This window comes from Nocardioides daejeonensis (assembly GCF_003194585.1).
In the GTDB taxonomy this organism is placed as follows: Bacteria; Actinomycetota; Actinomycetes; order Propionibacteriales; family Nocardioidaceae; genus Nocardioides; species Nocardioides daejeonensis.
Genome location: NZ_QHKZ01000010.1, coordinates 54,840 through 109,766, shown reverse-complemented (window position 1 = coordinate 109,766; position 54,927 = coordinate 54,840). Strand labels below are relative to the sequence as shown.

Genomic DNA, 54,927 nt, shown 5'->3' with positions numbered 1-54,927 from the left:
TGCGACTGGAGGCCTACGCCACCTCGGACGAGGCGAACGCCTTCGTGGGCGTAGCACTGGCCACCGGCGAGCTCGACGCGGACGTCGTGAAGGTGCTCACCGTCGTCCAGAACGACCTCTTCGACGTCGGCGCCGACCTGTCGACGCCCGTGGTCGAGGACCCGCAGTACCCGCCGTTGCGCATCGAGCAGGAGTACATCGACCGGCTCGAGGCGTGGTGCGACCACTTCAACGAGGACCTGCCGAAGCTGCGCTCCTTCATCCTCAACGGCGGCACCCCCGCAGCTGCCCACCTGCACGTCGCCCGGACCGTCGTGCGCCGCGCCGAGCGGGCCGGGTGGGCGGCCTACGCCGAGCATGGCGAGACGATGAACGTGCTGGCCATCAAGTACCTGAACCGGCTCTCGGACCTGCTCTTCATCCTGGCCCGCTACGCGAACCGCGCCCAGGGCGACGTGCTGTGGGTACCTGGCGGAGAGCGGGCCTAGCGCGGCTGGCCGAGCTTGACCCCGAACTTGGCTGCCCAGGCCCGCGCCTCGTCAGAGAGGGTGCCGAGGCGCTCGCAGGCGCGCACGTAGGCGGTGGTGGCGGCCATGAACTCGAGCGGGTTGTAGACGTCCTCCTGCTCGCGCCAGAGCCCGTCGCCGGCGTACCGGAGGATGCTGATGTTGCCCTGGCCGTGCTGGGAGCCGTCTCCGGGGTCGCGCATGGGGTTGTCGATCTCAGTGATGACCCAGCCCTTCTCCTCGTCGATGACGACCCACTTCGGTGGGAACTCGACCATCTCGTTGCCGGGGAAGGCACCCATGGTCTTGGTGATCCAGTCACGGATCTCGTCCTTGCCGGTGAAGCTGCCGTACGAGTGCTCGATATAGGTCGCGTCGTCGACGAAGAGGTCGGCGAAGTGGCTCCAGTCGCCGGTGTCGACACACTTCTGCACGGTCGCGGTGTAGCCGGCGAAGGCCTCGTCGAGCTCGGTGCGGGTCCAGGTCGTCATGCAGCCAGCGTGGCAGCCGCGCGGGACGCTGACCATGCCCAGTCTCATCGAGTGGTCGATGAGACTGTGGAGCTGGCTGGCCCCACCGATCAGGCAGGAGCCGGATCGAGGCGGTAGCGCCGCTGGAAGAGCATCGCCACGAGCATCAGCACGGCCGGCACCACCGTGAAGCCGAGCAACAGGGCGGTCACAGCCGAGTCCGGCTGCGCCACCTCCTCCTCCGCGGTGCTCGACACGAATCCCCCGATCACCAGTGCTGCGGAGTAGAGGTAGGGCCCCACCGCCGTTCCCAGCGCTTCGGTCGCTGTCCAGACACCGGTGTAGCCACCGGCCTGCCCCTCGCCACCGGAGTCCGCAGCGGCGACCGCGTCCGGCACCATCGAGAAGGCGAACAGCTGCAGGCCGGCGAACGCGATCCCCATCGCCACCACGACGGCGACTGAGGCCGCGACCACGGTCTGCGAGGTCGCCAGCAGCGTCGCCGAACCCGCGACGAAGACACCTTGGGAGATGAGCAGCCCACGCTGCTTGCCGATCCGGCGCGAGACGACCATCCAGAGCGGCCCGGCAGCGACAGCGGGTGCAAGGAACGCTCCCATGAAGACTGCCGTGAGCTTCGCGTCGTCGTAGACATAACGGGTGAAGTACGGCAGCGCAGCCATGAACAGGTGCGTGGTGGTGCCGGTCAGCAGATAGGAGAGCACCAGCATCCGGAAGTCGCGGTCGGCCCAGGCGACCTTCACGTCGGCGACGACGGAGTGACCCGCCCTGCCCGCCGGCTCCCGGAAGCCGCAGGCGGCCGTGAGGGCGCGGACCCCGCGGATCGCGACGATCGCGGAGACGACCATCACCACGCAGAGCACCGCCGCCATGGTCGTGTAGGCCGACCGACGCTCGCTGGCCACCAGCGCCGGAGCCGCCACGCCTGCACCCAGCAGGCCGACGGTCAGGAAGAGCATCCGGAACATGAAGACCCGCGTGCGCTCGTGATAGCCGATCATCAGGTCGGACGGCGTCGCCAGATAGGGCACCTGGAACATCGCGAAGAGCAGGTTGCCGACGATGAACCAGCCACCCACCCAGAGCGCTGCCCGCGTCCCCTCGATTCCCCCGGGAACGCTGAACATGGCGACCATGGCCAGACCGAGCAGGATGCCGCCGAGCATCATCCGCCGCCGGTGTCCCCAGGCTCGCGCCTGCCGGTCCGAACGGGAGCCGATCAGCGGATGCACGACGACATCGACGACCTTCGGCACCAGCAGCGTGAGCCCCGCCAGCCCGGCTGCGACGCCGACGATGTCGGTCAGGAAGTAGAGAAGGAGCAGGCCCGGCACGGTCACCCAGACACCCATGCCGAGCGACCCGGTCGCGTAGGCAGCCAAGGGCGGGGCCGGGGCCCGACCCGCTGCCGCCCGGCCAGAGGTCGAGGCGGTCATCGCCGGCCCTTGTCGCCGTGGCGGCGGACGACGCCAGCGGCGAGCTCGGCATCATCGAACGCTCCGGAACGGGCCCGAGCGGCCAGGGTACGCAGCACGATCCGGTCGGTGAGGGCCGGCAGGTGCCGGGCCAGGAAGAACTCGAGCGCACCTCGACGCGTCGTGGTCAGGTCCCGGCGAGCCCGCGGGGCGAGCAGCGCAGACTCGATGGTGGCCACCACACCCTCCAGCGGCTCGTAGGTGCTCATCCCCTCCAACGAGAGGCCGGCCGCAGCCGTGGAGTCGTGGATCGGGCTGCGCACCGCCGAGGGGTAGACACAGGTGACACCGACGTGGGTGCCGAGCTCCAGGCGCAGTGCGTCCGCGTAGGCGACCAGGGCGCGCTTCGAGGCTCCGTACGCCGCCGCGAGCGGGAGCTGCATCACCGCCATCCGCGAGCTCACCATGACGACGCGCCCGCGTGAGGCGACCAGGGCCTCGACGCAGGCGGAGGTGACCCGCCAGCTGCCCAGCAGGTTGATCTCCAGCTGCCTGCGCACCTCGATGCCCGGCGCGAGCTCCGCCGGCGCGGGCCCACCGATCCCGGCGTTGTTGACGAGTGCGTCGAGCCCACCGAGCAGGTCGACCGCCCGCGCAACCCCCGCGGTCACGGAGTCGTCGTCGGTGAGGTCGCAGCCGATCACCTCGAACCCCTCGTCGCCGCGCGGCGCGACGTCGAGTCCGACCACCTGGGCACCCTGCGCCGTCAACCGCCGCCCCAACGCCAGTCCGATCGTGCCGGAGGCCCCGGTGACCAGCACCCGCATGCCGGTCGCGGACCGCCGCCTCATGCGCGCACCCCGTGCCCTGAGCGCGACCCGCCGCGTCGGCTGCGGGCCTCCCCGGCCGCGATCTCCCGGGGCAGCGCGGCGACGTAGGCATCGAAGTCGATGCGCATCATCGGCCGCTTGGCGCCCCACCGCGCTGTGGCTGCTGCCAGCGTGCGCGCCACCACCTGCTCCTGCTCGGCGCGCGTCGGCAGCGCGTAGCGGCCTCCGAGGTACGCGGCCACCAGCTTCGCCTGCGCCTCCACCACCGGCAGCGCGGCACCGGTGGACTGCATCAGGCCCACGAACGCGAGCGTGGGGTCGTCGAGATGGAACACCCGCTGGTAGAGCGGCATCGCCTCGGGGTCCGCTCCCGTCCACGCAGGATCGAGAAACGGCATGCTGACGCGGTAGCCCGTCGCCCAGACGATGGTGTCCACCTCGTCCGCGGTGCCGTCGACGAAGCGAACGGTCCGTCCGTCGAGGCGGGCGACCCCCGGCCGAGGCACGACCTCTCCATGGGTGATGCGGTGCAGGATCGTGTCACTGATCGTGGGGTGGTTCTGGAAGAGGCCACCCGCCGGGGCCGGCAGACCATAGGACTGCGGCGTGCCGACCGCGAGTCGCAGCATCGTCTCCGCGAGCCGCTGGCGGAGCCGCCATGGCAGCGCTGCGAGCAGCGCACCGGTCGCGTCGGCGGGGCGCCCGAAGAGGTACTTCGGCACGATGTGGACGCCATGGCGTCCCGACAGCAGCACCGGCGAAGAGGCGGTGAACGACGCGTCGACAGCGATATCCATCGCCGAGTTCCCCATGCCGACCACCAGCACCCGACGGCCGGCGTACTGCTCGGCGCTGCGGTGGTCGTGCGCATGCATCTGCGTGCCCGCGAACTCACCCGGGGGCGGCGGGTCGGGCCACCGCGGATCCCAGTTGTGCCCGTTGGCCACCACCACGGCGTCGACGAGCAGGGTCTGCGCCCCCGCCGCCTCGGCCAGCGTCACCTGCCAGCCGCCCTCGCCCCGCTCGACGCGGGTCACCTCCGCGCCGTACCGGATCACCTTGCTCACGCCGAACCGATCGGCGTAGTCCCGCAGGTAGCCCTCGATGGCACGGGCGCTGGGATAGTCGGGCCAGGCGTCCGGCATCGGAAGGTCCGCGAACTGGGTGCGGCCCTTGCTGGTGTTGAGGTGCAGGGAGTCGTACGCCGGCGACGACCCGCTCGCATTGCCACGGGCCCAGAGCCCGCCCGGGCGATCGCCCCGCTCCAGGACGACGACATCGATCCGCTCGTCGAGCAGCGCCTTGGCGGCAGCGAGTCCGGCAGCACCGGCGCCGATGACGGCAACAGACGGGGAGGAGGTCATAGCAGGCCCTTCCGATCGTGGCCGCCTCATTCAATCGACTGATGGAGAGATCGTCAAGGTATCTGACCTGGTGCTACTCCCCCATCGAGCGCTGGACACGGCGCAATCTGTGCACCGGCGCGCGGCCGCACGGCCTACTGTGGGCAGGTGCCGACGACGCCCGATGAGACGACCAGCAGCCGCGAGCGGATCATCGTGGCCGCCACCGACCTCTTCGCCCGCCGCGGCTACGAGGCGACCAGCACCCGGGCCATCGGAGACGCTGCCGAGCTCAACATCGCGACCGTCGCCTACCACGTGGGCAGCAAGGCGGAGCTCTACCGCGAGGTGATGCGGCGCGCCCACCGCGCCCAGGGCGACGCGGTCCTCGAAGCGCTGGCACGGCTGAGCGGCGTCGCCGCCACGCCGGAGGCCACGCGAGCCGCCCTGCACGGCTTCGTCGACGCCTACCTCGGCTTCTGCCTTGCGCACCCGGAGGTGCCCGCCTTGTGGATGCGGCGCTGGCTCGACGACGGCGAGGGCGGCGACACGATCGACCAGGAGTTCGCCGGCCCACTCGTCGCCCGGGTCGCTACCGGCGTCCGGGAGCTGCTGGACCGGGCCGGGATCGGCGACGAGACCGACGTGGAGATGCTGGTCTACTCCATCGTGTGGTCGACGCACTCGTTCAGCAAGGCGGGCTTCGTGGACGCCACCGGGACCCGCCGAGGCGCGTCCAGCCTGGCGATGATCGATCGGTTCCGTCGGCACCTGCATCGGCTGGTGGACGGCGCGCTGCAGGTCGTCGGCTGACCCGGAGGGCCGTCAGCGCTGGCGGTGCTTGTCCCAGTCCGTGCCGGGCGGCTTGGCCTCCAGCCAGGCCTGGAAGCCGAGCAGCGAGCGTGAGCTCATCGCGAGCTCGATGTCGCCCTGGGCGCTCTCCAGCGTGATGATCACGTGGTCGGTGTAGAGGGCGAGGTGCTCCGACCCCTCGGCCTCGCGACGGCCGTTGTAGTCCACCCGGTTGCGGTCCCAGACCCGCCGGGGACGCGGGGAGAGCGAGAAGATCCGGAACCACTCGAGGCGATCGCCGTCGTACCGACCGATTCCGAGAACCCAACCGCGCCCGGTCCTGTCGGACCGGGCGCGGTGGCTGAGTTCGAACGTGCCCCCGTTGCGAGCCAGCATGCGCCGGCGCAGAACCAGGGCGAGGCCGTAACAGAAGAGGAACACCAGCGCGAGCAGGACTCCGTCAAGAATCCATTGCCACAGTGGCATCCAGCCTCCCTGCCCCGAACGCCCCACTTCCAGGGGATGTGTGCGTCACTCTAGGGCATGGCCGATTCAGTTGTTCAAGAGGCCTTCTCCGCCGCGCGGATGCGAGCCTCCGCATGCCGTACGGCGGCCTCAGCGGCGTCGTCGTTCTCCCCTGCGGCACGCAGCCGCTCCAGGTCGTGGCGCGCCTTCTCGAGGTCGATCTCGTGCGACATCTCGGCGCGCTCCGACAGCACCGAGACGCGGTCGCCCGCGACCGAGATGAAGCCGGCATCGACAGCCGCGACCCACGTCTCCCCCTCCGTGGTGGTGACGTCGATGACGCCCTCCACCAGGAGCGAGAGCAGCGGGGCGTGCCCAGGCAGGATGCCGACGTCACCCTCGGTGGTGCGAGCGACGACCATGGTGGCCTCGCCCGACCACACCAGGCGATCGGCGGCGACGAGCTCGACCTGCAGGACAGCCATCAGAGGCTCTTCTGGATCTCGGCCCACTTCTGCTCGACGTCGTCCAGACCGCCGCACATGAAGAACGCCTGCTCGGCCACGTGGTCGTACTCACCGTCGGCGATCTTGTTGAACGCCTCGATGGTCTCCGACACCGGAACCGTCGAACCCTCGATGCCGGTGAACTGCTTGGCAACGTAGGTGTTCTGCGACAGGAACCGCTGGATCCGGCGGGCCCGCGACACGATGATCTTGTCCTCTTCGGAGAGCTCGTCGACACCCAGGATCGCGATGATGTCCTGCAGCTCCTTGTTGCGCTGCAGGATCTGCTTGATCCGGATCGCACACCGGTAGTGGTCCTCACCGATGTACTGCGGGTCGAGGATCCGCGAGGTCGAGGTCAGCGGGTCCACGGCCGGGTAGATACCCAGCGACGCGATCTCGCGGGAGAGCTCGGTCGTGGCGTCCAGGTGGGCGAAGGTGGTCGCCGGAGCCGGGTCGGTGTAGTCGTCGGCCGGCACGTAGATCGCCTGCATCGAGGTGATCGAGTGACCACGGGTCGAGGTGATGCGCTCCTGGAGCACACCCATCTCGTCAGCCAGGTTCGGCTGGTAGCCCACCGCGGACGGCATCCGGCCCAGCAGGGTGGAGACCTCGGAACCGGCCTGGGTGAACCGGAAGATGTTGTCGATGAAGAGGAGCACGTCCTGCTTCTGCACGTCGCGGAAGTACTCCGCCATCGTCAGAGCCGAGAGGGCGACCCGCAGGCGGGTGCCCGGCGGCTCGTCCATCTGGCCGAAGACCAGGGCGACCTTGTCGAAGACGCCGGCCTCCTGCATCTCCACGATCAGGTCGTTGCCCTCACGGGTGCGCTCGCCGACACCGGCGAACACCGACACGCCGTCGTGGTTCTTGGCCACACGGGCGATCATCTCCTGGATCAGCACGGTCTTGCCGACACCGGCACCACCGAACAGACCGATCTTCCCGCCCGTGACGTACGGCGTCAGCAGGTCGATGACCTTGATGCCGGTCTCGAACATCTGGGTCTTCGCCTCGAGCTGGTCGAAGGCCGGAGCCTTGCGGTGGATGCCCCACCGCTCGTTGACCTCCAGCTGCTCACCCGGCTCGAGGTTCAGGCACTCGCCGGTGGTGTTGAACACCCGGCCGAGCGTGGCGTCGCCCACCGGCACCGTGATCGGGCTGCCGGTGTCGCGCACCTGGGCACCCCGGACCAGGCCGTCGGTCGGGCGCATCGAGATGGCACGAACCATGCCGTCACCGATGTGCTGGGCAACCTCGAGCGTGATGGTGTTGGTCTCGTCGCCCAGCTCGATGTCGACGTGGAGGGCGTTGTAGATCGCGGGCATCTCGTCCGAGGAGAACTCGATGTCGACGACCGGCCCGATGACTCGGGCAATCCGGCCGACGCCGCCAGCAGCACCGCCAGCGGCATTCGTCTCTTCAACAGTGGCAGTCATTTGTCTCACTCACTCCCAGCAGTCGCGTCGGCCAGTGCGTTGACACCGCCGACGATCTCGCTGATTTCCTGTGTAATGCCGGCCTGGCGGGCCTGGTTGGCGATACGGGTGAACTTCTTGATCAACTCTTCGGCGTTGTCCGTCGCGGACTTCATCGCCTTCTGACGGGAGGCCAGCTCGGAGGCGGCCGCCTGCAGGAGGGCGAAGAAGATCCGGCTCTGGACGTAGCGCGGGAGCAGGGAGTCGAGGACGTCGGCGGGCGACGGCTCGAACTCGTAGAGCGGAAGCAGCTCGTCGACGCTCGGCGCCTCCGTGCCTTCCACCACCTCCAGCGGGAGCAGGCGGATCGCGGTCGGCTCCTGGCTCAGCATCGAGCGGAACCGGGTGTAGACCACGTGCACCTCGTCGACACCTTGCGGCGCGTCCGGCCCGGCAGCTGCCTCGTCGTCACCCGTGAAGGCGGCGATCAGGGTGGCCCCGATGTCCGCAGCGACGTCGTAGGTGGGCTGGTCGGAGAAGCCGGTCCACGACTGCGCCACCGCACGCTGACGGAAGCGGTAGTACGCCTCCCCCTTGCGTCCGGTGAGGTAGAGGTCGACCTGCTTGCCCTCGCCCTTCAGCTTCTCGACGAGGCGCTCGGCCTCCTTGAGCACGCTGGAGGCGTAGGCCCCCGCCAGGCCGCGGTCGCTGGTGACGACCAGGATCGCGGCCCGCTTCGGGGACTCCGGCTCGGTGGTCAGCGGGTGGTCGACGTTCGAGAACGTCGCCACCGCGGACACCGCACGGGTCAGCTCGCGGGCGTACGGCGCTGCCGCACGAGCCCGCTGCTGCGCCTTGATGACGCGGGACGCAGCAATGAGCTCCATGGCACGCGTGATCTTCTTCGTCGACTCGGTCGACTGGATCCGCGCGCGGTACTCACGCAGCGAAACTGCCATGGGTCAGCCCCGCTTCTGCTTGACGATCTGCTCCTGCTCGACGTCCTCGTCCTCCAGAGCGACGTGCTCTTCGCGACCGGCCTTGACCGACTGGCCGTCCGAGGTCTGGAACTGGTCCAGGAAGGAGTCGTAGGCAGCGGTGAGCTCGGCCTCGGCCGCGTCGTCGAACTTCAGCGTCTCGCGGATGCCGGCGAGGATGCCGGCGTGCGAGCGACGCAGGAAGTCGAGGAACTCGTGCTCGAAGCGCAGCACGTCGTCGGTCGGGACACGGTCGAGGCGGCCGGTGGTACCGGTCCACAGCGACACCGTCATCTCCTCGACCGGGTACGGCGAGTACTGCGGCTGCTTGAGCAGGGCCATCAGGCGCTGGCCGCGGTCGAGCTGCTGACGCGAGGCGGCGTCGAGGTCCGAGGCGAACATGGCGAACGCCTCCATCGCGCGGAACTGCGCGAGGTCGACCTTGAGCGAGCCGGTGACGGCCTTGAGCGCCTTGGTCATCGCCGAGCCACCCACGCGGGAGACCGACACACCGACGTCGATCGCGGGCCGCTGGTTGGCCGCGAACAGGTCGGACTGCAGGAAGATCTGACCGTCGGTGATGGAGATGACGTTGGTCGGGATGAACGCCGAGACGTCGTTGGCCTTGGTCTCGATGATCGGCAGGCCCGTCATCGAGCCCGCGCCCATGTCGTCCGACAGCTTCGCGCAACGCTCGAGGAGCCGGCTGTGCAGGTAGAAGACGTCACCCGGGTAGGCCTCACGACCCGGCGGGCGACGCAGCAGCAGCGACACGGCGCGGTAGGCCTCGGCCTGCTTGGTCAGGTCGTCGAAGACGATCAGGACGTGCTTGCCGTCGTACATCCAGTGCTGGCCGATGGCCGACCCGGTGTAGGGGGCGAGGTACTTGAAGCCCGCGCTGTCGGAGGCCGGGGACGCCACGATCGTGGTGTACTCCAGCGCGCCGGCCTCTTCGAGGGCGCCACGCACGGAGGCGATGGTCGAGCCCTTCTGGCCGATGGCGACGTAGATGCAGCGGACCTGCTTGTTCGGGTCGCCCGACTCCCAGTTCTGCTTCTGGTTGATGATCGTGTCGATCGCGATGGTCGTCTTGCCCGTCGCGCGGTCGCCGATGATCAGCTGACGCTGACCACGGCCGACCGGCGTCATCGCGTCGATCGCCTTGATGCCGGTGGCGAGCGGCTCGTGGACCGACTTCCGCTGCATCACGGTCGGGGCCTGGAGCTCGAGCGCGCGGCGACCGCTCGTCTCGATCTCGCCGAGGCCGTCGATCGGGTTGCCGAGCGGGTCGACGACGCGGCCGAGGTAGCCCTCACCCACCGGGACGGAGAGGATCTCGCCGGTGCGGCGCACGGTCTGACCCTCTTCGATCTTGTCGAAGTCACCCAGGATGACGACACCGATCTCGCGGGTGTCGAGGTTCAGGGCGATGCCCAGCGTGCCGTCCTCGAACTCGAGCAGCTCGTTGGCCATGACCGATGGAAGACCGGCTACCCGGGCGATGCCGTCGGCGGCCTCGGAGACGGTGCCGACCTCTTCACGGGTGGCGGACTCGGGCTTGTAGTCGGACACGAAGCGCTGGAGCGCGTCCCGGATCTCGTCCGGACGGATGGAAAGCTCCGTCATCACTCTTCTCTCATTCTCAGTTGCTCGAAGTTCTCGGTGGGTGGGGCGCCGGTCAGACGGCCAACGCGCGGCGGGCGGAGTCCAGGCGGCTGGAGACCGTGCCATCGATGACGTCGTCACCGATCTCGACGCGGATTCCACCGATCACCTCGGCGTCCACCACGACATTGACGTGCACCTGTCGACCGTACTGACGGCTCAACACGTCGCCCAGGCGCTGGCGATCGGCGTCCGAGAGCGGCTTGGCCACTCGGACCTCGGCGACAGACTGGTTGTGTGCGGCCGCGGCCACCTGCTGGAAGGCGTGCAGTGCCACGCCCACCGTCCGGTAGCTGCCGGTCAGTGCCTGCTCGGCCAGCGTCACCGTGGCCGGCAGGGCCTTGCCCGCCAGGATCCCGCGGACCAGCGCCTGCTTGTCCGCCGTGCTCCGGGCCGGGTCGGAGAGCGCGTCGCGCAGCTCCGGGTTGTCGGCGACCAGCTGCCCGACCTCGAAGAGCTCGTCAGCCAAGCGGTCGGCCGAGTCGTCGGCCGATCGCACGGTCGCCAGCACACCCAGGTGCTCCAGGGCGTCGGCCAGGTCACGCGAGGCGGTCCAGCGCAGCGAGACGGCTCGACCGGCCAGGTCGACGACCACGTCGCCGACCTTGCCGACCAGAAGCTCGCGGAGCAGGCCCTGCTTGGCCTCGGCCGCCACGGACTGGTCCGTGGCGACGCGGCGCAGTGCCGGCTCGCCACGCAGCAGCGCGGCGACCCGGAACAGGTCCTGTCCGACGACCGCGCGGTCACCGGTGACCTGGTCCAGCGCCGAGGTGAGCGTGTGCAACGCCTCGGCCGAGGCGCCTCGGAAGGTGCCGCTGGCGGTCATCAGTTGACCCCGCTCCCGGACTCGAGCTCGGCGAGGAAGCGCTCCACGACGCGGCTCTGGCGAGCCTCGTCGTCCAGGCTCTCCCCGACGATCCGGCCGGCGAGGCCGGTGGCCAGGTTGCCGACCTCAGCCCGGAGCGAGGTGACCGCCTGCTGGCGCTCGGCCTCGATCTGCGCCTTGCCGTGGGCGACGATCCGGTCGGACTCGGCTTGTCCCTGCGCACGCAGTTCCGCGATGATCGCGGCGCCCTGCTCGCGTGCTTCCTCGCGGATGCGCGCGGCCTCGTGCCGGGCCTCGGACAACTGCTGCTCGAGCTCGGCAAGCTTGGCATCCGCCTCGGCCTGCTTGGTCTCGGCAGCGGCAAGACCGCCCTCGATCGCCGAAGTGCGCTCGGCGAACGTCGCCTCGAAGTTCGGGACGACGAACTTCTTCACCGCGAAGAAAAGAATCGCGAAGACGACGAGTGAGAGAACGATCTCGATCGGGTGCGGGATGAGCGGGTTGAGCTCACCTTCCGACGCCCTGATGATCAGAGTCTGCATGGGCAGGTCCTTCTTCCGGGTCCTACGTCAGGCTGGGTCAGAGAACGAACGCGAGGGCGATACCGATGATCGCGAGCGCCTCGGCGAGCGCGAAGCCCAGAATGGCGATGGTCTGCAGGCGGCCCTGGGCCTCCGGCTGACGGGCAACACCGTTGATGTAGGCGGCGAAGATCAGGCCGATACCGACACCGGGGCCGATCGCGGCAAGGCCGTAGCCGATCATGTTGGCGGAGCCTTCGATAGCCATAGCAAGCACGGCTGTTTCCTTTCGGTTATTTCCTGGTTGGAAAACTGTGGGTGGGAGTTGGGTCGATCAGTTGCTCAGGGCGATCCGGAGCTCAGTGCTCGTCGGCGAGCGAACCCTGGATGTACATCGCGTTGAGCAGGACGAAGACGTAGGCCTGCAGGAACTGGATCAGGATCTCCAGGAACGAGATCACGATGAACAGCAGCCAGGCGAGGATGCCGACCGGGGCGTACGCCGCCGACATCTCGACGATCAGGTACTCACCACCGAGGGCGAAGAGGATGAGCAGCATGTGACCCGCGAACATGTTGCAGAAGAGACGCAGGGCGAGCGTGACCGGGCGGACCAGGATGTTGGACATGAACTCCAACGGGATCAGCAGCGGGTACATCGCCGGGCTGACGCCCTGCGGTACGCAGGTGTGCTTGAGGAAGCCCACCACGCCGTGCTTCTTCATGCCCGCGCCGAGGTACACCAGCCAGCTGATCGCAGCCAGCGTGTAGACCAGCCCGGCACGGGAGAAGGTCGGGAACTGGAAGAACGGGATGCTGGCGAGCAGGTTGTTGATCAGGATGAAGAAGAAGAGCGCGAAGAGGTAGGGCACGTACGGCAGGAAGTCCTTGCTGCCGATGATGTCGCGGCCCATGGAGTTGCGCACGAAGCCGTAGCCCTGCTCACCGATGTACTGCAGGCGCCCCGGGACCATCGCCCGCTTGCGGGCGGCGGCCCAGAAGAAGACGAAGACCAGGACACCGACGAGCACCATCTGGATCATCGGCTTGGTGACGCCCAGGTACATCGTCTGCCCGAGGAACTCGAACGTCTTGTCCGGCCCGATCGGCGGCAGGTCGAAGTCCCCCGGACCGGGCGCTGTGAAGCCCTCGGCACGGGTGATGGACATCGCGATAGAACTCACCGTGTCTCCTGTGTCTGCTGCGCTGCTACGAGTCTTGGTCTGCGGATGGCTGGCCCGGGTCCGCCGCCCGGTTGAATCGGGCGAAGGTCATGTAGAGGCCGAATCCCGCGCCGAGCAGGATCCCGACCGCCACCAGGAACGAGGTCCCAAGCCAGCGGTCCAGCCCCCAGCCGATCAACCCGTAGACGAACACACCGGAGACGATGTATCCGAATGCATGCCAAGGGTCTCCCGCTGGCTCGCTCGGGGATTTCGACTGAGTCATCGCGCACCGGAGAATAGCAGTCGCGTCGGGTCATCGCGCACCCGCCTCATCCACTGCGAAGACGGGGATCCGGGCGCGGGTGGCCAGGGTCACCTGACAGGCGAGCCAGGCGAAGGTGCCCACGATCACCGCGCCGCCCAACCAGGCACGGTCGAGCGTGTCGTCGAGGGCGCCGCTACGGGTGAGCACCAGGAACACCAGCCCCATCAGCACCACCTGGAGCGTGTAGGTCAGCAGGGCGATCAGCAGCGAGGCGGTCGGCAGGACGCCGGCGACGAGGTCGACCATGAGCGCCCCTCCCCCGAAGACGAGCAGGACCAGCACGACGCCGACCGCCGCACCAGCGGCGGCATCTCGGCCGCCCACGAGAGCGGCGACGAGGATCGCAACCACGCCCACGGCCAGACTCGCCGCGCCGGCCCGCATCAGGAGACGCGAACCCGCGAAGCCTGCCGGCGAGGGTGCGGGTGCGGTCGTCATCAGGGCGGCCGATCTTCTCGGGTGCAAGGGCCGGAATGAGGGGATCCGGCGCTTGTGAAAAATAGCACAAGCGCCGGATCGGAGCCTATTCGGGGTCGATCCCGCTGAGCTTCGGCACGACGAAGGTGAGCCCGACGGTGACCAGGAACCACACGCCGAGGGCGGTCCAGGTGATCGGGCCGGCGTACAGGGAGACCAGGACGGTGCCGAAGCCGATCAGCCCCGCCCAGAGCCAGATGATCAGGACCGCGCGACGGTGGCTGTGGCCGATCTCGAGCATCCGGTGGTGCAGGTGCTGCTTGTCGGGCTGATAGAACATCTGGCCGCGCCGGGTGCGGCGCACGACCGCCATCATCAGGTCCGCGAACGGCACGATGAGGATCGACAGCGGCACGATGATCGGCAGCAGCGTGGGCAGCAGGCTGGCCGCCTGCCCCGACCCGCCGCGGCTCACCTCGGTCGGCGCGAACTGGCCGCTCAGGGTCAGCGCCGAGGCCGAGAGGAAGAGGCCCAGAAGCATCGACCCGGAGTCGCCCATGAAGAGCCGGGCCGGATAGAAGTTGTGGGGCAGGAAACCGATGCAGGCTCCGGCCAGCGCGGCACAGAGCAGGGCTCCGGTGACCGCCAGGGTCCGGTCGTTGAGGTTGGCGATCTGGTAGCAGAAGAGGAAGAACGCGAGCGCCCCCACGCCGACCACCCCCGCAGCCAGGCCGTCGAGCCCGTCGACGAAGTTGACCGCGTTGATCGTCAGGACCACCGTGAAGACGGTCAGCAGCGCCGCCTGCGTCTGGTCCGGGGTGAACTGGCCGCCGTCTGGCAGCGGGAAGTAGCGGTACTGGATGCCGAAGAGCACCAGGACGCCGGCGGCCAGCACCTGGCCCCCCAGCTTGGTGAGCGCGTCGAGCTCGAAGAGGTCGTCGAGCACCCCCACCGCACAGATGAGCACTCCGGCCAGCAGGACCGCACCAGCGTCGCGGAAGAGCGTCGGCTGACTCGACTGGCTCAGCGCCAGGAAGGGGAGCTGGCGCGCCACGACGTACGCCGCCACCAGGCCGCCCAGCAGTGCCACTCCCCCGAAGTAGGGAATGGGCACCACATGCACGTCACGGTCGCGCACCTGGGCGACCGCGTTGGTGCGCAGCGCGATCTCGCGCGCGATCACCGTCAGCAGGTAGGTGACCGAGGCGGCCACCAGGAAGACGACGAGGTATTCGCGCATCAGTCCGTCTCGTCCGGGACCACGACGGCCCGGCCGCTCGGGGCCAACACCTCGTCGATCCGCTCCAGGGAGAGCGCGCCCAGGCGCAGCAGCCGGGGCTGCTCCCCGGTGACGTCGAGGATGGTGGACGCCTCGCTCCCCGGAGTGGGGCCGGCATCGACGTAGGCCGTCACCCGCTCACCGAGCATCGTCTCTGCGGCGTCCACATCGGTGGCCGCAGGGAGCCCGCTGGTGTTGGCGGAGCTGACCGCCATCGGCCCGGTGCGCTCCAGGACCGCAAGCGCTACGGGATGGTCCGGCATCCGCACCGCCACCGTGCCCCGGGTCTCCCCCAGGTCCCACTGCAGCGACGGCTGCTGGCGACAGACGATCGTCAACGGGCCCGGCCAGAAGGCGTCGACCAGCACCGTGACCCACTCGCGCACGTCGACGGCGAGAGCCTGCAGCGTCGGCTTGGTGGCGACCAGGACCGGCGGCGGCATCTCCCGGCCGCGGCCCTTGGCAGCCAGCAGACGGCGTACGGCGGCGGGGTCGAACGCATCGGCGCCGATCCCGTAGACGGTGTCGGTCGGGAGGACCACCAGGTCCCCCTGCCGGACCGCGCGAGTGGCCGCCTCGACCGCCGCCTCGACCTCGTCGGCATCGTTGGTCGTGAATCTCACCAGGCCATCATCCCAGCCGCGCCGTCAGAAACCGCGCACGCCCGGTCAGATCGGGATGGTCGCGCACCGCCAGCCAGCGTCCGGCGCTCCGGAAGACCTCCGGTGCGGCCTCGTGCTGCACCTCGGCGTGCTCCGCGCCGACCACACCACCGCGGCGCAACAGCCGGGCCGCCGTACGCTCCAGGACGCGCATGGCGTCGAGGCCGTCGTCGCCGGAGTAGAGAGCCAGGTCGGGATCGTGGTCGCGCGCCTCCAGGGCCACGCTCTCCCACGCCTCCCACGGGATGTAGGGCGGGTTGCACACCACCACGTCGACCTCGCCGGCAAGGTCGTCGGCAGCACTGGCCATGTCGCCCACACGGAGGTCGACGCCGGTGCCGGACAGGTTGCGAGTCGCCCACCCAGCGGCCTGCGGATCGAGCTCGACCGCCACGACGCGCGCCTCCGGCACTTCTGCCGCGACCGCCTTCGCGATGGCGCCCGAGCCGGTGCACAGGTCGACCACGACCGGCTGACGGTCCGTGACGAGCAGTGCCGCATCGACGGCCCAGCCCGCCAGCAGCTCGGTCTCGGGGCGCGGCACGAAGACCCCCGGCCCGACCGCCAGCTCCACCGTGCGGAAGTGAGCCAGACCAGTCAGGTGCTGCAGCGGCTCCCGAGCCGCGCGCCGGGCGACCAGCGCCGCATGACGGACCGCCTGCTCGGCCGCGACGTCGTCGATCAGCAGAAGCCTGGAGCGCGGCACCGCGAGCACATGGGCCAGCAGCAGCTCGGCGTCGACCCGCGGCGAGGCCACCCCGGCGGCCACCAACGTCTCGGTCGCGGCGCCGATCACCTGCCGCATCGGTACGGCGTCACTCACGCCAACGCCTCGAGCCGGGCTTCGAGATCCGCCGTCACCAGCGAGTCGATGACCGGCTGGAGCTCGCCGTCGAGCACCACGTCGAGGTTGTAGGCCTTGTAGCCGGTGCGGTGATCGGAGATCCGGTTCTCGGGGAAGTTGTAGGTGCGCACCCGCTCGGAGCGGTCGACGGTGCGCACCTGGGAGCGGCGCGCCTCGGTCGCCTCGGCGGCGGCCGCCTCCTCCGCGGCGGCAAGCAGCCGCGAACGCAGAATGCGAAGCGCCTGCTCCCGGTTCTGCAGCTGCGACTTCTCGTTCTGGCAGCTGACCACGATGCCGGTGGGGAGGTGGGTGATCCGCACGGCAGAGTCGGTGGTGTTGACGCTCTGGCCGCCCGGTCCGCTGGAGCGGAAGACGTCGATGCGCAGGTCGTTCTCGTCGATCTCGACGTCGACCTGCTCTGCCTCGGGCATCACCAGCACACCGGCAGCGGAGGTGTGCACACGGCCCTGCGACTCGGTGACCGGCACCCGTTGCACGCGGTGCACCCCACCCTCGAACTTGAGCAGCGCGAAGGGTGCCTCCCCCGGCTCGGGCGTGCCCTTGGCCTTCACCGCGAGCGTGATGGACTTGTAGCCACCCAGGTCGGAGGGAGCCGCGTCGAGCACCTCGGTCCGCCAGCCGTGTCGCTCCGCATAGCGGGTGTACATGCGCACCAGGTCGCCCGCGAAGAGGGCAGACTCCTCGCCGCCCTCCCCCGACTTCACCTCGAGCAGGACGTCCTTGGAGTCCGACGGATCACGCGGCACCAGGAGGTGCTGCAGTCGTTCGTCGACCTCGGCCAGCCGAGCCTCCAAGGCCCGGGCCTCGTCGGCGAACTCCGGGTCGTCGGCAGCCAGCTCCCGCGCTGCCACGATGTCGTCGGCCAGCGCCTGATGCTGCTGCCAGGTGCGGACGACCGCACTCAGCTCCGCGTAGCGCTGGTTGAGCTGCTTGGCCAACCGCTGATCGGCATGCGTCTCCGGGGCAGCCAGCCGCCCCTCCAGCTCCGCATGCTCCTCGACCAGCCCCTGGACCGCGTCGAACATCGCCCTCTCCTCGCTCGCTCCGTCGGAAATGAAGGACGCCGGCCCCGCTCGACCTGGATCGATCGGGGACCGGCGTCACGACAGAGCTACTTGGCGGCCTTCTTGGCGTAGCGGGCCTCGAAGCGGGCCACGCGGCCACCGGTGTCGAGGATGCGCTGCTTGCCCGTGTAGAAGGGGTGGCAGTTGGAGCAGGTGTCGGCGTGGATCGTGCCCGCCGTCGCCGTGCTGCGGGTCGTGAACGAGTTGCCACAGGTGCAGGTCACCTGGGTCTCGACGTACTCGGGGTGGATGTCCTTCTTCATTCTTCTTCTCCTCGACTATGACCGCCGGGTCGCCGCTCCCAATGAGCCGGCGTGAGCCGGTGCCAACCTCTTGATTCTGCCACCTCGCCCAAGAGCACCGCCAATCGGCGTCAGGCGCGGGCGTTGCGGGCGACGCGGGTGAGCAGTTCGATGTTGGTCTGGCTGGAGCGCACCAGCTCCAGCAGCCCGACCAGCGCCTCCTCCGGATCCCCGCCCAAGGTACGGCGGAGCGCCTGCTGCGCGGTGGCCTCCTCCTCGGCGAGGAGCAGCTCATCTCGGCGGGTCGCGGAGTGCACGACGTCGACGGCCGGGAAGAGCCGCTTGTCGACGTACTCCGCGCGGAGCCGGAGCTCCGAGTTCGCGGTGCCCTGGAACTCCTCGAAGATGGCCTGGTCGATGTCGGAGCCGGTCTCCACGAGCACCGTGGCGATGATCGTGAGCGAGCCGGCGTCCTCGAGCTTGCGGGCCGACCCGAAGAGCTTCTTGGGCGGGTGCAGCGAGGAGACGTCGACACCGCTCGGCAGGGTCCGGCCGTTGGCCGGGGCCGCGAGGTTGTAGGCGCGGCCGAGGCGGGTCAGGCCGTCGATGAGCATGACGACGTCATGACCCTGCTCGACCAGGCGCTTGGCCCGCTCCACGGCGAGCTCCGCCACCGTCGTGTGGTCGGTGGCCGGCCGGTCGAAGGTCGAGGCGATGACCTCACCCTTGACCGAGCGCTGGAAGTCGGTGACCTCCTCGGGGCGCTCGTCGAGCAGCACCACCATGAGGTGGCACTCGGGGTTGTTGGCCGTCACCGCCGCTGCCATGTGCTGGAGCACGGTGGTGCGTCCGGAGCCGGGCGGCGCGACGATCAGGCCACGCTGGCCCTTGCCGACCGGCGCGAGCAGGTCGACGACGCGGCCCACCACATCGCCGGGGGCAGTCTCCATCCGGAGCCGCTGGCTGGGGTGCACAGGGGTGAGCTCGGCGAACTCCGGGCGCTCCTCGGCGCCCTCCGGGTCGGCGCCGTTGACCAGGTCGACCCGGACCATCGGGTTGAACTTCTCCCGTCGCTCGCCCTCGCGCGGCTGCCGCACCTGGCCGACCACCGCGTCACCACGGCGCAGCCCGTGCTTGCGCACCATCGACAGCGAGAGGTAGACGTCCTCCGGGCCCGCGGCGTAGCCGCTCGTGCGGACGAAGGCATAGTTGTCGAGCACGTCCAAGATGCCCGCCGCAGGCACCAGAACGTCGTCCTCGAGGATCGTGGTGTCGGGCTCGCCGCGCTGGCGGCCGCCGCGCTCGCCGCGCTCCCGGCCCCGCCGACGACGATTGCGGCCACCACTCTCGTCGCCGTCCTGGTCGTGCTGTGCCTGGCCCTGCTGGTTCTGCTGCTGGCCCTGCTGGTTCTGCTGCTGACCCTGGTTCTGCTGGTTCTGGGCGCCCTGGTCGCCCTTCTCCTGCTGCCCCTGACGCTGCTTCTGCTGCTGGCCCTGGTTCTGCTGGTTCTGGTTCTGCTGGTTCTGGTTCTGCTGGTTCTGGTTCTGCTGCTTGCCCTGCTGGCGCTGCTGACCGGCCTGCTGGCCCTGCTCGCCCTGGCCCGCCTCCTGCTCCTGCCGGTTGCCGCGGTTTCGCTCCCGACGGCGAGGCGCGCCGCCCTCGTCGGCGGCGTCGGCTCCGCGGGCCTCGGTCTGCTTCGGCTCGGCCTGCTTCGACTCGTTCTGCTTCTGCGCTGCCTGCTTGGCCTCGGGCTGCTTCGCCGCGGGCTGCTTCTGTTCCGCGCGCTTCGTCTCGGCGGCACCGGACTCGGCCGGCTTCGCGGCGGCCCCTGCGCCAGCCTGATGGCCGCGGATCGCCTCGACCAGCTGCGCCTTCTTCATGCTGCCGGCGCCCTTGATGCCCAGGCCCCCGGCCATGGCCTTGAGGTCGGCAAGGAGCATCGAGTTCAGGCCCGCCCGTTTCTTCGCGGGGGCCGCGGTGGGTTCGGCGGTGGAGGGAGTCTCGGACACGTTGGATCCTCGGTAGTCGGCTGCGATGGTATCGACGCGGATGCGGGCACGCCCCACCCAGACAGGTAGAGCGGCGGCGGCCAGAGCGGGCGCCGTGCCAGTCTTGACATTAACACTCGGCCTCGGTGCCGCGTGCTGGGCCCGGGCGTCAGCGGACCTGGTGCACGCCGCCGGACGCGATGGCCAGGTGCTGGGCCTGCCAGCCCTCGGGGCAACGGGCGAGCAGAGCCTCGACCGCGTCCGACGTGGTCAGGACCAGCACCGTCGGCCCCGCTCCGGAGATCGTCGCGGCGTGTCCGTCGGCGCGCAGAGCGCGCATGAGAGCCAAGGAGGCAGGCATGCCAGTCTCGCGGTAGTCCTGGTGCAGCAGGTCGGCGGTGGCCGTGAGCAGGCGCTCCGGGTGCACGCTCATCGCCGCGACCAGCAGCGCCGCGCGTCCGGCATTGGTAGCCGCGTCGGAGTGCGGCACGGTCGCCGGGAGCAGCCCCCGAGCAACCTCGGTCGACAGCGGATGCGGCGGGATGAACGCCACGGCCGTCACCGCTGGGTGCACCGGCGAGGCGACCGAGTAGAAGCCCTCACCGTCCTGGCCAGCGACCACGAACCCGCCGCCCACGGCGGGAGCCACGTTGTCGGGATGCCCCTCTTCGGAGGCGGCCAGCTGCAGGATGCCGTCGTCGCTCAGCCGCTCGACACCGTCGACCACCAGCGCCCGCGCCAGCCCGATGCCTCCGACGATCGCAGCCGAGGAGGAGCCGAGGCCGCGGGCATGCGGGATCCGGTTGGTGCACCGCACCCGGAGTCCGGAGGGCTCCACCCCCATCGCGTCGAAGGCCAGCCGCATCGACCGGATCACCAGATGGGTCTCGTCGAGCGGCACCTCCCCGGCACCAGCGCCGGTGACCTCGACCTGCAGGCCCTCGGGCACCACCTCGGCGACCAGATCGTCGTACAGCTCCAGGGCAAGGCCGAGCGTGTCGAAGCCGGGGCCGAGGTTGGCCGAGGTCGCAGGCACGCGGACGTGCACCGCGCCGGCGACGAACTCCGACATCAGCGCAGGCCGGCAGCGGCCGCAGCCGCGTCGACGTCGGCGTCGATGACGACCTTCTCCAACGGGCCGAAGCCCTCCAACGCCGTGACGGTGTCCTTCAGCCCATGGCCGGTGACGGTGATGACCACCGTCTTGCCCGCATACGACTCCCCCTGGTCCAGCTCTTCGAGCAGACCGGCGACGCCGATCGCGGAAGCCGGCTCCACGAAGACCCCGTCGTTGCTGGCCAGCGCACGCTGCGCCGCGAGGATCTGCTCGTCGCTGCGCGAGGCGAAGCGCCCACCGGACTCGGTCGCCGCAGCAACCGCAAGGTCCCAGGACGCGGGGTTGCCGATGCGGATCGCCGTCGCCTTGGTCTCCGGGTTGGGGAACGGCTTGCCGGTGACCAGCGGCGCAGCGCCCTCTGCCTGGAAGGCCCGCATCACCGGGCGCTTGGTGGCCCGCCCCTGCTCGGCGTACTCCTTGTAGCCCTTCCAGTACGCCGAAATGTTGCCGGCGTTGCCCACCGGCAGCAGGTGCACGTCGGGGGCGTCGCCGAGGCGGTCGACGATCTCGAAGCTGGCGGTCTTCTGCCCCTCGAGACGCACCGGGTTGACCGAGTTGACCAGCGCGACCGGGTACTTGTCGGCGAGCTCGCGTGACATCCGCAGGCAGTCGTCGAAGTTGCCGCGCACCATGGTGATCTGCGCGCCGTGCATGATCGCCTGAGCCATCTTGCCGGCGGCGATCTTGCCCTCGGGAACGAGCACCAGCGCCTTGATCCCAGCCTTCGCCGCGTAGGCGGCCATCGATGCGGAGGTGTTGCCGGTCGAGGCGCAGACCACGGCCTCGGCGCCCTCGTGCACGGCTACCGAGAGCGCTGCCGTCATGCCGCGATCCTTGAAGGAGCCGGTGGGGTTGTCACCCTCGACCTTCAGCCAGACCTGACCGCCGGTGAGCCCGGAGAGCCAGCGCGACTCGACCAGCGGCGTCCCCCCCTCGCCCAGGGTGACCGCAGGCGTGCCGGCCGGGATCTCCAGCAGCTCCCGGTACTCCTCGATCACGCCTCTCCACTGGTGGGCCATCAGTCGCCCTCTCCTTCCACGCGCATCACCGAGGTGACGTCACGAACGATGTCCATCCCGCGCAGGTGCTCGACCGTTGCGGACAATTGGGCGTCCGTCGCCCGGTGCGAGACGACCACCAGCTGGGCGTCCTCACCCCGGCCCTCCTGACGGACGGTCTGGATCGATACGCCGTGCTCGGCGAACGCCGCCGCCACGGTCGCCAGGACTCCGGCGCGGTCCTCCACGTCGATGCCCACGTGGTAGCGGGTGACCGTCTCCCCCATCGGGAGAACGGCCAGGTCTGCGTAGCTGGAGTCGGCGACGCCTCGGGTGCCGGAGATGCGGTTGCGCGCCGCCGCGACCAGGTCGCCGAGGACGGCGGACGCGGTCGGCGCACCGCCGGCGCCGGGGCCGTAGAACATCAGCTGACCGGCAGCCTCGGACTCGACGAAGACCGCGTTGTAGGCCTCACGGACGGAGGCGAGCGGGTGGGTGTCGGGAATCATGGCGGGGTGCACGCGGGCGCTCACGGCAGGACCGCTCGCGGTCTCCCGGAGCTCGCAGATCGCCAGCAGCTTCACCACCGACCGCATCTCGCGCGCCGACGCCACGTCTGCTGCCGTCACCTCGGCGATGCCCTCACGGTGCACGTCGTTGGCGGTCACCCGGGTGTGGAAGGCGAGACTGGCCAGGATGGCCGCCTTCGCAGCGGCGTCGAACCCCTCGACATCGGCCGTCGGGTCGGCCTCGGCATAGCCGAGCTGCTGCGCCTCGTCGAGCGCCTCGGAGAAGCCGGCGCCGCTGGTGTGCATCTTGTCGAGGATGAAGTTGGTGGTGCCGTTGACGATGCCCAGCACCCGCGTCACCCGGTCGCCGGCCAGCGACTCGCGCAGCGGGCGGAGGATCGGGATCGCGCCGGCGACCGCCGCCTCGTAGTAGAGGTCACGACCGGCCCCACCCGCGGCGTTCGCGGCAGCGTCGAAGAGGGTGGCGCCGTCCTCGGCGAGCAGTGCCTTGTTGGCGCTGACCACGGAGGCGCCGTTGGCCAGCGCGGCCAGGATCAGCTCGCGTGCGGGCTCGAGACCGCCGATCACCTCCACGACCAGATCGATGTCGGGCCGGGTGACCAGGCCCAGCGCGTCGGTGGTGAGCAGCCCCTCGGGGACCTCGGCCTCCCGCGGCGCGTCGAGGCGACGTACGGCGACACCCGCCAGCTCCAGCCGGGCGCCGGCGCGCGCGGTGAGGTCCTCGGCCTGCTCGGTGAGCAGACGGACCACTTGGGAGCCGACCGATCCGCATCCCAGCACTGCTACCCGCAGCGTCTTCTCGTCACTCATCGTGCTGCTCCCTCATGTGCGCCCACATCCGTGGCCAACAGGTCGTCCTCGGTCTCGCGACGGACGATCACCGTCGCGACGCCGTCGCGGACCGCGATCACCGGCGGCCGCAGGGCGTGGTTGTAGTTGGAGGCCATGGACCGGCAGTAGGCGCCGGTGGCCGGGACGGCGACCAGGTCGCCGGGGGTGATGTCGGCCGGCAGGAACTCGTCCTTCACCACGATGTCGCCGGCCTCACAGTGCTTGCCGACGATGCGGGCGAGCACCGGGGCCGCTGTCGAGGCACGCGAGGCGAGTGTGCAGGAGTAGTCGGCGTCGTACAGCGCGGTGCGCACGTTGTCGCTCATGCCGCCGTCGACCGAGACATAGGTACGCCGCGCACCGCCGTCCAGCGCCACCTGCTTGACCGTGCCGACCGTGTAGACGGTGCACATCGCAGGCCCCACGATGGCTCGACCCGGCTCGATCGAGAGCCGCGGACGCTCGATGCCCAGCGAGGCGCACTCCTGCTCCACGATGGCGCCGAGCTGCTCGGCCAGCACGGCCGGCGTGGTCGGGTCGTCCTGGGTGGTGTAGGCGATGCCGAAGCCGCCGCCGAGGTCCATCTCGGGCAGCTCGGCACCGAGCTCGGCACCGATCCGGGCGTGCAGGGCCAGCACCCGGCGGGCAGCCACCTCGAAGCCCGAGGTGTCGAAGATCTGGCTGCCGATGTGGGAGTGCAGCCCGAGCAGGTGCAGGCCGGGCACCTCCAATACCCGGCGGGCGGCCTCGAAGGCGTCGCCCGAGGAGATCGAGAAGCCGAACTTCTGGTCCTCGTGCGCGGTGGCGATGAACTCGTGGGTGTGCGCCTCCACGCCCGCCGTGACCCGCACCATCACCTGTGCGGTGACGCCGAGCTCGCGGGTGAGCCCGGCGAGCCGGTCGATCTCGTCGAAGGAGTCGACCACGATCCGGCCGATCCGCAGCTCGACGGCACGCGCGAGATCGGCGGTCGACTTGTTGTTGCCGTGGTAGCCCAGACGTTCCGGGGCCACCCCGGCGCGCAGCGCGACCGTCAGCTCGCCGTTGGAGCAGACGTCGAGGCAGAGCCCCTCCTCCGCCACCCACCGAGCCACCGTCGTACACAGGAAGGACTTGCCGGCGTAGTAGACGTCGAAGTCCGAGAAGGCGTCGCGGAAGGCTCGCGCACGCGCTCGGAAGTCCGACTCGTCCAGCACGTAGGCGGCGCTGCCGTGCTCGGCGACGAGGTCGGTGAGCGCGACGCCTCCGACGGAGAGCACCCCGCCGACCTTCTCAGCCGTGTTCGACCAGAGTCGAGGCACGAGAGCGTTGACGTCCTCGGGGAGGCTCAGCCAGGCAGGGCCACGCAGGGCGCCGGGGGCATGGGCCCACCCGGCCTCGTGTGCGCGCATCAGTCGTCGCTATCCCTTCACATGCGCTCGGGCGCGGTGACGCCCAGCAGGTCGAGTCCGTTGGCGAGCACCGTGCGCGTCGCGGCGACCAGCACCAGGCGGGCCTCGTTGACCGGACCCGCCGGCTCGTCGCCCATCGGCAGCATCCGGCACTCCTTGGTGTCGTACCACTTGTTGAAGACCGCCGTGGTGTCTTCCAGATAGCGGGCGATGCGATGCGGCTCACGCAGCTCGGCGGCGCTGGCGACCACCCGCGGGAAGTCGGCGAGGCTGCGCAGCAGCTTCCCCTCGAGCTCATGGGCGAGCAGCGCCGGGTCGAAGTCGGCCAGGATCTCCGTGGCGCCACGCATCCCGAGGTCGCGAGCGTTCTCCGTCATCCGGCAGGTCCGGGCATGGCCGTACTGCACGTAGTAGACGGGATTGTCGTTGGACGCCTTGGTGATCTCGGCGACGTCGAGCACCAAGGGCGAGTCGGCCGGGTACCGGGCCAGCGAGTAGCGCAGCGCATCGACGCCGATCTCCTCAGCCAGCTCGTTCAGCGTCACGATCGTGCCTGCGCGCTTGGAGAGCTTGAGCTCCTGACCGTCGCGCAGGATCTTCACCAGCTGCCCGATCAGGACGTTCAGGGTCCGTGCAGGATCGTCGCCGACGCAGGCCGCCATCGCCTTGAGCCGGCCCACGTAGCCGTGGTGGTCGGCACCCAGCAGATAGATGCAGTGGTCGAAGCCCCGGGCCCGCTTGTTGAGGTAGTAGGCAGTGTCGGAGGCGAAGTAGGTCAGCTCGCCGTCGGACTTGATCAGCACCCGGTCCTTGTCGTCGCCGAAGTCGGTGGTGCGCATCCAGAGCGCGCCGTCGAGCTCGTAGACATGGCCGAGGTCCTTCAGCCGCTCCAACGTCTGCGGTACACCGCCGTCGACTCCGGACTCGTGCAGCGAGAGCTCGGAGAACCAGACGTCGAAGTGGGTGTTGAAGCTCCGCAGCTGCTCCTGCTGCTCCTTGAGCTGGATCTCGTAGCCCAGCCTCCGGACAGCGGACCGCCGCTCCGGCTCCGGCAGCTCGAAGATACCGGGGCTCGCGGCGCCGACCTCCTGGGCCAGGTCGTCGATGTAGTCGCCCGCATAGCCGTCGGCGGGCTTCTCCCGACCCAGCGCCGCGGCGATGATCGAGTCGGCGAAGTGGTTCATCTGCACGCCGCGGTCGTTGATGTAGAACTCGCGCGTCACCTCCGCGCCCGCTGCGGACAGGACCCGGGCGATGGCATCGCCGAGCACCGCCCACCGGGTGTGCCCCAGGTGCAGTGGTCCGGTGGGGTTGGCCGAGATGAACTCGATGTTGATCCGCTCGCCGGTGAGGCTCTCGGAGCGGCCGTACGCCGCGCCGGCGGTCACGATCCGACCGGCGACCACGCCCTGGGCTCCGGCGTCCACGGTGATGTTGAGGAAGCCGGGTCCCGCGATGTCGACTCCGGCGATGCCGTCCGCCTCAACGAGGCGGGCGGCGATCAGCTCGGCCAGCGCCCGAGGATTCGTCCCCGCCTTCTTGGCCAGCTGCAGCGCGACGTTGGTGGCGTAGTCTCCGTGACCCTTCTGACGCGGTCGCTCGATCGCCACCTCCGACGGCGCGCCGTCGGGAAGGGTGAGCGCGCCGCCATCGATGAGGTGGGTCAGGGCATCGACGACGGCGGCGGAGAGCTGTTCGGGGGTCACCCCCGTAGCCTATCGGCGACCCTCGGTTTCACTTACGCGAGTATCGCCCGGTAGTGTTTCGCCACGCGCCGTCAGGCGTATGCCTCCGTAGCTCAGGGGATAGAGCACTGGTTTCCGGTACCAGGTGCCGCAGGTTCGAATCCTGCCGGAGGCGCCCAGGTTGTCCTTTCGGGACAACCGCCCCATACGGCCTCGGTCCTCGCAGACCGAGGCCTTTTGTCTTCTTTGTGAACTTCGGCCAAACCACCCCGGAGTTCATATTCTGGTGAACCAACGACAGAATGGGCCAACGTGCGCGACAATCGCCATAGCGTTCCCGCCCCTGGGTCGTTGTCCCCAGCGGACCGGCGCCACGGGAGCAAGCCTCGGGACCAGGTCGTTGTCACTGACCAGTTGAAAATCATGGGGAGAACAAAGTGAAGCTTTCAGCGCGGCGGTTCCTCGCCGCCTCAACAGCAGCCGCCGTCGCCACGGTGGGCACGCTCGCGATGACCGCACCGGTCGACGCGTCGGCGCCGACCAATCAGATCGTGGCCAAGAAGAAGGCCAAGCAGCCGCGATACGGGATGTCGGGCAACGCCTACGGCACCCTGATCACCGCCGGCGCGCTCGGCGTGGCCTCGGACAAGACCGCACACAGCTGGGTCGGCTGCACGCTGAAGAACAAGGGCATGGACACCGCTCTCGTCGGTGCCGACGTCCTGCCGACGAGCACCTTCCTCGACCTGGGTGTCGTCGACACCCAGACCCTCGCTCGCAAGGGCAAGAAGGCCGTCCAGGCCGGCTTCCCCAAGGGGACGAAGGCGGGCACGGTCTCCACCGCGAAGGTGGCCGACGTCAACCTGGTCGGCATCGGGCCGCTGAACCTGAAGCTCACCGGGCTCTCCAGCGAGGCTCGCGCCTGGGTGGACAAGAAGGGCAAGTTCCAGACCAAGCACGGCTACAACATCCTCGACATCCAGGCCAACACCGGCATCCCGCTGCTCGATGACCTGCTCAACACCTCCACCAGCCCGCTCGGCACGCTGATCGACCTGCTCGTCGACGGCGTGGTCAAGGGCGTCGTGATCGACCAGGTCGTCAACGGCATCCTGAAGATCGCCGGCCTGGGCGAGATCCGCCTCGGCAAGTCCTACGGCATCAAGAAGAAGAAGGAGGCCTGGTCGAACTCCGTCGTGCTGGAGGTCCGCCTCTACGGCCTTGACGGCAAGAAGAGCGACGACGACATCACCGTCAAGCTCGGCCACTCGCGTGCCCGCATCGTCAAGGGACTCAAGCCGGGTCGCTTCGGCGGCTACGCCTCGGCTCTGCACGCCGAGCTTCTCGACGGCGTCCTGCAGACCGCCAACCTGTCGCACCAGCCCCTCCAGTGCGAGGGCACGAACGGCAAGTGGCTCAAGGAGTCCGTTGCCGGTGTCGACCTGCTCGGCCTGGGCTTCGTGAAGGTGGACGGCGTCTACACCGAGGTGCTCGGCAAGGGCAAGAAGCGCCACGGCAAGGCGACCGCCGGCGCCCGCGCCGAGACCGCCAAGATCGTGGTCGGCGGCAACAACGGACTGGTCGTCAACGCGATCTCCAGCCAGGCGAAGGTCAAGCGCAACAAGTACGGCAAGCTGACCCGCTCGACGAAGGTCAACCTGGGTGACATCTACCTGGGCGGCCAGCAGATCGACCTCGACCAGCTGCTCAACCCGGTGCTCAACGGCCTCGACGGCCTGCTCTCCTCGATCGGCATCGCGAGCATCAAGACCCACGTCGTTCGCAAGAACAAGAACGGTGTGGGCGTGATCGCCCTGCAGATCAAGCTGTTGGACGGCAAGGGTGCCGACATCAAGGTCGGCGACGTCCAGGCGATGATCCGCAAGTGATCGCCTGAGACAACGCTCCGAAGGGGCGGTTCGAGCAGCGCTCGAGCCGCCCCTTCGACGTCTCCGGCACGCTCCGAGCAGCACCTCGGACCGTGCCGGTGAACACACCGTGGACACATTGGCTACCGGCTTCGGCATTTCACCCACCGGGGGTCTAGCCTTGGTGCCCGACACCGCTCACTTATCAGCTGCATCCGGAAGAGGCGAACCAAGCAGTGGCTGAGTCTTCTCAGAACAACTCCCAGACGGACTTCGGAGCCAACGAATGGCTGGTCGACGAGATGTTCGACCAATACCGTCAAGACCCGTCCAAGCTCAGCCCCGAATGGCGGGCGTACTTCGCTGAGGGGAAGGGCGGGGCGACGACCTCGACCACCAACGGCACCACGGCGAGTACGCCGGCGCCGGCAGCTCCTGCAGCCGCACCCGCGGCGGCGTCGGCACCCGCCGCGCAGGCGGCCCCGGCAGCCACGCCGTCCACACCTGCCCCCGTGGCTCGCCCGCGGCCCGCAGGCAAGGCGGCCGAGCCGGCTCGCGGCACCTCCTCCCCCGAGCCCCGCGAGCCGAAGCAGACCACGCGGACCGAGGCGGACGCACAGCCGTCCTACACCGTGCTGCGCGGCGCACCCGCGCGTACGGCCGCCAACATGGACGTCTCCCTCACGGTGCCGACGGCCACCTCCGTACGCACCGTCCCGGTCAAGCTGCTGTGGGACAACCGCACGGTCATCAACAACCACCTGGCCCGCGCCCGCGGCGGCAAGGTCAGCTTCACCCATCTGATCGGCTACGCGCTGGTCCGGGCGCTGCGCAGCATGCCGGAGATGAACGTCGGCTTCGACGTGGTCGACGGCAAGCCCAACCTGATCACCCCGGCCCACATCAACCTGGGCCTGGCAATCGACGTGCCCAAGCCCGACGGCTCCCGACAGCTTCTCGTGCCGTCGATCAAGGCCGCCGAAGACATGGACTTCGCGCAGTTCTGGACCGCCTACGAGGACATCGTCGTCAAGGCGCGCAACAACAAGCTGACCGTGGCCGACTTCCAGGGCACCTCGATCTCGCTGACCAACCCCGGCGGCATCGGCACCGTGCACTCCGTGCCGCGGCTGATGAAGGGCCAGGGCGCGATCATCGGCGTCGGCGCGATGGAGTATCCGGCCGAATGGCAGGGCGCCTCGGAAGAGGCGATCTCCCGCAACGGGATCAGCAAGGTGATGACGCTGACCTCGACCTACGACCACCGCGTGATCCAGGGCGCGCAGTCGGGTGAGTTCCTCAAGCGGATCCACGAGCTGCTGCTCGGCAAGGACGGCTTCTACGACGACATCTTCCGGTCGCTGCGGATCCCGTACGAGCCGATCCGCTGGAGCAACGACATTGCGACCAGCCACGACGACGAGATCAGCAAGCAGGCCCGGATCCTCGAGCTGATCCACGCCTACCGCGTGCGCGGCCACATGATGGCCGACACCGATCCGCTCGAGTACCGGCAGCGCAGCCACCCCGACCTGGAGATCGAGTCGCACGGGCTGACCCTGTGGGACCTCGACCGTGAGTTCGCCACCGGCTCGTTCGGCGGCGAAGGACGGCGCTTCATGAAGCTGCGCCACATCCTCGGCATCCTGCGCGACTCCTACTGCCGCACCATCGGCATCGAGTACATGCACATCCAGGACCCGGAGCAGCGTCGCTGGATCCAGGAGCGCGTCGAGCAGCCGCACGTGAAGCCGCCGCGCGAGGAGCAGTTGCGCATCCTCCTCAAGCTCAACCAGGCCGAGGCGTTCGAGACCTTCCTGCAGACGAAGTTCGTCGGCCAGAAGCGGTTCAGCCTCGAGGGCGGCGAGACCACCGTCCCGGTGATCGACGAGATCTGCGAGGCCGCCGCCGAGAACTCCCTCGACGAGGTCTGCATCGGCATGGCCCACCGGGGCCGCCTCAACGTGCTCGCCAACATCGTCGGCAAGAAGTACTCCCAGATCTTCCGGGAGTTCGAGGGCAACATCGACCCGCGCACGGTCCAGGGCTCCGGCGACGTGAAGTACCACCTCGGCGCCGAGGGCGAGTTCGTCGCGGGCTCCGGCGACAAGATCAAGGTGTCGGTCGCCGCGAACCCGTCCCACCTGGAGGCCGTCGACCCGGTCCTCGAGGGCATCGCCCGCGCCAAGCAGGACGTGCTCGACCGGGGTGCGGAGTTCCCGGTGCTGCCGCTGCTGGTGCACGGCGACGCGGCGTTCGCCGGCCAGGGTGTCGTTGCCGAGACCCTCAACCTCTCGCAGCTGCGCGGCTACCGCACCGGCGGCACCATCCACGTGGTCGTGAACAACCAGGTCGGCTTCACCACCTCCCCCGGCTCGTCGCGCTCCTCGCTCTACTGCACCGACGTGGCCCGCATGGTCCAGGCGCCGATCTTCCACGTGAACGGCGACGACCCGGAGGCCTGCATTCGCGTCGCGCGGCTCGCCTTCCAGTACCGCCAGGCGTTCAACAAGGACGTCGTGATCGACCTGGTCTGCTACCGCCGTCGCGGCCACAACGAGGGTGACGACCCGTCGTACACCCAGCCGTTGATGTACGACCTGATCGAGCAGAAGCGCTCGGTGCGCAAGCTCTACACCGAGTCGCTCATCGGTCGTGGCGACATCACGATCGAAGAGGCCGAGCAGGTGCTCCGCGACTACCAGCAGCAGCTGGAGCGGGTCTTCACCGAGGTCCGCGAGGCCACCTCGCAGCCGTCGGAGTGGACCACCGTGCCGGACTACCCGGAGAAGACGGCCGGGGAGGCCATCACCGCGGTCTCCCCGGACGTGATGAAGCGGATCTCGGACGCTTATGTCACCCCGCCGGAAGGCTTCACCGTCCACCCGAAGGTGATGCCGCAGCTGCAGCGTCGTGCGGGCGCCATCTTGGAGGGCCCGATCGACTGGGGCACCGGCGAGATCCTCGCCCTCGGCTCCCTGCTGATGGAGGGACGCCCGGTCCGATTGGCAGGTCAGGACTCGCGGCGCGGCACGTTCGTGCAGCGGTTCGCGACCATCATCGACCGGCACAACGCCGACGAGTGGACGCCGCTGGCCAGCCTCACCGAGGACCAGGCCCGGTTCTACATCTACGACTCGCTGCTCTCTGAGTACGCCGCCCTCGGCTTCGAGTACGGCTACTCCGTGGCACGGCCCGACGCACTCGTGCTGTGGGAGGCCCAGTTCGGCGACTTCGTCAACGGCGCCCAGACCGTGATCGACGAGTTCATCTCCTCCGGTGAGGCGAAGTGGCGCCAGCAGTCCGGCGTCGTCCTGCTGCTGCCGCACGGCTACGAGGGCCAGGGACCGGACCACTCCTCTGCTCGCATCGAGCGCTTCATGACGATGTGCGCCGAGGACGCCTTCGTGGTCGCCCAGCCCTCGACCCCGGCGTCGTACTTCCACCTGCTGCGCCGGCACTCGCTCGGCGAGGAGCACCGCCCCCTGGTGGTCTTCACGCCCAAGTCGATGCTCAAGCGCAAGGAGGCCGCCTCGCGGCCGGAGGACTTCACCACCGGTTCCTTCCGCGGGCTCATCGGCGACCAGGTCGAGGACCCGAACGCCGTCGACACGCTGCTGCTCTGCTCGGGCCGGATCACCTGGGACCTGATGAAGGCGCGGGGCGGGCACGAGAACGCGCAGCGGTTCGCGATCGCTCGGGTGGAGTGCCTCTACCCGTCCCCCGACGAGCTGCTCCGCGAGGAGATGGCGAAGTACCCCAACCTGAAGACGATCCGCTGGGTGCAGGACGAGCCGGCCAACATGGGTCCGTGGCCCTACTACGCACTCAACGTGTGGCCGGAGCTGGGCATCACCGTCGAGCCCGTGACCCGGCCCGCCTCGTCCTCGCCGGCGGTCGGCACGAGCAAGCGCCACCTGGAGGAGCAGCAGGTGCTCATCTCCGCCGCGTTCGCCTGAGCCGTCATGTACTTCACCGACCGAGGCATCGAGGAGCTGGAGAAGCGCCGGGGTGACGAGGAGGTCACCCTGGCCTGGCTCGCCGACCGGCTCCAGGAGTTCACCGACACGCATCCGGAGTTCGAGACGGCCGTCGAGCGCCTGGCCACCTGGCTGGCCCGGCTCGACGACCCGGAGGACTGAGCAGCACCGCAGTGCCCCACGATCCCCGAGGTCAGCGCGAACGCAGGCTGACCTCGGGGATCGTCACGTCCTCGGGCAGGTCGAGCACATGCAGGATCGTCGCGGCCACAGACTCCGCCGACATGAAGTGCGAGGGATCGTAGGCCCGGCCCTCCTGCTCGTGAACCAGCGCCTGCATGGGTGTGGCGGTGCGACTCGGGAAGACCGAGGTCACCCGGACCCCGGCGGCGGCCTCCTCCGCACGCAGCGAGTCGGCGAACGCCCGCAGCCCGAACTTCGAGGCGGCGTACGCGGACCACTCGGGGTTGGCCACCAGGCCGGCGCCGGAGTTGACGAAGACGACGGTGCCGCGGGTACGCCGCAGCGCCGGCAGGCAGGCCCGGGTGAGCAGCATCGGCGCCACCAGGTTCACCTCCAGCTGCTCGCGGAGGCCCTCGTCGGGCTGGTCGGCGACCGACGACAGCTCGACCACGCCGGCCGCGTGCACGACGGTGTCGAGACGGCTCGGCAGATGCGCCTGCCGTAGGGCGTCGGGCAGCGCCGCGGTGTCGGCCAGATCGAGGACGACCAGACCCGGCTCCGCGAACTCGTCGCGCAACTGCTCGACCCGCGCCCTGCTCCGGACCGGGAGCACGAGCGTGTCCTGCCGCTCGCGCAGGAGCCGCGCCAGCGCCAGCCCGATTCCCGAGCCGGCGCCCGTGACGAGATGGGTGCGACTCACCGCGTGAAGACGATCTTGCCGAAGACGTCGCCGTGCGCCATCGCGGCGAAGCCGTCGCGGGCGTCGGTCATCGGCAGGACCCTGTCGATCAACGGGCGAGTGCCGGTGGCGTCGAGCATCTGGGTGAGCGAGGCGAGCTCCGCTCGGGTGCCCATGGTGGAACCGATGACCCGGAGCTGCAGGAAGAAGATCCGGGTCAGCTCGGCGTCGTCGAGCTGCGGTCCCGACGTCGTCCCGGAGATGACGATCGCGCCGCCGGGGCGCAGGGCCCGAATCGAGTGGGACCACGTGGCGCGGCCGACGGTCTCCATGACCGCGTCGACCTTGATGGGGAGTCGCGCCCCGGACTCGAAGACGTCATGAGCACCGATCTCCAGCGCCCGTGACCGCTTCGCCTCGTCACGGCTGGTCGCCAACACCCGCAGCCCCGCCGCGCGAGCGAGGATGATCAGGGCCGTCGCCACGCCGCCGCCCGCACCCTGCACCAGGACCGTGTCGCCCGCCTTGAGCCCGCCCTGCGTGAAGAGCATCCGGTAGGCCGTGAGCCACGCGGTGGGCAGGCACGCCGCCTCCTCGAAGGAGAGGCTGGCGGGCTTCGGCACCACGTTGCGTCGGGGCACGACGACCTGATCGGCGAAGGTGCCCTGATGCCGCTCGGAGAGCAGCGAGCGCTGCGGGTCGAAGGTCTCGTCGCCGCTCCAGTCCGGGTGACTGATGACGGAGTGCACGACGACCTCGTTGCCGTCGGCGTCGATACCGGCCGCATCGCAGCCGAGAATCATCGGCAGCGCCTCCTGACGCAACCCGACCCCACGCAGCGACCACAGGTCGTGGTGGTTGAGCGACGCAGCTCTCACGGTCACCGTGGTCCATCCGTCAGGGGCCACCGGGTCGGGACGCTCGCCCACCACCAGGCCGCTCAGCGGGTCGTCGGAGGAGAACTTCTCAGCAAAGACAGCAAACATGTGCCGACCCTAGCGGGTCGTCAGCGGCGGGCGACGCCGTCGCGGCGCGCTGCCTCGGCGACAGCGGTGGCAACCGCCGGGCCGACCCGCGGGTCGAACGGCGAGGGGATCACGAGGTTCTCGTGGAGGTCGTCGCCGACCAGGTCCGCGAGAGCGTCGGCGGCGGCGATCTTCATCCCCTCCGTGATGGCGGTGGCATGCACGTCGAACGCGCCACGGAAGATGCCCGGGAAGGCCAGCACGTTGTTGATCTGGTTGGGGAAGTCCGAGCGACCGGTGGCGACCACCCGCGCATGGCGGTGAGCGACCTCGGGGTGCACCTCGGGGTGCGGGTTGGCCAGGCCGAAGATGATGGCGTCGTCCGCCATCGTCGCCACGATCTCCTCCGGCACCGTGCCTCCGGAGACGCCGATGTAGACGTCGGCGCCGACCATCACGTCGGCCAGGCTGCCCTTGCGACCGAAGTTGTCGGCGGTGTCGCGAGCGAGATCGGCCTTCACCGGCGTGAGGTCGGAGCGCTCGGAGTTGAGCACGCCCTGCCGGTCGGTGACTGCGATGTCCTTGATCCCCGCCTCGAGCAGGATCCGGGTGACCGCCACCCCGGCCGCTCCCGCTCCGGAGATGACGACGCGGGTCAGCGCCGGGTCGCGATCGGTCAGTCGCAGCGCGTTCTTGAGTGCTGCCAGGGCGACCACGGCGGTGCCGTGCTGGTCGTCGTGGAAGACGGGGATGTCCAGCCGCTCCTTGAGCCGTTCCTCGATCTCGAAGCAGCGCGGTGCGGAGATGTCCTCCAGGTTGATGCCACCGAAGGAGGGCGCCAGCCGAGCGACCGTCTCGATGATCTCCTCGGTGTCGGTGGTGTCGAGGCAGATCGGCACTGCGTCGACGTCGCCGAACTGCTTGAAGAGGACCGCCTTCCCCTCCATCACCGGCATCGCAGCGGGCGCGCCGATGTCGCCCAGCCCGAGCACCGCCGTACCGTCGGTCACGACCGCCACCGTGTTGGGCACCCAGGTGTAGTGCCGGGTGTTCTCCGGGTCCTCCGCGATCGCCTCGCACACGCGTGCCACACCTGGCGTGTAGGCGAGGCTGAGCACCTCCGCACCGTCGAGCTCTACGGTCGACTGGATCCGCATCTTGCCGCCGAGGTGCAGGTCGAAGACCGGATCACCGGCAAAGGGGTGCGTCGTGGATTGATCGGCGGAGGAGGGCATATGGGGCGGCTTTCGGTCTGCGGGGCGGGTGGACGTGAGGTCCGTCGCGAGGCACGCATGTCGGGCGTGAGAAACGAATGGGACCGAGGGGGTCTTCCCAACCCACCATCCTGTCACACGGGAGCCACGCCTCCTGCCCTGCCCCACCTGTGGAACGGCCAGACCCGACGCCGTACCACCGCGAGTACGTCGTCAGCGGGGATCACGCCCCGATGACGGGAGTCCACGCCCTCGGCGGGGTTGTCGCTGAGCAACCACCAGCCGGGGCTCCCGGAGCGCGTCGGCCTCATCTCCACGGCCCTCTTCACCACGATCGCCCCATCGGGGAAGCGGGCGACCACCAGGTCGCCAGGCGCCGGTCGAGCGCCATGCCGCACCAGTAGCCGGTCGCCGCCTCGCAGAGTGGGCTCCATGGAGCGACCGCGAACGACGGCGAACCCCCATCGTCGCCGACCCTGGACACCACGCTTCGCCCCGTCGCGCATGCGGAGTAGTGTCGCATCAGTACGACTCATCCCCCTGCCGAGAGGTTGTCACGCATGTTTGCGCGTCTGTTCGCCCCCACGCTCGAGGTCCAGGCTCACTGCGACCTGCCCTGCGGTGTCTACGACCCCGCCCAGGCCCGCATCGAGGCCGAGTCGATCAAGGCTCTCATCGCCAAGGTCGCCGACAACGACGACCCGGACTTCCGGACCCGCGCCCTGATCATCAAGGAGGAGCGCTCGGAGCTCGTCAAGCACCACCTCTGGGTGCTGTGGACCGACTACTTCAAGCCCCCGCACTTCGAGGCCTACCCGCAGCTGCACACCCTCGTCAACGAGGCGACCAAGCTCGCCGGCGCCGGCGGCACCAAGGGCACGCTCGACGCCGAGGCGGCCGACCAGCTGCTCGCCAAGATCGACGAGATCGCCGAGATCTTCTGGGCGACGAAGAAGGGCTGAGGAACGAAGCTGACGCGAGTCAGCTTCTTTTCCCCGGCGGCGGCGGTGGAGTTCTCGTGACTCCACCGCCGCCGCTGCGTTTGCCGGGGACTCGTTCTGGCAAGGTTGGTCCCATGCGTCCCGATGCCGAGTTGAGCCTGCCCGCCGAAGCAGCCTTCGTCTCCGTCCTCCGCGCCACCGCGGTGAGCCTGGCCGCTCGGCTCGACTTCACCGTCGATGACCTGGAAGACCTGCGGATGGCGATCAGTGAGGCCGCCGGGCTGGTGCTGGCCCAGGCGACTCCCGGGGGCACGCTCGCGACCGCCTTCGCGTTCGGCGAGGGCCGGCTGACCGTGCGCGTCAGCGGACCGGTCACCGACCCGGCACCGGTCGAGCGCGACGACTTCGCCTGGCAGGTGCTCTCTGCCCTGACCGTCGATGCCGCCAGCGACGTCGAGGACGGCCACCTGGTGGTGACGTTCACGATCGTGTCCCTGGCCGCGTTCTGAGGGGCCGAGATGACTGACGAGAGCGGCAGCCCGCCCGAGACCCAGCTCGCCGCGGTGAAGGCCCGGAGCGCAGCGCTCTTCGCCGAGCTGAGCGACCCGGAGGCAGCACATCGGCATGAGGCGGTACGCAACGACCTGATCCGGCTGCACCTTCCGCTGGTCGACCACTGCGCCCGCAGGTTCCGCAACCGCGGCGAGCCCTACGAGGACCTGGTGCAGGTCGGCACGATCGGCCTGATCAAGGCGGTCGACCGCTTCGACCTCGAGCGTGGGGTCGAGTTCTCGACCTACGCGACGCCGACGATCATCGGTGAGATCAAGCGCTACTTCCGCGACAAGGGCTGGGCGATCCGCGTGCCACGCCGGCTCCAGGAGCTGCGGATGCGGATCAGCTCCACCACCGCCGAGCTCACGCAGTCTCTCGGTCGTTCCCCGACCGCCTCCGAGCTGGCCGAGGCGATCGGCTGCTCGGTCGAGGACGTGGTCGACGGGCTGGAGTCCGGCAACGCCTACTCCACACTCTCCCTCGACGCCGGCGACAGCTCCGAGGACGGCGCGCTCACCATGTTGGACACCTTGGGCGTCGAGGACGACGGTCTGGAGCACGTGGAGCTGCGCGAGTCGCTCAAGCCGCTGCTGGCGGCGCTTCCGCCCCGGGAGAAGAACATCCTGATGCTGCGCTTCTTCAAGAACATGACGCAGTCGCAGATCGCCACCGAGGTGGGGATCAGCCAGATGCATGTCTCTCGGCTGCTGACTCGCACGATCGCGCACCTGCGCGAGGCGATGGAGGAGCCGGGCTGAGCTACTCCTCGTCGGAGAGGTAGTCGATGCTCTGCGGATGCAGGAGCCCGATCAGCGTCACGACGGCGACCGTCAGCAGTGCCGCAGCCACCGCCACGGTGCTGCCGCCTCGGAAGCTCCACGCCACGCCGAGCTGGATGAGCTGAGCCAGCAGGACCGGGCTGCGCGCCCAGGAGCTGCCGCGGTGCAGCGCATAGGCACAGAAGACCAGGCCCGCGCCGTACAGGCCGAAGAAGGCGGCGGTGGTGAGCCCGACTGCCGGCCTGGATCCCACGGTGTTGGCCAGCTCCAGGATCCCGTAGCCGATGAGGAGCACGCCCTCGATCGCGGCGAGAGAGAGGGCCACGACCAGGGGTGCGGGCGGTGCGGCGACGGGATGTTTCACGGATCAGAGCGTATCTGTGACCAAAGTGACCTCGCGAAGGGGTTGTCTACCGGCGCTTCTCTTGCGAATCTTGTCCGTGCGCCCGTGATGGGTCACCTGACCTGCCCGCGCCCAGATCTTTTTCCCGCGCCCTCACCACAGGGCGACCACCGCAACCAGAGGGAGTTCCCCGGCCATGGATTGGCGCCATCGTTCCGCATGCCTCGACGAGGATCCGGAGCTGTTCTTCCCGATCGGCAACACCGGTCCGGCCATCCTCCAGATCGAGGAGGCCAAGCAGGTGTGCCGTCGTTGCGACGTGCGCGAGCAGTGTCTCGCGTGGGCGCTCGAGGCGGGACAGGACCACGGCGTCTGGGGCGGCCTCGGCGAGGACGAGCGGCGCGCGCTGAAGCGTCGCAACGCGCGAGCCCGGGTGCGGACCGCCTGATCTCCGCCGCTCTCAGGCGAGCGGCAGGTCGAGGGTGACGCGGGTGCCGTGGCTAAGCGGCGGGTGCGCCGGCTCGATCGCCAGGATGCCACCGAGCTCGGACTCGACCAGCGTACGCACGATGGAGAGCCCGAGGCTGGTGCTGGTGTCGAGGTCGAACCCGGCGGGGAGACCGCAGCCGTCGTCCTCCAGCACCAGGTGCAGGCGACCGACCAGGCGGTCGGCGACCAAGCGGATCCGGCCGGTGTCGCCGTCCCGATAGCCGTGCTCGACCGCGTTCTGAAGCACTTCGGTGATCACCATCGCCAGCGCCGTCGCCGTCTCCGAGGGGAGCACGCCTACGCTGCCGACCCGCTCCACGCGCACCTGCTCCCCCACCGTGCTCACGTCGGTCACCATGTGGCCCAGACGCTCGACGATCTCGTCGAAGTCGACGTTCTCCTCCACCGCCTGGCTCAAGGTCTCGTGGACGATGGCGATCGATCCGACGCGGCGTACCGCCTCCTCGAGGGCGCTCTTCGCGTCCGGGTTGTTCATGCGGCGTGCCTGGAGACGGAGCAGGGCGGCCACCGTCTGCAGATTGTTCTTCACCCGGTGGTGGATCTCGCGGATCGTGGCGTCCTTGGTGACCAGTTCACGGTCACGGCGGCGTAGATCAGTGACGTCGCGCAGCAGCACGAGCGAGCCGCTGTGCTCTCCCTGTGGACGCAGCGGGATCGCCCGGGCGATCAGGCTGACCCCGTCGGCGTCGATCTCGGTGTCGCGATGCGCACGGCCGCCCAGGACGGCGCTGAGCGTCTCCTCGTCGGGGCGGAGCTTCGGGGGCACCAGTTGCCGGGTGAGGTCGGCCAGCACGTGGCTGGTGAGGTCGCCGGTATGACCGAGCTTGCGGTACACGCTCTGAGCATTCGGTGAGGCATAGGCAACGCGCCCCTCTGCGTCGATCCGCACAAAGCCGTCACCGACCCGCGGGGTGTCGGCATGGGCGCTGCGCGCGCCGGTGCTGGGGAAGCTGCCGCGCTCGATCATCTGGTTGAGGTCGGCGGCCGCCTCCAGGTAGGCGAGCTCCAGCTGACTGGGCGTGCGTACGCCGAGCAGGTTCGTGTTGCGAGCAACCACCGCGATCACCCGATCACCACGTCGCACCGGGATCGTCTCCACCCGGACCGGGATGTCGGAGCGCCACTCCGGGTCTCCCTCGCGCACCAGCCGCCCGTGCTCGAAGGCCCGCCGCAGCATGTGGTCCTTGTTCCAGGCGACGAAGGTGCCGACCACGTCGTCGTGCAGTGCCGTCGGCCCGGTCGTCGGGCGCATCTGACCGGCCGCCCAGAAGCCGGAGCGGTCGCGGTCCGGGAGCCAGAGCACCAGATCGGCGAAGGCGAGGTCGGCGATGATCTGCCAGTCGGCGGTCAGCCGGTGCAGCCAGACCACGTCGTCGGCATCCAGGTCGGTGCGGGACTCGACGAGGTCGTCCAGGGTCGCCATGGCCTCAGCATAGAGACGACGCGCCAGCCGAACTGGTCGGCCTCCGCCGGAGCCGGTGACCAGTTCGGTGGGTACGTCGGCAGTGGGCGCGCGGCGTTGGGGAGAGTCGGCGGGCTTTCGGCGTCGACCGCCTCGGGCTGGCAAACTGGTGTCCATGGCATCGGCGTACTGGGACGAGGTGAGAGCCAGCGGGCTCCGCGTCCCACCCGACCGGCCCTTGGACGACCTGACCGCCGAGCTGACCGCGATGCTCGGCAGCACCGACCCCGGTCGTCGTGACCGCACCGCCTACGAGGTGCTTGCCGGCTGGATCAGCCGCGGGGTCTACGACGACCTGCTGCCCGGGCTGGGCGACGGCATGGCCGCCGGCCTGGAGCGGGGGCTCGGGGAGGTCGGCACCGACAGCGTCTTCAGGCGGAGCTACTCCGCGTTGGTGCTCACCGAGTGCATCGAGCGGGACAACCGGACCGGAGCGCTCACTGCCGACCGCATCCTCACCTGGGGCGACCGGCTCGCCGGTTGGTTCCTCGGGGAGCGCGATCTCCGCGGCTTCGTGCCCGGCAAGGGCTGGGCACATGCGCTGGCCCACGGCTCGGACGCGATCGGAGCCATCGCCGACTCGCCCCACCTGGACCTGGCCGAGCTCACGGTCCTCCTCGACGTGCTCGGGGAGCGTGTCGTGCTGCCGACAGGCATGGTGATCGAGGCGGGCGAGCCCGATCGGCTGGCCGCCGCGACGCTACGGATCCTGCGCCGCGACCTGGTGCCGCTCGAGCTCTTCGAGCCCTGGACGCAGCGCATCGCGGAGGCCGCCACACCGGCGTACGACGACGAGAATCCCTACCCTCTCACCCTGCTCCCCCAGGCCTTCCTCCGCGCGCTCCACCTGCAGCTCTCCCTCGGCTCCCGACGCCCGAAGGACCGCGCGGACCAGCTCCTGGTGCTGGTCGACGCGCTGCGACTCAGCAACCCGGCACACCTGTCTCCCCGCAAACACTGAGTGTGAGCCCGTAGTCTCGGACACATGACCGAGATCACATCCCCGTCCTCTCTCTCCGGGCACGCCGGCGAGCTCGCCGTCGCCGTCGCCCGGGCGCACGGGGTCGAGAACATGTTCACCCTCTCCGGCGCCCATGTCTTCCCGATGTACGACGGCGCGGTGAAGGCCGACCCGCCGATGCGGTTGGTGGACGTCCGCCACGAGCAGACCGCGGCCTTCGCCGCCGAGGCGACCGGCAAGCTCACCCGGACTCCCGGCTTGGCCGTGCTCACCGCCGGGCCGGGCGTGACGAACGGCGTCAGCGCCATCGCACAGGCCCAGTTCGCCGGCTCGCCGATGGTGGTCGTCGGCGGTCGTGCTCCGGCCAACCGCTGGGGCACGGGCTCCTTGCAGGAGCTCGACCAGCCGCCGATCCTGGCACCGGTCTCCAAGCTCGCCCGGACCCTGCCGACCGCCGCCGACGTGACCGCCGGCATGGACGAGGCGTTCACCGTTGCCGGCTCCTCCCACCGCGGCCCGGTCTTCGTCGATGTGCCGATGGACGAGTTCTTCAACTCCGCGCAGACGTCGTACGACGGGCCGGCCGCTCGTGAGCGCCAGGCACCCGACAGCGATGCCATCGGCGCGATCGCCCGCCTGCTGGCGGCTGCCGAGCGGCCGGTGCTCGTGCTCGGGACCGACGTCTGGGCCGACGGCGCCGAGGAGGCGGCGCTCGCGCTGGTGGAGTCCCTCGGCCTGCCCGCCATCACCAACGGCATGGGGCGCGGCATCGTGCCGGGCGGCCACCCGCTTCTGGTCACCAAGGCACGTGGCCAGGCGCTCGGCACCAGCGACCTCGTCATCGTCGTCGGTACGCCACTCGACTTCCGGCTCGGCTACGGCGTCTTCGGCGGCAAGGACGGCGCCCCCGCCGCCCAGGTGGTGCACCTCGCCGACTCCGCGGGGCAGGTCAGCGGCCACGCCCAGCTCGCCGGGTCGGCGTACGGCGACCTGTCGCTCGTGCTGACCGAGATCGGCACCGCTGTCGACCGGGTCGGACCGCGGGACTGGCGCACCTGGGTGGCAGGCCTCCAGGAGACGGTGGCCGCCGCCGCGGCCCGTGACGCCGAGTTGCTGCGCGCCGAGGCGGACCCGGTGCATCCGGCCCGCATCTACGGTGAGCTGGTGCCGCGGCTTGCCGACGACGCCGTCGTGGTCGGGGACGGCGGCGACTTCGTCAGCTTCGCCGGCAAGTTCGTCGAGCCGAAGCGCCCCGGAGGCTGGCTCGACCCCGGCCCGTACGGCTGCCTCGGCGCCGGCCTGGGTGCGGCGATGGCGGCACGACTGGTGCGGCCCTCCGCGCAGGTGGTGCTGCTCCTCGGCGACGGCGCCGCGGGCTTCTCCCTCATGGACGTCGACTCACTGGTGCGCCAGGACCTTCCGGTCGTCATGGTCTGCGGCAACAACTCGGCCTGGGGCCTGGAGAAGGGGCCGATGCAGATGCTGTACGGCTACGACGTGGCCGCCGACCTCGCACCCAGCACCTCCTATGACGGCGTCGTCCGCGCGCTGGGAGGGGCCGGCGAGACGGTGACCGATCCTCGGGAGATCGGCCCCGCCCTCGACCGCGCCTTCGCCTCGGGCGTGCCCTACCTGGTCAACATCATCACCGACGTCAACGCCGCCTATCCGCGGAACACGTTCGGGATCTGACCCGGCCTCACCGCGCGTAGGCGCGGGCCGCGTTCTCCGCCCAGAACCCGGCCTGTGCCTCCGCGTCGGCCCCGGCCACCACGCTCTCCAGAGCCGCCAGGAGCTGCCGGTGCGTTCCCGCCATCGTTTCGATGGGCAGGTTCGACCCGAACGCGACGCGCTCCCAGCCGAGCTGGTCGATCGCGAACTCCAGCCACGGTCGCAGGGCCGGCTCCGCGAGGTCCATCGTCGTCATGCCAAGGCCCGAGAGCTTGCACAGGTACGGCGTCGAGGTCGCGAAGGCACGCATTGCCTGTTCCCACGTCGTCCGCGCCTCCGGATCGGTGCCCGTGGGCCAGCCGGTGTGCTCCAGCACGACCCGCAGCTCCGGATGGCGGTTCAGCTCGTGCAGCCAGGCCGCCATCTGCTCCGGATGGGTGACCAGGTCGAAGACCAGGCCGCGCTCCTGCAGCCAGCGGAGGACCGTGTCTGCCGCCGGGGAGCCCGGCTCCAGGCCGTCGAGGACCCGAAGCCCGCGCAGGCGCGGGCTGGCTGCCTGCGCCTCCAGGTCCGCCAACAGCTCAGCTCGGTCGAGCGTCGGGTCGACCGTGGCGACGATCAGCAGGTCGAGCGCGTGCTCGTCGGCGAGGCGGTCCAGCCAGGCGGTCTCGTCCAGGTAGGCGCGGGGCTTCGTGGTCGCCGAGACGTGGACGAAGGTCTCGACGTCACGGCCGTCCCCGGCACGGTAGTCGTCGAGGAGGAAGTCGGCGTACAGGCCGGGCACGCCCAAGGCCTCGCCCCACACCTTGAGGCCGGGGTACCAGTCGTGCTCGGTGACGTTGATGAGGTGCATGTGGGCGTCGATGGTGCGCATGTCTCTCCTTCTGCTGGAACAACGGGGAACGTGGGGATCAGTGCATGGTGATGCCGCCCGAGACGCTGAGCGTCTGGCCGGTGACGTAGGTCGACTCCGGGCCGAGCAGCCAGCCGATGCTGGCCGCCACGTCGTCCGGGTCGGCGAGCCGCCGCAGCGGGATGCCGCGCCGCAGCCGGGTGAGGTAGTCGGGATCGGCCTGGGTCAGCCTCTCCGACATGGTGCCGGCGATCGGTCCCGGGCTGACCACGTTGACGCGGGTGCCGTGGCGGCCGAGCTCACGGGCGAGCGACTTCGCCGCGCCGAGGAGCGCCGCCTTCGTGGCGCTGTAGACCACCTCACCGCCCGCTCCTGCCCTGGCCGAGTCGGAACCGACGAAGACGACGCTTCCGGGCCGGGCGGTCAGTGCCGGAAGCAAGGCATGCGTCAGCAGCAGCGGGCCCCACTGGTTGACCCGGTAGAGCTGGTCCCAGGTGGCCGGGTCAGAGTCCGCGAAGGGCGTGATCTGGGCCCGTCCCGCGCAGTGCACGACCCCCAGCCCGCCAGCCAGGGAGCGATGCCTGGCAAGCACCTCCTGGCCGACGGCAACCACGCTCTCGTGGACGCCCAGGTCGAGGGTGAGCGTCGTGACACCGGGCAGCTCCTCGACCTCCACGGGCGGACAGAGGTCGGCAGCCACCACCGGCATGCCGTCGCGGACAAGCCGCTCCACCACTGCTCGACCCACGTCGCCGGCGGCGCCCGTGACGAGCACCTGGCCGAGGGCGGTCACCACGACCGGAGTGTGGGCAGGACCTCGGCCGCGAACCGACGCAGGCTCTCGATGCCCTCGGTGCGCAGGTCGACGCCGGGGTGAGGCCCGAACAAGACCAGGTCGGTGAGACCCAGATCCTTCACGAAGGGCTCCAGCACAGCGAGCACCGTGTCGGCGTCGCCGATCAGCTCATTCGCGCGATAGGTGTCTGCCGAGGGCTCCAGCCCGTAGTCCAGATCGGGATCGCCGAACTCGGCGCGGATCTTGCGGTAGTAGTCCCAGCGCTCGAAGTAGAGATGCTGACGGCGCTGCCAGACGGCTTCGGGGTCCTCGTCGGTGACGGTGATGCTCCACGGGTTCGACACCCGGGTGGAGCCGGCCTCATACCCGGCCTCAGCGAGCGCCGCGTGATACGCCTCGTGCACCGCGGGGTCGACGGATGCACCCGCCAGGTTCGCCCCGTGTCGTCCCGCCCGCGCTGCCGCTGCAGGCGTTGTCGCCGCCACCCAGAGCGGTGGGTGTGGCTGCTGCGCCGGCGTCGGCTGGACCTGAAGCCCGGGGATCTGGAAGTACCTGCCGTCGTGGTGGACCGGCTCACCGGACCAACCGCTCTTCAACAGCTCGATCGTCTCCTCCATGCGGGAGGGTCGCGTGCGCGGGTTGAGGCCGAACGCGACGTACTCGGCGACCCGGTGCCCGCTGCCGATCCCTACGTCGAGCCGACCGCCGGAGAGCTGGTCGAGCACGGCGGTCTCCTGAGCCAGCGCCAGCGGGTGGTGCAGCGGAGCCACGTAGATGTAGGAGCCGATGCGCGCCGTGCTCGTCCGGCTGATCAGCTGGGAGAGGAAGATCGGCATCGAGGGCGCGTAGCCGTCCTCGCTGAAGAAGTGCTCCTGGACCAGCAACCCGTCGAAGCCGAGCTGCTCAGCCTGCTCGAACGTCCAGAGGCAGTCCTCCCAGAGGTCGGGCCAGGCCTGCTCACGGTGGGGTGAGGCCTTCATCTCGAGGGTGAGGCTGACGCGCATGCTTGCTCCTTCGGTGTTCGGATGCCTCCATCCTTGGCCGGGAGTGCTGCCGCAGGCCAACACCAAAAAGGACCTGATCTAGTATCTCGACATGATGGATCTCTCGCTGCGCGACCTCGAGTACGTCGCCACGATCGCTCGCGAGCGGAACATCACCCGGGCCGCCCAGACCCTGCATATGGCGCAGCCCGCGCTCAGCCAGTCGCTGCAGAGGATCGAGCGGCGGCTCGGCGTACGCCTCTTCGACCGCACCAGCCGCCAGGTCACTGCGACCCCGGCCGGAGAGCTGCTGGCCGACAGCGCGATGGAGATCCTCGCCGACGTGCGCCGGGCGATCGAGCGGACCCGCCAGGTCGGCGGCCTGCCCGAGGTGCTGCGGATCCACGTCAGCGAGCCCTCCCTGGTGACTCCTCGGCGAGTGCTGGCAGCAGCCCGGGCCAACGTGCCCGAGGCGGCGATCCACCAGACCACGCTGCCGGGGGACGACGTGGCGGCCCAGCTCCTCACCGGAGAGCTCGACCTGGCGATCGCCGGCAGGGTACGCGGCGAGGGCCTGCGCAGCCTCCGGGTACGCGACGAGCGGGTCGGTGTACTGGTCGGCGCGGACCACCCGCTTGCCGCGCTCGACGAGGTCTCCCCCGATGACCTGGCCGCCCATCACCTTCTGTCGATCGATCAGACGATGAGTTCCTGGGACACCTGGGTGACCGACTACCTGGCCCACTACGAGCTGACCCCGCGGTGGACCAAGGAGGTGGTCTTCGGGTTGAGCACGGGGAGCGATGTCCTCTCGGACCAGCGCACGGTCCTGCTCACCCTGGAGTCGGTGAGCCGTGACTATCTCGACGGCCTGGTCTGGCGCCCCATGACCCCGCTGCGGATGGTGCCGTGGTTCCTCACCTACCGCGAGGAGAGCGCCACGACGAGCGCGGCGGTCCGCACCGTGCTGCGGGTCGTCGAGCGACTCGCTCGCGACCAGGGCTGGCGCACCACCGACAGGTGAGCGCCCGGCACCGCCCTAGACCCCCAGCCGGGCCAGGAATCGCTCGGCGTCGACGACGACGCGGGTCACCTCGCCGGAGCCGACCAGCTTGTCGCCCATCCGGGCGGCGACCGTGAAGCGCACCAGCTTCGGTTCGGCGTAGACGGCGTGCGCCTCCACCGTGACCGTGGCACCGATCCTGCTGGCCGCAAGATGCTCCAGGGAGACCCGGGTGCCGACGCTCGTGCGACCGGCCGTCAGCAGCGGCTCGATGGCCAGGCAGGTGACGGCCTCGCACCAGGCCAGCAGGCGCGGCGTACCCAGGACGGGGAGACTGCCCGACCCGACCGCCTGGGCAGTGTCGTCGTCGGTGACGGTGAAGGTCTGCGTCGCGGTGAGTTCAGCCATGACACGAACCCTCGCACGAAATGCGAGAACCCCCGAGCCGGTGCGACTGGGGGTTCTGCAATCCTGCGCGGCCTGAGCTGACTCAGGCGTTGGGGCGCTTGCCGTGGTTCGCGCCCTTCTTCTTGCGTGCGCGGCGCTTGCGTCCGGTCTTGCCCATGGTTCCTCCTGATGAGATCTGCGTCGGTCATTCTCGCAGCAAGGAGCACCGCTGCGCGAATCGGGTTCTACTCAGTGCACGTCCCCGGGGTGACGCTCAGGCCTCGGTGATCCGGACCTGCACCTCGCGGAGCTGCACCAGCACCCGCTGCCGGAGGCCGTCGGGGGCCTGCTCCGAGCAGGACCGGGCCACGATCTGCTTCACCGTGCGCTCCAGGTCGTACTTCTGCAGACACGGTCCGCACTCCTCCAGGTGAAGGCGCACCACGGAGCAGTCGGCCTCGTCCAGCTCGTTGTCGATCAGATAGACGATGCGCTCGAGGTAGTCGGCGCAGTCCTGCTGCTCGTGGCTCATGCCTTCGACTCCTCTTCATCGAGGCGAAGCAGGTCGTTGTCACGCACGTAGTCGGCAAGCATGTCGCGCAGCTGACGACGGCCCCGGTGCAGGCGAGACATCACGGTGCCAATGGGGGTGTTCATGATCTCGGCGATCTCCTTGTAGGGAAAACCCTCCACGTCCGCGAGATAGACCGCGAGGCGGAACTCCTCCGGCAGGCGCTGCAACGCGTCCTTCACCTGCGAATCCGGCAGATGCTCGAGCGCCTCGGTCTCCGCGGACTTCAGGCCGCTCGAGGTGTGGGACTCGGCGCGGTGCAGCTGCCAGTCCTCCACCTCCTCGGCCATCGACTGCTGCGGCTGCCGCTGCTTCTTGCGATAGGAGTTGATGAAGGTGTTGGTCAGGATCCGGTAGAGCCAGGCCTTGAGGTTGGTTCCTGGCTTGTACTGGTGGAATGCCGAGAACGCCTTGGCGAACGTCTCCTGCACCAGGTCCTCCGCGTCGGCCGGGTTGCGGGTCATCCGCATGGCCGCCGAGTAGAGCTGGTCGAGATAAGGCAGGGCGTCGCGCTCGAACCGCGCCGAACGCTGGACATCGGTCTCGTTGGCGAGGTCGACCTCGCTGAGCTCGACGTCCGTCGGGAGTGCGGTGGTCATGGATTCAGTCATCGTCTCCCAGGGTACGGGAGATGGCGAGGGACGATCCATCACGGCAATCACGTCGGGCACAACACCGACCGGCCCGAGATTGTTCCCCGGGCGGACGGCCCGCGGGTGGAGCGGTCAGTCGATCTCGCGCGTCAGCCATTCGACGGTGGCGGCGACGATCAGTGCGGCCACCTCGTCGGGGGTGATCGGCGCCGACTTGGCGGTCTTGAAGGAGTGGTCGGCGTACGGCACCGGACAGAGCTCGGTGCCCTCGGGGAACTCCTCGGGACGACCGAAGGGATCGCGCTCGCCTTGGATCACCAGGGTGGGCACCCCTGCCTCCTGCAGCTCTGCCAGGCGCGACTTCTCCAGCTTCCCCGGCGGATGCAGCGGGAAGGAGAGCGCGAGGACGCCGGCGGCGCCGATCGTCCGGGCACACCGAGCCGCGCTCCGGGCGCCTGCCGACCGCCCTCCGACCACGAGCTGCACCGCCGGAGCCAGCTCGCTGGCGACCTGCTCCGCGACCGCGCGCAGCGCCACGTCGAGGGTCGCGGGAGGACCCGCGATCCGTCGACCCGCGACCTTCCAGGGCTGCTCCAGGAGATGGACTGTCACCCCGTTCCGGGGCAGGTACTGGGCCAGCGCCGCGAGATCGGCGGTCTCGATCCCCGCACCGGCGCCGTGGCTGACCAGCAGGGCCGCACGGGGCTCGGCGGCCCGGTGGCTCAGCAACCGGGCCGGGCCGCCCGGAGTGTCGACGTACCGCTCTCGGACCGTCATCAGTGCTCCAACGGCAGCGGGTCGATGAGCTCGGGGCCGTTGTTGCGCACGTTGCTCACCAGGGGCGCGACCGGGTACGCCTCCAGGCGACCGGGTGCGGCCGGCTCCAACAGCGCCAGGAGGTCGGCGGCCGCGTGCGGACGCGGATCGAGCCACTCGTCCCACCGCTCGCGCGGCACCATCAGCGGCATTCGATCGTGAATCTTGCCCAGGTCGTCCTCGGCGGCCGTCGTGATCACGGTGCACGTCCACAGCCAGGCTCCCGGGTCGCCGTCGGCGACTGACCGGTCGCGCCAGAACTCGTAGAGCCCCGCCATCGCCAGGACGCCGCCGTCCCTGGGCCGGATGAAGAACGGCTGCTTGCGCGGCTTGCCCTTCGCATCCTTGTGCTCGGTCGGGTACCACTCGAAGTAGCCGTCAGCGGGCAGCAGACAGCGGCGCCCGGCGAAGGCACGGCGGTAGGCCGGCTTCTCGGCCACCGTCTCCATCCGCGCGTTGATCATCCGGTTGCCGATGCTGGCTTCCTTCGCCCACGACGGAACCAGGCCCCAGGTCAAGGCGCGCAGCTGTCGCTGTTGCGGTCGCTCCTCGCGCGCCGGCCGCTCCAGGACGGCGTACACCTCCTTGGTCGGCGCCACGTTCCAGTCCGGCTCCAGCGGCGCCGGGAGGTGGGCCTCCTCCACCTCGAACTCGTCGATCAGGTCCTCCGGGCTCCTGGAGGACGCATACCTGCCGCACATGCCTCCAGTCTAGGAAGCCGCGCCGCCACGGCGCCGCACGAAGTGCCGGAAAAAGATCTCCCGAAACCGCGTCATAGGCCGACGCCCCGCCCGTTCCCCTGGTGAGCCCATGTGGGGGCATGAGAACCGGGGAGGGAAGCCGTGGGCCTGTTTGCGACGAGAGTGCGAACAGTGCCCACGGCTGTTCCCGGCGTACCACCACTGCCCGAGCGCATCGAGCAGCAGGTGGCGCCGTGGTTCGTGGCCGTTGCCGAGGGCTGGGTCCTCGGCAACGGCACTGCCGCGGCCTGCGAGATCGCGGGCCGCCGGCTCGCCGAGTCCGGGGTGGGACTGGACGAGGCCTTGAGGGAGCTGCGCGCGACGAGTCGGCTGGTCCTGGGAGGGGATCCGCCGTTCGGCGACGTGCAGGCACTGTGCCGGGCCTGGAGCGAGGCGACGCTGAGTTACCTCCACCAGATCTCCTGCGAGGACCCGTTGACGGGTCTGGCCACCACCACGCATCTGCGCACCGCGGTCGCCGAGCTCTACAGGGGCGGGTTCGGCGAGCCGACCGGTGTCTCGAGCGCATATGCACTGGTGATCAGCGAGATCGACGCGCGCTCCGGGTCCGGCACCGTGATGGACACCGCGCTCGCGCTCACCCGACTCGGCGAGGCGCACCGCACCGTCTTCCCGACCGGCGTGGTCGGCCGGATCGGGCCCCGACGCGTCGCCGCCCTGGTCTCGCGTGACGAGCGCCTGGGACGCCGTGTCCGGCTGCTCAAGCAGCTGGCCGACTCCGCCGGACGCATCTGGATCGAGGGACTTCCCGCAGGCGAAGAGGCCGCAGTGCTCCTCATCGACGAGCTGAGCCGGATCTGAGCGCGCACCCCGGACGTCGCCGGTCGGTAGGCTCGGCGCCGTCATGTTTTCCCGAGTTGATCGTTGAGCAGTCGTGAGTCAATCCACCGCCGATCTTGATGCCGTCGGCGACGCCGAACTCATCGCGGCGGTCCGGGGCGGTGACCTGACGGCGTACGGGACGCTCTTCGAGCGCCACGTCGCGGCGGCGAGACGCCTCGCCCGGCAGCTCACCAACGCCACCGACGCAGACGACCTCGTCTCGGATGCCTTCGGCAAGGTGCTCCGGGTGCTGCAGAACGGCGGCGGTCCCGACCTCGCCTTCCGTGCCTATCTGCTGACCTCCGTGCGCAGCCTGCACATCGACCGGATCCGATCCGGCTCGAAGCTGCAGACCACCGACGACCTGGAGCCGTTCGACCCCGGAGTGCCCTTCCACGACACCGCCGTCGAGGGGTTCGAGAACGAGGCTGCCGCAGCAGCGTTCGCCTCGCTTCCGGAGCGCTGGCAGATGGTGCTGTGGCACACCGAGGTGGAGGGCCAGAAGCCGGCAGACGTCGCCGAGCTCCTCGGCATGTCCCCCAACTCGGTCTCGGCGCTCGCCTACCGGGCGCGCGAGGGACTTCGCCAGGCCTTCTTGAACTCCCACGCGCCGGCCGCCGAGGACCCCGGCTGCCGGTGGACCCACGACCATCTCGGCGGATACGTGCGCAAGGGCCTCTCCCGCCGCGACGCCACCAAGGTGGAGAAGCACCTCGACGAGTGTCGCCGCTGCATGGCCATCTACCTGGAACTCGCCGAGGTCAACTCCGGTCTGGGCGCACTGCTCGCGCCTCTCCTGCTGGGCACCGCCGGCGCCGCCTACCTGGCCGGCACCTCGGGGGTCGCCGTCAAGGGCGGGCTGCTGCTCTTCCTCGACCGCGCACGCGACGCGGTGCTCGCCAACACGCAGGCCGCCGCCGTGGCCGGGGTCGCTGCCGTCACGGCTACCGTCGGCGTCGCCTACGTCGTGACGACCAACAGTGCGGAGCCGACCCGGCAGGCCACCGTCGAGGCGGCCTCCCCGAGCGTCGCCCCAGGCACACCGGCACGTCCCGCCCCCACCAAGACGCGCACGCCTCGGCCCGATCCCACCACCCCCACGCGGGTGGCCACCCCGGTCGACACCGAGACACCCGTCGCTCCTCCGCCGCCTCCCACGCCGACGGATGCACCGAGCGAAGACCCGACCGAGCAGCCCACCGAGCAGCCGACCGAGGAGCCCACGCCGACGGAGGAGCCGACGCCGACCGAGCAGCCCACCGAGGAGCCCACCGAGCCGGAGTACGACCTGGTGCTGGACGCCCGGACCGAGAGCGACCTGCTGCGCACCTCGGTCACCTTCACCGCCCGCGGCTTCGCGCCCGGCGGCTCGGCGACACTGCATCTCTCCTGGCGCGGCCTGGTGTTGGGGACCCTGCCCGGTGGATGTCACCGCACGGGACTCGGCGCGGCTACCTGCACCCTCGACGAGTCGCGCCCGTCGGTCACCGGCAGCCTCATCAACCTGGCGATCGGCGGCGTCACCGCGTCGCTGACTCCGGTCGGCTTCGAGGACGCCGACCCGGGCAACAACTCCTGGTCCTGGCCGTGATCATAGGGTGGCCGCGTGACGACTCCGGATCCTTGGCCCGCGCCGCGGGCCCACGCGCCCGTTGACCTTGCCGTCTCCCTGCCGGGATCGAAGTCCCTCACCAACCGTGCGCTCGTGCTCGCGGCGCTGGCCGACGGCCCTTCGGTGGTACGCCGCGCCCTGCGCTCGCGCGACACCCTGCTCATGGCGGGAGCCCTGAACGCGCTCGGTGCCGCGATCGACGTGAGCGGCGACGACTGGGCCGTCACCCCAGGGCCGCTGCGCGGTGGCTCGCAGGTCGACTGCGGGCTTGCCGGGACGGTGATGCGCTTCGTGCCGCCGGTCGCTGCCCTTGCCGAGGGCGATGTCGCCTTCGACGGCGACCCGCACATGCGGAACCGGCCCGTGGGCGCGATGCTCGCCGCGCTGCGTACCCTCGGCGTCCGCTTGGACGACACCGACCGGCTGCCGTTCACCCTGCACGGCACCGGCTCGGTCGCCGGGGGCGAGGTCGTCATCGACGCTTCGGCATCGAGCCAGTTCGTCTCGGCACTGTTGCTGGCCGGCGCCCGCTACGAGAAGGGCGTGGACGTGCGCCACGACGGCAAGCCGGTGCCGTCCCAGCCACACATCGAGATGACGGTGGCGATGCTGCGCCAGCACGGTGTCGAGGTCGACGACTCCGACGCCAACCGGTGGTCGGTGGCTCCCGGGACGGTCCGTGCGGTCGACCACCTCATCGAGCCCGACCTCTCCAACGCTGGTCCGTTCCTGGCTCTCGCCGCCGCGACCGGCGGCCGGATCACGGTGCGGGACTGGCCGCAACGCACCACCCAGGGCGGCGACGCGCTCCGCGAGATCCTGACCGCCATGGGCTGCGGCGTCACGCTCACCGAGGACGGTCTCACCGTCACCGGCCCGGAGCGCCTCCAGGGTGTCGACCTCGACCTGCACGACGTCGGCGAACTTGCCCCGGTCGTCGCAGCCCTGTGCGCGCTGGCCGAGGCGCCCTCGCACCTGCGCGGCATCGCCCACATCCGCGGCCACGAGACCGATCGGCTCACCGCCCTCGCCACCGAACTGAACGCTCTGGGCGCCGAGGTCACCGAGCACGACGACGGTCTCTCCTTCCGCCCGGCGCCGCTCCGCGGCGGCCTCTTCCACACCTACGCCGACCATCGGATGGCACATGCCGCGGTGATCCTCGGCGCGGTGACCGACGGCGTCCTGGTCGAGAACGTCGCCACGACCGGCAAGACCTTCCCCGACTTCCCTGGCCACTGGTCGGGGCTCTTCACCGCGGCGGGCTGAGCATGGGGGGGCGGCGCTACACCGAGCACGATCACGAGCACTACGAGCGCCCGCGACGCCGCACCCGCCCACGCACCAAGGACCGACCCGCGCACGAGGACGCCGTCGAGGCGGTCGTCGTCACCGTTGACCGGGGCCGGTTCACCCTCCTCCTCGACGGTCGCACCGTGACCGCCATGAAGTCACGCAACCTCGGTCGCAAGGGCGCGGTGGTCGGCGATCGGGTCCGGGTGGTCGGCGACGTCTCGGGAGACGAAGGCAGCCTCGCTCGCATCGTCGAGGTCACCGAGCGTGCCACGACCCTGCGGCGGACCGCCGACGACGACGACCCGGTCGAGCGGGTCATCGTCGCCAACGCCACCCAGCTCGTCGTGGTGACCGCACTCGCCGACCCGGAGCCGCGACCGCGGCTCATCGACCGGGCCCTCGTGGCGGCGTACGACGCCGGGCTGGCGCCGCTGCTCTGCCTCACCAAGTCGGACCTGAAGGCGCCCGACGAGCTGCTGGCGACGTACCGCTCCCTCGGCGTTCCCTACGTGGTCACGCGCAAGGGCGGCGACCTGGACGAGCTGCGGGCACACCTCGAGGGGCACACCAGTGTCCTCCTCGGCCACAGCGGCGTCGGCAAGTCGACCCTGGTCAACGCGCTCGTCCCCGACGCCCACCGCGAGGTCGGCGTGGTCAACCAGGTCACCGGCCGTGGGCGGCACACCTCCACCTCCGCACTGCTGCTCGCGCTGCCCGACGGTGCCGGGTGGATCATCGACACCCCGGGCATCCGCTCCTTCGGGCTCGCGCACGTGCAGCCGGAGAACCTGATCGAGGCGTTCCCCGATCTCGACGAGATGACCGAGGACTGCCCCCGTGGCTGCACCCACGGAGCGGACGAGCCCGAGTGCGGACTCGACGAGGCGCTGACAGCCGGCGAGGCCGACCCGGAGCGAGTCGTCTCCTTCCGGCGCCTGCTCGCCGCCCGGGAGTCGAGCCAGTACTGACCTAGCCGTAGATCAGGCGCGCGCCGGCCTCGCCGGTCGCGATGGTCATGGCGATCGTCAGGACGGCGAGGATGATCAGCATGATCACCGTCGTCCACTCGATGACGGGGGCATGCTTGGCCCGCTCGCCACCGCGCGAGGCCAGCCCCGACGGACCACCCAGCGCCCACGCCGCGATGAGCACCACCGCAAGGAAGACGAGGACCAGCCACAGCAGCACGTCAGCGTGCTCCTGGTGGTCTTGGAAGCGCAGCGGCTCCGCGCCGGCATCGACCAGGTCGTCCTTGAACTCGCGGCCGGAGAACCATGCGTAGACGACAGCGGCCGTCGCGAGCAGCGAGGCTCCCACCATCGGCCAGCGCGTCGACCAGCGCCAGCGCGGCACCAGCGCGTAGACCACGGCCAGCAGCGCGGCGATCGGCACGAAGACGACCGCGACGTGGACGATCAGGGGGTGCGCCGGCAGGCCGTTGATCTCCATGACAGCACAGCGTAGTGGTCGGAGCCCCGGAGCCGAGGCATAGCCTGTGCCCATGCCGCTCGACTACACCGACGATCTGCGCCTCGCCCATGTGTTGGCGGACGACGCCGACTCCATCACCCAGGCGCGCTTCAAGGCGCTCGACCTGCACGTGATGACGAAGCCCGACCTGACGCCCGTCTCCGACGCGGACGAGTCGGTCGAGGAGGCGATCCGCCGGACGCTGTCGCGGGTGCGCTCACGCGACGCGGTCGTCGGCGAGGAGCAGGGCAGCACCGGACACAGCCAGCGACGCTGGATCGTCGACCCGATCGACGGCACCAAGAACTTCGTCCGCGGCGTGCCCGTCTGGGCCACGCTGATCGCCCTCGCGGTCGACGACGAGGTCGTGCTGGGCGTGGTCTCCGCGCCGCAGCTGCAGCGGCGCTGGTGGGCGTCGGCGGGCAACGGCGCCTGGACCGGCCGCTCCCTGCTGAAGGCGACGCAGTGCCACACCTCCGACGTACGCCGACTGGAGGACGCCTCGCTCTCCTACTCCTCCTTCTCCGGGTGGGAGGAG

59 protein-coding genes and 1 tRNA gene (2 of these 60 running past the window's edge) are annotated in these 54,927 nt (G+C 69.8%); 18 read left to right on the top strand and 42 right to left on the bottom strand.

Features of this window, described 5'->3' with window-relative positions:
* Positions 1-488, top strand: the 3' portion of a protein-coding gene (locus tag DNK54_RS19975; protein ID WP_110208772.1) for a cob(I)yrinic acid a,c-diamide adenosyltransferase. 88 nt of this gene lie to the left of the window's left edge; only the last 488 of its 576 coding nucleotides appear in the window; its start codon lies beyond the left edge, outside the window; it ends in the stop codon at positions 486-488.
* Here DNK54_RS19975 and DNK54_RS19970 read toward each other — a convergent pair.
* The 4 genes from DNK54_RS19970 to DNK54_RS19955 form a co-directional block, all read right to left on the bottom strand.
* Complete coding sequence (locus DNK54_RS19970; RefSeq protein WP_110208793.1) at positions 485-997, bottom strand: nuclear transport factor 2 family protein; 513 nt, start codon at positions 995-997, stop codon at positions 485-487. The genes DNK54_RS19975 and DNK54_RS19970 overlap by 4 nt on opposite strands.
* Positions 998-1,086: 89 nt before the next feature.
* Positions 1,087-2,433, bottom strand: coding sequence for an MFS transporter (locus DNK54_RS19965; protein ID WP_110208771.1), 1,347 nt, complete (start codon positions 2,431-2,433; stop codon positions 1,087-1,089).
* A complete protein-coding gene (locus DNK54_RS19960) occupies positions 2,430-3,263 on the bottom strand; it encodes an SDR family NAD(P)-dependent oxidoreductase (protein WP_204164722.1) in 834 nt (277 codons plus the stop codon). Before DNK54_RS19960 ends, DNK54_RS19965 begins: the two co-directional genes overlap by 4 nt.
* Positions 3,260-4,606, bottom strand: coding sequence for a flavin-containing monooxygenase (locus DNK54_RS19955; protein WP_110208769.1), 1,347 nt, complete (start codon positions 4,604-4,606; stop codon positions 3,260-3,262). The genes DNK54_RS19960 and DNK54_RS19955 overlap by 4 nt, the downstream gene beginning before the upstream one ends.
* Before the next feature lie 147 nt (positions 4,607-4,753).
* On the opposite strand from DNK54_RS19955, the gene DNK54_RS19950 reads away from it, so the two are divergent.
* Positions 4,754-5,398, top strand: coding sequence for a TetR/AcrR family transcriptional regulator (locus DNK54_RS19950; protein WP_110208768.1), 645 nt, complete (start codon positions 4,754-4,756; stop codon positions 5,396-5,398).
* A gap of 12 nt (positions 5,399-5,410) precedes the next feature.
* Here the strand turns inward: DNK54_RS19950 and DNK54_RS19945 are convergent, their stop codons facing one another.
* The 22 genes from DNK54_RS19945 to argS form a co-directional block, all read right to left on the bottom strand.
* Positions 5,411-5,863 carry a DUF2550 domain-containing protein gene (locus DNK54_RS19945; RefSeq protein ID WP_110208767.1) on the bottom strand — a complete coding sequence of 151 codons (453 nt, stop codon included), beginning with the start codon at positions 5,861-5,863 and terminating at the stop codon, positions 5,411-5,413.
* A 74-nt stretch (positions 5,864-5,937) separates the two neighbouring features.
* Positions 5,938-6,327, bottom strand: coding sequence for a F0F1 ATP synthase subunit epsilon (locus tag DNK54_RS19940; RefSeq protein ID WP_110208766.1), 390 nt, complete (start codon positions 6,325-6,327; stop codon positions 5,938-5,940).
* The gene (gene atpD / locus DNK54_RS19935; protein ID WP_110208765.1) at positions 6,327-7,787 is read right to left on the bottom strand and encodes a F0F1 ATP synthase subunit beta; all 1,461 of its coding nucleotides are present in this window, start codon (positions 7,785-7,787) and stop codon (positions 6,327-6,329) included. The genes DNK54_RS19940 and atpD overlap by 1 nt, the downstream gene beginning before the upstream one ends.
* 5 nt (positions 7,788-7,792) lie before the next feature.
* A complete protein-coding gene (locus DNK54_RS19930) occupies positions 7,793-8,725 on the bottom strand; it encodes a F0F1 ATP synthase subunit gamma (RefSeq protein WP_110208764.1) in 933 nt (310 codons plus the stop codon).
* Positions 8,726-8,728: 3 nt separating this feature from the next.
* The gene (gene atpA, locus DNK54_RS19925) at positions 8,729-10,369 is read right to left on the bottom strand and encodes a F0F1 ATP synthase subunit alpha (protein WP_110208763.1); all 1,641 of its coding nucleotides are present in this window, start codon (positions 10,367-10,369) and stop codon (positions 8,729-8,731) included.
* 52 nt (positions 10,370-10,421) lie between these two features.
* Positions 10,422-11,234 (bottom strand): F0F1 ATP synthase subunit delta, encoded by an 813-nt coding sequence (locus tag DNK54_RS19920; RefSeq protein WP_110208762.1) that lies wholly within the window; start codon positions 11,232-11,234, stop codon positions 10,422-10,424.
* The gene (locus tag DNK54_RS19915) at positions 11,234-11,761 is read right to left on the bottom strand and encodes a F0F1 ATP synthase subunit B (RefSeq protein WP_239460207.1); all 528 of its coding nucleotides are present in this window, start codon (positions 11,759-11,761) and stop codon (positions 11,234-11,236) included. The genes DNK54_RS19920 and DNK54_RS19915 overlap by 1 nt, the downstream gene beginning before the upstream one ends.
* 52 nt (positions 11,762-11,813) lie before the next feature.
* Complete coding sequence (gene atpE, locus DNK54_RS19910) at positions 11,814-12,023, bottom strand: ATP synthase F0 subunit C (RefSeq protein WP_110208760.1); 210 nt, start codon at positions 12,021-12,023, stop codon at positions 11,814-11,816.
* A 91-nt stretch (positions 12,024-12,114) separates the two neighbouring features.
* A complete protein-coding gene (gene atpB, locus DNK54_RS19905) occupies positions 12,115-12,939 on the bottom strand; it encodes a F0F1 ATP synthase subunit A (protein WP_239460204.1) in 825 nt (274 codons plus the stop codon).
* 25 nt (positions 12,940-12,964) lie between these two features.
* Entirely contained in the window at positions 12,965-13,132 is a 168-nt protein-coding gene (locus DNK54_RS19900; protein ID WP_239460203.1) for a hypothetical protein, read from the bottom strand.
* Between the two features lie 102 nt (positions 13,133-13,234).
* Positions 13,235-13,684, bottom strand: a complete 450-nt coding sequence (locus tag DNK54_RS19895; RefSeq protein ID WP_110208757.1) for a hypothetical protein — start codon at positions 13,682-13,684, stop codon at positions 13,235-13,237.
* A gap of 85 nt (positions 13,685-13,769) precedes the next feature.
* Entirely contained in the window at positions 13,770-14,903 is a 1,134-nt protein-coding gene (locus DNK54_RS19890) for an MraY family glycosyltransferase (RefSeq protein ID WP_110208756.1), read from the bottom strand.
* Positions 14,903-15,565, bottom strand: a complete 663-nt coding sequence (locus DNK54_RS19885; RefSeq protein WP_239460202.1) for an L-threonylcarbamoyladenylate synthase — start codon at positions 15,563-15,565, stop codon at positions 14,903-14,905. Before DNK54_RS19885 ends, DNK54_RS19890 begins: the two co-directional genes overlap by 1 nt.
* Before the next feature lie 7 nt (positions 15,566-15,572).
* Positions 15,573-16,409: a peptide chain release factor N(5)-glutamine methyltransferase gene (gene prmC, locus DNK54_RS19880; protein ID WP_110208792.1), complete on the bottom strand. Its 837-nt coding sequence runs from the start codon at positions 16,407-16,409 to the stop codon at positions 15,573-15,575.
* Between the two features lie 14 nt (positions 16,410-16,423).
* Positions 16,424-17,494: a peptide chain release factor 1 gene (gene prfA, locus DNK54_RS19875; RefSeq protein WP_110208754.1), complete on the bottom strand. Its 1,071-nt coding sequence runs from the start codon at positions 17,492-17,494 to the stop codon at positions 16,424-16,426.
* 86 nt (positions 17,495-17,580) lie between these two features.
* The gene (gene rpmE / locus DNK54_RS19870) at positions 17,581-17,796 is read right to left on the bottom strand and encodes a 50S ribosomal protein L31 (protein WP_110208753.1); all 216 of its coding nucleotides are present in this window, start codon (positions 17,794-17,796) and stop codon (positions 17,581-17,583) included.
* Between the two features lie 110 nt (positions 17,797-17,906).
* Positions 17,907-19,784: a transcription termination factor Rho gene (gene rho / locus DNK54_RS19865; protein ID WP_239460200.1), complete on the bottom strand. Its 1,878-nt coding sequence runs from the start codon at positions 19,782-19,784 to the stop codon at positions 17,907-17,909.
* Positions 19,785-19,932: 148 nt separating this feature from the next.
* Positions 19,933-20,835 carry a homoserine kinase gene (gene thrB / locus DNK54_RS19860; RefSeq protein ID WP_110208752.1) on the bottom strand — a complete coding sequence of 301 codons (903 nt, stop codon included), beginning with the start codon at positions 20,833-20,835 and terminating at the stop codon, positions 19,933-19,935.
* Positions 20,835-21,899: a threonine synthase gene (thrC, locus tag DNK54_RS19855; protein WP_110208751.1), complete on the bottom strand. Its 1,065-nt coding sequence runs from the start codon at positions 21,897-21,899 to the stop codon at positions 20,835-20,837. Before thrC ends, thrB begins: the two co-directional genes overlap by 1 nt.
* Entirely contained in the window at positions 21,899-23,218 is a 1,320-nt protein-coding gene (locus tag DNK54_RS19850; protein ID WP_110208750.1) for a homoserine dehydrogenase, read from the bottom strand. The genes thrC and DNK54_RS19850 overlap by 1 nt, the downstream gene beginning before the upstream one ends.
* The gene (lysA, locus tag DNK54_RS19845; RefSeq protein WP_420846388.1) at positions 23,215-24,633 is read right to left on the bottom strand and encodes a diaminopimelate decarboxylase; all 1,419 of its coding nucleotides are present in this window, start codon (positions 24,631-24,633) and stop codon (positions 23,215-23,217) included. The genes DNK54_RS19850 and lysA overlap by 4 nt, the downstream gene beginning before the upstream one ends.
* 14 nt (positions 24,634-24,647) lie before the next feature.
* Positions 24,648-26,336 carry an arginine--tRNA ligase gene (gene argS / locus DNK54_RS19840; protein WP_110208748.1) on the bottom strand — a complete coding sequence of 563 codons (1,689 nt, stop codon included), beginning with the start codon at positions 26,334-26,336 and terminating at the stop codon, positions 24,648-24,650.
* A gap of 81 nt (positions 26,337-26,417) precedes the next feature.
* Here argS and DNK54_RS19835 point away from each other — a divergent pair.
* The 4 genes from DNK54_RS19835 (at position 26,418) to DNK54_RS21365 (ending at position 32,325) form a co-directional block, all read left to right on the top strand.
* Positions 26,418-26,490: transfer RNA gene (locus DNK54_RS19835), tRNA-Arg, on the top strand.
* 262 nt (positions 26,491-26,752) lie between these two features.
* On the top strand, positions 26,753-28,204 hold the full coding sequence (locus DNK54_RS19830; protein ID WP_110208747.1) for a hypothetical protein: 1,452 nt from the start codon (positions 26,753-26,755) through the stop codon (positions 28,202-28,204).
* A 215-nt stretch (positions 28,205-28,419) separates the two neighbouring features.
* Positions 28,420-32,142: a multifunctional oxoglutarate decarboxylase/oxoglutarate dehydrogenase thiamine pyrophosphate-binding subunit/dihydrolipoyllysine-residue succinyltransferase subunit gene (locus tag DNK54_RS19825; protein ID WP_204164721.1), complete on the top strand. Its 3,723-nt coding sequence runs from the start codon at positions 28,420-28,422 to the stop codon at positions 32,140-32,142.
* 6 nt (positions 32,143-32,148) lie between these two features.
* Complete coding sequence (locus DNK54_RS21365; RefSeq protein ID WP_204164720.1) at positions 32,149-32,325, top strand: DUF6104 family protein; 177 nt, start codon at positions 32,149-32,151, stop codon at positions 32,323-32,325.
* 31 nt (positions 32,326-32,356) lie between these two features.
* Here the strand turns inward: DNK54_RS21365 and DNK54_RS19820 are convergent, their stop codons facing one another.
* From DNK54_RS19820 to DNK54_RS19805, 4 genes are all read right to left on the bottom strand, one after another.
* Positions 32,357-33,046 (bottom strand): SDR family oxidoreductase, encoded by a 690-nt coding sequence (locus tag DNK54_RS19820; protein WP_110208745.1) that lies wholly within the window; start codon positions 33,044-33,046, stop codon positions 32,357-32,359.
* On the bottom strand, positions 33,043-34,011 hold the full coding sequence (locus DNK54_RS19815) for a zinc-binding dehydrogenase (protein ID WP_110208744.1): 969 nt from the start codon (positions 34,009-34,011) through the stop codon (positions 33,043-33,045). The genes DNK54_RS19820 and DNK54_RS19815 overlap by 4 nt, the downstream gene beginning before the upstream one ends.
* A gap of 20 nt (positions 34,012-34,031) precedes the next feature.
* Complete coding sequence (locus DNK54_RS19810) at positions 34,032-35,225, bottom strand: NAD(P)-dependent malic enzyme (RefSeq protein ID WP_110208743.1); 1,194 nt, start codon at positions 35,223-35,225, stop codon at positions 34,032-34,034.
* 113 nt (positions 35,226-35,338) lie between these two features.
* On the bottom strand, positions 35,339-35,710 hold the full coding sequence (locus tag DNK54_RS19805; RefSeq protein ID WP_110208742.1) for a S24/S26 family peptidase: 372 nt from the start codon (positions 35,708-35,710) through the stop codon (positions 35,339-35,341).
* A 54-nt stretch (positions 35,711-35,764) separates the two neighbouring features.
* On the opposite strand from DNK54_RS19805, the gene sodN reads away from it, so the two are divergent.
* The 3 genes from sodN to DNK54_RS19790 all read left to right on the top strand — a co-directional run bounded on the left by sodN (position 35,765) and on the right by DNK54_RS19790 (position 37,458).
* Positions 35,765-36,166, top strand: a complete 402-nt coding sequence (gene sodN / locus DNK54_RS19800) for a superoxide dismutase, Ni (RefSeq protein ID WP_110208741.1) — start codon at positions 35,765-35,767, stop codon at positions 36,164-36,166.
* A 113-nt stretch (positions 36,167-36,279) separates the two neighbouring features.
* On the top strand, positions 36,280-36,654 hold the full coding sequence (locus DNK54_RS19795) for an ATP-binding protein (protein WP_110208740.1): 375 nt from the start codon (positions 36,280-36,282) through the stop codon (positions 36,652-36,654).
* A gap of 9 nt (positions 36,655-36,663) precedes the next feature.
* Positions 36,664-37,458, top strand: a complete 795-nt coding sequence (locus DNK54_RS19790) for an RNA polymerase sigma factor SigF (protein WP_110208739.1) — start codon at positions 36,664-36,666, stop codon at positions 37,456-37,458.
* A 1-nt stretch (position 37,459) separates the two neighbouring features.
* On the opposite strand, the gene DNK54_RS19785 is transcribed toward DNK54_RS19790, so the two are convergent.
* The gene (locus tag DNK54_RS19785) at positions 37,460-37,843 is read right to left on the bottom strand and encodes a hypothetical protein (RefSeq protein ID WP_162602569.1); all 384 of its coding nucleotides are present in this window, start codon (positions 37,841-37,843) and stop codon (positions 37,460-37,462) included.
* 175 nt (positions 37,844-38,018) lie between these two features.
* On the opposite strand from DNK54_RS19785, the gene DNK54_RS19780 reads away from it, so the two are divergent.
* Positions 38,019-38,270 carry a WhiB family transcriptional regulator gene (locus DNK54_RS19780; protein WP_110208737.1) on the top strand — a complete coding sequence of 84 codons (252 nt, stop codon included), beginning with the start codon at positions 38,019-38,021 and terminating at the stop codon, positions 38,268-38,270.
* 12 nt (positions 38,271-38,282) lie between these two features.
* Here the strand turns inward: DNK54_RS19780 and DNK54_RS19775 are convergent, their stop codons facing one another.
* A complete protein-coding gene (locus tag DNK54_RS19775; RefSeq protein ID WP_110208736.1) occupies positions 38,283-39,755 on the bottom strand; it encodes a sensor histidine kinase in 1,473 nt (490 codons plus the stop codon).
* Positions 39,756-39,909: 154 nt separating this feature from the next.
* Between DNK54_RS19775 and DNK54_RS19770 the strand changes: the two genes are divergently transcribed.
* Together DNK54_RS19770 and DNK54_RS19765 are read left to right on the top strand one after the other, a co-directional pair.
* Positions 39,910-40,755, top strand: coding sequence for a DUF2785 domain-containing protein (locus DNK54_RS19770; protein ID WP_110208735.1), 846 nt, complete (start codon positions 39,910-39,912; stop codon positions 40,753-40,755).
* A gap of 24 nt (positions 40,756-40,779) precedes the next feature.
* Positions 40,780-42,447, top strand: a complete 1,668-nt coding sequence (locus DNK54_RS19765) for an acetolactate synthase (protein WP_110208734.1) — start codon at positions 40,780-40,782, stop codon at positions 42,445-42,447.
* Between the two features lie 7 nt (positions 42,448-42,454).
* Here the strand turns inward: DNK54_RS19765 and DNK54_RS19760 are convergent, their stop codons facing one another.
* The 3 genes from DNK54_RS19760 to DNK54_RS19750 are packed head-to-tail and all read right to left on the bottom strand — an operon-like array spanning position 42,455 to position 45,079.
* Positions 42,455-43,300 (bottom strand): amidohydrolase family protein, encoded by an 846-nt coding sequence (locus DNK54_RS19760; RefSeq protein ID WP_110208733.1) that lies wholly within the window; start codon positions 43,298-43,300, stop codon positions 42,455-42,457.
* Between the two features lie 37 nt (positions 43,301-43,337).
* Entirely contained in the window at positions 43,338-44,075 is a 738-nt protein-coding gene (locus DNK54_RS19755) for an SDR family NAD(P)-dependent oxidoreductase (RefSeq protein ID WP_110208732.1), read from the bottom strand.
* Complete coding sequence (locus DNK54_RS19750) at positions 44,069-45,079, bottom strand: LLM class flavin-dependent oxidoreductase (protein ID WP_110208731.1); 1,011 nt, start codon at positions 45,077-45,079, stop codon at positions 44,069-44,071. The genes DNK54_RS19755 and DNK54_RS19750 overlap by 7 nt, the downstream gene beginning before the upstream one ends.
* Before the next feature lie 91 nt (positions 45,080-45,170).
* Between DNK54_RS19750 and DNK54_RS19745 the strand changes: the two genes are divergently transcribed.
* Complete coding sequence (locus DNK54_RS19745; RefSeq protein ID WP_110208730.1) at positions 45,171-46,082, top strand: LysR family transcriptional regulator; 912 nt, start codon at positions 45,171-45,173, stop codon at positions 46,080-46,082.
* Positions 46,083-46,097: 15 nt separating this feature from the next.
* Here DNK54_RS19745 and DNK54_RS19740 read toward each other — a convergent pair whose 3' ends face one another.
* The 6 genes from DNK54_RS19740 to DNK54_RS19720 form a co-directional block, all read right to left on the bottom strand.
* Positions 46,098-46,469 (bottom strand): thioesterase family protein, encoded by a 372-nt coding sequence (locus tag DNK54_RS19740; RefSeq protein WP_110208729.1) that lies wholly within the window; start codon positions 46,467-46,469, stop codon positions 46,098-46,100.
* An 82-nt stretch (positions 46,470-46,551) separates the two neighbouring features.
* Positions 46,552-46,626, bottom strand: coding sequence for a 50S ribosomal protein bL37 (locus DNK54_RS21815; RefSeq protein WP_369759046.1), 75 nt, complete (start codon positions 46,624-46,626; stop codon positions 46,552-46,554).
* Positions 46,627-46,722: 96 nt separating this feature from the next.
* Complete coding sequence (gene rsrA, locus DNK54_RS19735; RefSeq protein WP_110208728.1) at positions 46,723-46,980, bottom strand: mycothiol system anti-sigma-R factor; 258 nt, start codon at positions 46,978-46,980, stop codon at positions 46,723-46,725.
* A complete protein-coding gene (locus DNK54_RS19730; protein ID WP_110208727.1) occupies positions 46,977-47,618 on the bottom strand; it encodes a sigma-70 family RNA polymerase sigma factor in 642 nt (213 codons plus the stop codon). Before DNK54_RS19730 ends, rsrA begins: the two co-directional genes overlap by 4 nt.
* Positions 47,619-47,744: 126 nt before the next feature.
* On the bottom strand, positions 47,745-48,389 hold the full coding sequence (locus DNK54_RS19725; RefSeq protein WP_110208726.1) for an alpha/beta hydrolase family protein: 645 nt from the start codon (positions 48,387-48,389) through the stop codon (positions 47,745-47,747).
* The gene (locus tag DNK54_RS19720; protein ID WP_110208725.1) at positions 48,389-49,129 is read right to left on the bottom strand and encodes an SOS response-associated peptidase; all 741 of its coding nucleotides are present in this window, start codon (positions 49,127-49,129) and stop codon (positions 48,389-48,391) included. Before DNK54_RS19720 ends, DNK54_RS19725 begins: the two co-directional genes overlap by 1 nt.
* Positions 49,130-49,300: 171 nt before the next feature.
* Between DNK54_RS19720 and DNK54_RS19715 the strand changes: the two genes are divergently transcribed.
* The 4 genes from DNK54_RS19715 (at position 49,301) to rsgA (ending at position 53,887) form a co-directional block, all read left to right on the top strand.
* Positions 49,301-49,990 carry a hypothetical protein gene (locus tag DNK54_RS19715; RefSeq protein ID WP_110208724.1) on the top strand — a complete coding sequence of 230 codons (690 nt, stop codon included), beginning with the start codon at positions 49,301-49,303 and terminating at the stop codon, positions 49,988-49,990.
* A gap of 73 nt (positions 49,991-50,063) precedes the next feature.
* Positions 50,064-51,602 carry a sigma-70 family RNA polymerase sigma factor gene (locus DNK54_RS19710; protein ID WP_110208723.1) on the top strand — a complete coding sequence of 513 codons (1,539 nt, stop codon included), beginning with the start codon at positions 50,064-50,066 and terminating at the stop codon, positions 51,600-51,602.
* Positions 51,603-51,617: 15 nt separating this feature from the next.
* Positions 51,618-52,892 (top strand): 3-phosphoshikimate 1-carboxyvinyltransferase, encoded by a 1,275-nt coding sequence (gene aroA, locus DNK54_RS19705; protein WP_110208722.1) that lies wholly within the window; start codon positions 51,618-51,620, stop codon positions 52,890-52,892.
* Positions 52,893-52,894: 2 nt separating this feature from the next.
* Positions 52,895-53,887 carry a ribosome small subunit-dependent GTPase A gene (gene rsgA, locus DNK54_RS19700; protein ID WP_110208721.1) on the top strand — a complete coding sequence of 331 codons (993 nt, stop codon included), beginning with the start codon at positions 52,895-52,897 and terminating at the stop codon, positions 53,885-53,887.
* A 1-nt stretch (position 53,888) separates the two neighbouring features.
* On the opposite strand, the gene DNK54_RS19695 is transcribed toward rsgA, so the two are convergent.
* The gene (locus DNK54_RS19695; RefSeq protein ID WP_110208720.1) at positions 53,889-54,368 is read right to left on the bottom strand and encodes a DUF2231 domain-containing protein; all 480 of its coding nucleotides are present in this window, start codon (positions 54,366-54,368) and stop codon (positions 53,889-53,891) included.
* Positions 54,369-54,420: 52 nt separating this feature from the next.
* Between DNK54_RS19695 and DNK54_RS19690 the strand changes: the two genes are divergently transcribed.
* Positions 54,421-54,927, top strand: the 5' portion of a protein-coding gene (locus DNK54_RS19690; RefSeq protein WP_110208719.1) for an inositol monophosphatase family protein. 381 nt of this gene lie beyond the right edge of the window; 507 of the gene's 888 nt are visible here — the first part of the coding sequence; its start codon is at positions 54,421-54,423; its stop codon lies beyond the right edge, outside the window.

What these genes read in the sequence shown, in the direction of transcription:
- DNK54_RS19970 (WP_110208793.1), bottom strand. Translation starts at nt 997, where the DNA reads ATGACGACCTGGACCCGCACCGAGCTCGACGAGGCCTTCGCCGGCTAC.
- DNK54_RS19965 (WP_110208771.1), bottom strand. Translation starts at nt 2,433, where the DNA reads ATGACCGCCTCGACCTCTGGCCGGGCGGCAGCGGGTCGGGCCCCGGCC.
- DNK54_RS19960 (WP_204164722.1), bottom strand. Translation starts at nt 3,263, where the DNA reads ATGAGGCGGCGGTCCGCGACCGGCATGCGGGTGCTGGTCACCGGGGCC.
- DNK54_RS19955 (WP_110208769.1), bottom strand. Translation starts at nt 4,606, where the DNA reads ATGACCTCCTCCCCGTCTGTTGCCGTCATCGGCGCCGGTGCTGCCGGA.
- DNK54_RS19945 (WP_110208767.1), bottom strand. Translation starts at nt 5,863, where the DNA reads ATGCCACTGTGGCAATGGATTCTTGACGGAGTCCTGCTCGCGCTGGTG.
- DNK54_RS19940 (WP_110208766.1), bottom strand. Translation starts at nt 6,327, where the DNA reads ATGGCTGTCCTGCAGGTCGAGCTCGTCGCCGCCGATCGCCTGGTGTGG.
- atpD (WP_110208765.1), bottom strand. Translation starts at nt 7,787, where the DNA reads ATGACTGCCACTGTTGAAGAGACGAATGCCGCTGGCGGTGCTGCTGGC.
- DNK54_RS19930 (WP_110208764.1), bottom strand. Translation starts at nt 8,725, where the DNA reads ATGGCAGTTTCGCTGCGTGAGTACCGCGCGCGGATCCAGTCGACCGAG.
- atpA (WP_110208763.1), bottom strand. Translation starts at nt 10,369, where the DNA reads ATGACGGAGCTTTCCATCCGTCCGGACGAGATCCGGGACGCGCTCCAG.
- DNK54_RS19920 (WP_110208762.1), bottom strand. Translation starts at nt 11,234, where the DNA reads ATGACCGCCAGCGGCACCTTCCGAGGCGCCTCGGCCGAGGCGTTGCAC.
- atpE (WP_110208760.1), bottom strand. Translation starts at nt 12,023, where the DNA reads ATGGCTATCGAAGGCTCCGCCAACATGATCGGCTACGGCCTTGCCGCG.
- DNK54_RS19895 (WP_110208757.1), bottom strand. Translation starts at nt 13,684, where the DNA reads ATGACGACCGCACCCGCACCCTCGCCGGCAGGCTTCGCGGGTTCGCGT.
- DNK54_RS19890 (WP_110208756.1), bottom strand. Translation starts at nt 14,903, where the DNA reads ATGCGCGAATACCTCGTCGTCTTCCTGGTGGCCGCCTCGGTCACCTAC.
- prmC (WP_110208792.1), bottom strand. Translation starts at nt 16,409, where the DNA reads ATGCGGCAGGTGATCGGCGCCGCGACCGAGACGTTGGTGGCCGCCGGG.
- prfA (WP_110208754.1), bottom strand. Translation starts at nt 17,494, where the DNA reads ATGTTCGACGCGGTCCAGGGGCTGGTCGAGGAGCATGCGGAGCTGGAG.
- rpmE (WP_110208753.1), bottom strand. Translation starts at nt 17,796, where the DNA reads ATGAAGAAGGACATCCACCCCGAGTACGTCGAGACCCAGGTGACCTGC.
- thrB (WP_110208752.1), bottom strand. Translation starts at nt 20,835, where the DNA reads ATGTCGGAGTTCGTCGCCGGCGCGGTGCACGTCCGCGTGCCTGCGACC.
- thrC (WP_110208751.1), bottom strand. Translation starts at nt 21,899, where the DNA reads ATGGCCCACCAGTGGAGAGGCGTGATCGAGGAGTACCGGGAGCTGCTG.
- DNK54_RS19850 (WP_110208750.1), bottom strand. Translation starts at nt 23,218, where the DNA reads ATGAGTGACGAGAAGACGCTGCGGGTAGCAGTGCTGGGATGCGGATCG.
- DNK54_RS21365 (WP_204164720.1), top strand. Translation starts at nt 32,149, where the DNA reads ATGTACTTCACCGACCGAGGCATCGAGGAGCTGGAGAAGCGCCGGGGT.
- DNK54_RS19815 (WP_110208744.1), bottom strand. Translation starts at nt 34,011, where the DNA reads ATGTTTGCTGTCTTTGCTGAGAAGTTCTCCTCCGACGACCCGCTGAGC.
- DNK54_RS19810 (WP_110208743.1), bottom strand. Translation starts at nt 35,225, where the DNA reads ATGCCCTCCTCCGCCGATCAATCCACGACGCACCCCTTTGCCGGTGAT.
- DNK54_RS19805 (WP_110208742.1), bottom strand. Translation starts at nt 35,710, where the DNA reads ATGCGCGACGGGGCGAAGCGTGGTGTCCAGGGTCGGCGACGATGGGGG.
- sodN (WP_110208741.1), top strand. Translation starts at nt 35,765, where the DNA reads ATGTTTGCGCGTCTGTTCGCCCCCACGCTCGAGGTCCAGGCTCACTGC.
- DNK54_RS19795 (WP_110208740.1), top strand. Translation starts at nt 36,280, where the DNA reads ATGCGTCCCGATGCCGAGTTGAGCCTGCCCGCCGAAGCAGCCTTCGTC.
- DNK54_RS19790 (WP_110208739.1), top strand. Translation starts at nt 36,664, where the DNA reads ATGACTGACGAGAGCGGCAGCCCGCCCGAGACCCAGCTCGCCGCGGTG.
- DNK54_RS19780 (WP_110208737.1), top strand. Translation starts at nt 38,019, where the DNA reads ATGGATTGGCGCCATCGTTCCGCATGCCTCGACGAGGATCCGGAGCTG.
- DNK54_RS19775 (WP_110208736.1), bottom strand. Translation starts at nt 39,755, where the DNA reads ATGGCGACCCTGGACGACCTCGTCGAGTCCCGCACCGACCTGGATGCC.
- DNK54_RS19770 (WP_110208735.1), top strand. Translation starts at nt 39,910, where the DNA reads ATGGCATCGGCGTACTGGGACGAGGTGAGAGCCAGCGGGCTCCGCGTC.
- DNK54_RS19765 (WP_110208734.1), top strand. Translation starts at nt 40,780, where the DNA reads ATGACCGAGATCACATCCCCGTCCTCTCTCTCCGGGCACGCCGGCGAG.
- DNK54_RS19760 (WP_110208733.1), bottom strand. Translation starts at nt 43,300, where the DNA reads ATGCGCACCATCGACGCCCACATGCACCTCATCAACGTCACCGAGCAC.
- DNK54_RS19750 (WP_110208731.1), bottom strand. Translation starts at nt 45,079, where the DNA reads ATGCGCGTCAGCCTCACCCTCGAGATGAAGGCCTCACCCCACCGTGAG.
- DNK54_RS19745 (WP_110208730.1), top strand. Translation starts at nt 45,171, where the DNA reads ATGATGGATCTCTCGCTGCGCGACCTCGAGTACGTCGCCACGATCGCT.
- DNK54_RS19740 (WP_110208729.1), bottom strand. Translation starts at nt 46,469, where the DNA reads ATGGCTGAACTCACCGCGACGCAGACCTTCACCGTCACCGACGACGAC.
- rsrA (WP_110208728.1), bottom strand. Translation starts at nt 46,980, where the DNA reads ATGAGCCACGAGCAGCAGGACTGCGCCGACTACCTCGAGCGCATCGTC.
- DNK54_RS19730 (WP_110208727.1), bottom strand. Translation starts at nt 47,618, where the DNA reads ATGACCACCGCACTCCCGACGGACGTCGAGCTCAGCGAGGTCGACCTC.
- DNK54_RS19725 (WP_110208726.1), bottom strand. Translation starts at nt 48,389, where the DNA reads ATGACGGTCCGAGAGCGGTACGTCGACACTCCGGGCGGCCCGGCCCGG.
- DNK54_RS19720 (WP_110208725.1), bottom strand. Translation starts at nt 49,129, where the DNA reads ATGTGCGGCAGGTATGCGTCCTCCAGGAGCCCGGAGGACCTGATCGAC.
- rsgA (WP_110208721.1), top strand. Translation starts at nt 52,895, where the DNA reads ATGGGGGGGCGGCGCTACACCGAGCACGATCACGAGCACTACGAGCGC.
- DNK54_RS19695 (WP_110208720.1), bottom strand. Translation starts at nt 54,368, where the DNA reads ATGGAGATCAACGGCCTGCCGGCGCACCCCCTGATCGTCCACGTCGCG.